This window comes from Sulfitobacter sediminivivens, assembly GCF_042611115.2.
GTDB lineage: Bacteria > Pseudomonadota > Alphaproteobacteria > Rhodobacterales > Rhodobacteraceae > Sulfitobacter > Sulfitobacter sediminivivens.
Map to the genome: position 1 here is coordinate 1 of NZ_JBHGAR020000007.1, position 57,327 is coordinate 57,327.

Genomic DNA, 57,327 nt, shown 5'->3' on the forward strand with positions numbered 1-57,327 from the left:
ACGAGCCAGAACCTCCAATGCTCAAGCCGCTCTGATGTCCCAATTTATATGACGACGGACACCTCAGCTTGATGGTTGTATACGCTTCCAGATCTATAGGTGCGGTCAAAGTACTTCTCAGGCGTAAATCTGAACGCGTCTGTTAGGCCTGTTGCCCGATCAAACCCATCGTTAAGGATGAAACCAGAGAGTGCGTCAGCACTTCGTTCGAAAAACATATCATAGTTTGTGGTGAAGAGATTGGCTTGACGCGAAAGCAGTGTGTTTTTCCGCTCGAACAAGATACGGTCGACATTCCTAAGGAAATCTACATACCCATCAAATGTGGCCTTGGTCTTCCCGTCAATAATTTCTGCGACGATGTCCTCATTGGCATCCTCTATTTCCTCAATGAATTGTAGGGCAGTAAGGTTCGCTGTCTCGAATGCTCCGGCAGTAATCTGATCATTGATCTCTGCTTCGATGTCGCCTGCGACGCTGATAGCAGGCATAGATGCGCCTGATCCAATAAGGAAGTTCAGGTTACCTGACTGAATATAGGACGCCAGAATTTTCTCGTGGTCTTCGGAGCTGTCATCGAGTTTGATTGTTCGTGCCATAGTTGCTCGTAATTTAAGATTTAAGGCTAATTCATGTTGTCGGTTATCGCTTAGTATCGCGAGATGGTCAGGGCGCAGCAATAGCTGCTTACCAAAATAACCTAGGTAATGTTCGATTGGGTTGCACTAACAAGTGTACATTGAATATCTATGCCAAACAAATTTATGGCGTATTGAGCTGCTGTCAGTTTCGTGGACGGTAACTTAAGCTTTCATCGCTCTCTCCTCGTACTGCGAAGGGCTTAGATAGGGCCAGTGGATGAAGTTCCGCTGTGGATCACAATCTTAAACATCAGAACACTGATGACATGATTTGAAAAGCAGTCGGTTTATGTTGGTGACCCAGATCGGACCACTTCTCGAACTCCAATGCTTCCAGCGCATAAGGCCAGTGGATGAAGCTCCTCAATGGAAACACAATCTTAGAAACCAGAACCCCGAGAAATAACAGCAACACAAAGGATGTTCCGTTGGTGCACTCACGATGGTAGTATTATGTCATGTCTAAAATACCAGCACTAGCTAGTCTCAAAGTCGCCGGGTTCCGCGGTTTTGGCGAAGAAAAAAAGCTCAACTTCGCTCAACCGGATGGCTCTCCGGGTAGCGGTCTCACAATACTTGTTGGTCCAAATAACTCAGGAAAGTCTACTGTTGCTGAAGCTGTTATGGCGGCGACCCAACGTCAGAACAAGCCGCCTACTTTCAGCGAAGGCAAACGAAATTCTGTCGCCGAAGGCCGAGTAAAGATTGAGTTGACAGATAATGAAGGTCGAGCAAGAGTTGTCGAAACACTCGCATCTGGTGGAAGTGAAAGCGTCTTTTCTGGTGACTCGACCACGCCGTCGCAGAGTCAGGTTTTTGTTTTGCCATCGCGGCGTAAATTCGAACCATACTTTGGGAAGTCTGACACAGAGCGCACTTCGTACGTGAACAATTCGCAGAATCTTCCCAATACGCGCGCAGGGCAGACTGATTTCTCTGGAAGAATTTTTCATATTAACAATGATCCGGCACGCCGAACTGCTTTTGAGGGCATCTTAGGCAAAGTGCTGGATCCACTGCCTGTGTGGACGATAGACCAAACAGATCAAGGGAATTACTACCTCAAGTACTCAAACAAAGATCATACCCACAGCAGTGATGGTTTGGGCGATGGTATTCTCAGTGTATTCTTTATCGTAGATGCCTTGTACGACTCTGAATCCGGATCGACCGTGTTCATTGATGAACCAGAGCTGTCCCTACATCCGCAGCTTCAAGCAAAAGTGTTATCCTTGTTGGTTGAGTTTTCTCAGGATAGACAGATCATAATTTCGACCCATGCCCCAAAATTCATCGACTGGAATGCAATTGTAGCGGGTGCAAAAATTGCTCGTGTTGTTAATCATGAAGGTCAAGTTGGAATATATGAACTCAGCGACGATACGAGAACTAGAATAAAACAACTACTCGCTGACATGAACAATCCACACGTTCTTGGCCTTGATGCCAATGAAGTCTTCTTCTTGTCAGACGGTGTCTTGCTCGTCGAAGGACAGGAGGACGTAATGTATTTCCCAAAAGTCCTGAACGATCTGGGATTGGAAATTGATGCCGAGTTTTATGGTTGGGGTGTAGGCGGTGCAACCAAGATGGGGACAATAGCTGCCATACTTAACGATCTAGGCTTTTCAAAGGTTGCTGGCATCTTGGACGGCAATCTGTCCGATCATATCCCGTCCCTCCAAGAGCAGTTTCGAGAATATCATTTTGTGAGTCATCCAGCCGACGACGTTCGGTACAAGAAAGATCGACCAGAACTCACAAGTTTATTGGATGAGAAGAACAAATCGGTTCGGGAAGAATTTAGGCAAGAAACCACAACAGCAATCACAGCAGTTCGGCAATACTTCAAAAAGTGATCCGGTCGGACAGTTCGATTCTCCGTTGGCCTTCTCTAAAATACGGCTGTATTGCGTGAGTATCTAATTGTTGGTCTCGAACCAAATCTACCGCTCTATCGAGCGGTAGATTCGAGTTATTGGTCATGCTGACCCCTTTGGTGACCCACCCCTTGCCAAGGATCGACCCTTTATTGCCTCTGTTGATGTGATGACTTCTAGTAAATTCCAAAAGCTGTGTTGTGACCCAACCCTTCCCAGTTATTGAGCAATTATAACTCCGGATCATATCGTAACTTCTAGAATTTTTCAGTCTTATGTGCTATGAACCTTTTCAGTCTAGACTTTGATATCATGATGAATGCAGGGGGTTCAGCTCAAACTGCGGCATTGGAAGCGCAACCTGAAGCTTCAAAATCTAAGTATTCACACGAGCCTTAGTTCTGCTTCTTTCAATGGGCAAATACAATCGAGAAAGTTGGCTATTCTGATGGTTCTTGAATAGAGAATTTATCGTTTTCGAAAGAGGGTTTTTGAACAGGTGCTCGGAGACCAAAAGAAATGGAATTTATCCAATTCTCTTGAAACATTGGGTAAAGGAATCCCCGTTGGATCAACGTAGTGTTTAGATCGAAAATTTCCACCCTGCTCCTCCCAAGGGCCACGTTCAAATTGGGAGTATGGCGTGCACCATTCAAGATATCCCCACTCTATGTTATGGATCCTGACCTAGTATCCTCAGTTCTTGTTAAGAACACACACATCTTTCATCATGGGAACTTGCACCGGCGAATAGTGTATCCGATTTGGGGTGATGGCTTGCTGACAACAACGGACAACCACTGGGAAAAGAAGCGGCGCTCAGTGAGAGAAATTCTACCACTTGGCATGCCGAATGCGCACGAGACTCTTCTAGAAGATCACGTCAGAAGCATGCTCAATCGCTGGGAAGAGATCGGAGTAAATAATATTGAAATATTTAGTGAATTTAAGTGGTTAGTATTTCGAATCCTTTGCAGCGTCCTCCTTAATGGCAAAACCAGTCACCAGAATAGATGTTTGAAAGCGGAAATGGATTCCCTCAACACAGAGGTTGCGCGACTCAGACTAAGTTACTTTTTGATGCCGGATTCTTACCACAAGGACCGTCAAAATTTAGATTCGCAGACACGGAAATTCCTGCTCCAAGCGATTCAAGAGGTCAAAGAGAAAAGGGAAAGTAATCAAGAACTTGAGCAAATATGCGGCGAGATACTTGGCTTGCTGTTGGTAGGTTACGAGACTACAGCATCCCTCTTAACCTGGGCATACTATTCATTTCTTTCAGCTGAAAGAGACCGGCTATTTGATCAATCTTTTGATAGCATCCATTCGCCCGAGTATCGGAGAGCAGTCCTGCAAGAGACTTTGCGACTCTATCCTCCTGCATACTTGATTCGTAGAGTTGTAACTGAAAATTTTTGTCTATCAGGCTTCAATCTAAAACAAGGAGACCCTGTTTACATACCGATTTTTTCAATTCACCGCCATAACAGCTATTGGAATGATCCTAATGTGTTTAACCCAGACAGGTTTGCTCCAGGAGAAAAATGCGAATCTAGCAAACACTACCTCCCATTTGGAAAGGGACCAAGGATGTGCGTCGCAACGGCGTTTGTGATGCAAATTTCTGATATTGTGATGAAGATAATTTTTGATAGCAAGTTTGCCAAAGTTAATCTTAGAAACTCAGTACATCCGAAATTTAATTTGGTGCTTGAACCACATCGTGAAATTGAAATCACTCGCCCCGTCTAAAAGGTGAGCTTATAGGAGCAAACTCTTGTACCCAATATGGTCTGGTTTCGGCACAACTCCAATGTTCCAAAGTTTAGCGCAAAGCGAATAACTCTAGAATTTTCCCTAGTTCGAAAATATAGGTCAATGCTTGATCTACGCCCATATTCCTCGATGACATTCGCAAGCTGTCTTGCTTGCGAATGAGAGAATTTCCCCTGGTACCAAAAGTTGCAGATTTCCCCATAATGATTAACTGATACAGAAGCCTCATGGCGTTTGCTCCAAACACTCCTGATCACCAAATGCCGCCTTCTTGCTTGAAAGAACATAGCAGAGAATATCAAGAAAATCATACAAAGACCGCTAAATAATACGCCGTAGTGGTTGGACCAGGGTGATTGTTGGTAGCACCTTATTGTGCTTCGTATCCCTAAGTAGTACGATTTTTGGGCATAGATACGCATGACTAACTATCCAACACCAGATAAACGAGAGACACTTGGTTTGAATTACCCAACAGACTCTGAAATCCTTTCATTATTGCGGCATCGGCTAAGAATCGACTTTGGTGATGGATTGGATGAGTTTTTTTCACTTTGCATGAATGAAAGAAATTTTCCTCTAGGAAGCAAGCATCCAGAATACTTAGATCGTCTTTTTGTAGTATCTATCACTAAAACCCAGTTTGATCACTTTTTGGTAGCATACATTTATCTTGCCGCTGCGACGTTTGCAATGGATAGAATTTGTGACGGCCAATCTGACAGTATTTCTGACTGTCTTGGAATTCCAGAACTTCTCATTAAAGGTAAAACCCACCTATCAGATGCATTTGGTACAGCGGAAAATTTGCCTCAAGATTTCAATGCGGACTTTGCAATTTCAGCGTTATTCTCAGAATTCCGAAATGCGATGAAAACCGAGGAAAGGCTAAGAGCGACGAAATTAATTCATTCAGAAAGCGCCGAATTTGAGAACCTTACGGATCGATCCGTTCTATTTGTTGAGGCCTATAAATGGCTCTCGTTGTTACGCGGAAACATGCCTGAAGAACAGGATGTTGATCTGTTGAGGGTTTTTGTTTTCTATATGCAGCGGGGTGATGATCTAGGTGACTGGAGGGAGGATTACTTGATCGGAAATGCAACATATTTTTTGCGGCGTTGTTTTGAGCACATAGGTAGCGAATGTAGTGAGGCTGAACTTGAGAGCTTTGTCTACTTCAGTGGAGCCTATGAGCAAGAAGCCAAATTGATAATTGGTGGCCTTTTAGAGATACAAGAACAACTAGTCAGAAGACCTCAATCAGCGCATTTATCTGCCTTTGTTGATCGACAAAGAATGCGCGCCGTTAAAGTTTTGAGCAATTTCGAAAGAGCCAAAGCAGGAGGATCGTCTAGAACTTCAGATATGGGCGGGGCATTGCATTAGCCTACTTCTCTATTGACTGGTTTGAATATGTCCACTTTGAAGTACTGGCTAGTCGTTCTAATAATAAGGATAATTGGGGTTAGTACCAAGATACAAGTGATTGTATAGAGCACGGGGTCGTTGACGACTCGGAAAACTAAGATAGGGATACCCAGCATGGTTGCAAGATCAACAAAGCCCCGAATGCAGTAGAATAAATATATTCTATAGATGTTAAGGTGAATCTTTTTTCTTATGTCAGAGATTTCACCGTCGGATCTTTGTGCTGCAAATATGAAGCCCATTATTGAAACACCAGCATAGTAGACTGGAAAGAGGGCAGCTGCCAGTAATATTGATATTGTCCACGCAATTGAGACTGGCTCTAACTTTTCGACCGCAGCAAGAATGAAAATCGCTATCGCGATAAAGAGCATATTCCAGAAAAGATAAGCTAAGGTGAATCTCCAAACTGGTAGTAAGTTTGTCAGTGACATGATCTTGATGTATCTATTGTTGGAGTGCCCCAAGCGAAGGCGATAAATATCTTCGCTTGCAAAGAATATGGCGAAGATTTTCACGCCAACTATTAGAAAAAATACAATTCCAGTAAGGGAGACGACCGTATTTAAGTCAATATCATCGAGAACAGAGATTATCAGATTGAGTGGCGGTTCTGAAAAATCTACGGTGCTAGCTTTCTGATTCGATGCAATAGTCGAGATAACGTAGATAATCGCCGTTGGTATCAATACAAAAACTGAGCTGGTCGCTAACGCGTAACCTCTTTTTAATAGGTGCTGAAAATATACTAATTTTTCCATTTAGTGTTTGTTTTTGGGTATGGTGTCGCCCATTGCCGAACTATCAAGTCCTTAAAATAGTCTTTCGCACTGTAGTTGGAGTAAGGTTCAATACCAGATTTGTCTATGGCACCAGAAATGTGCACCTTTTCGTTGAGTAACACGCCCGGAACGCCCGGCAGAACGTGATGTTCGAAATGGGAAAATGGAGTGCCGAAAGATAGAAAGTGAAGCACGGCAGGAACCCTGTAGGTCTTCGCTGTGTACAAATAGTCATCGCCACGGCCGAACTCTAAGCCGTAGTGGGCAGAGTTCTGTATCATACCCCAATACAATGAAAAAATGAAATATGATAACAAGATAGAAGATAACGTATTAGTACTGTAGAGGAATACTATCCAAACAAGCGTTAAAGCTATCCCCATCAACACTAGTCCGCGATTTGCGCCATTTACACCAAATGCTACCTCTGCAATTCTTTTGTTCAGAATCCAGATCGGAGCTGCGAGCATATACATGAAATAGTTGAAACCTACTAAATTCAAATAATAGAAGACCGACGGCATAAAACCTTGCGGGTGATCAACCATTGCATTGGGTAGGTCCATCCGGCCAATTTTGTGATGCTGGCCATGCGACCGTCTGACAAACTCAAAATTGTGGAAAAAAAGTGAACTGCAAACTGCCCCCAGAACATTGTTAGATGCCGTGTCTTGCTTCTGGAAGAATGTCGCATGTTGCAACTCATGACAGCCCTGGTACATGAGTATCAGCGGAATCCAAGCAAACGAGAAATGGCCAAAAAAAGCAAGTACCGGCACGGACGTCATCAAGATGACCAACCAAAGAAAGCTGAGCTTTACTTTTATTAGGTGCCAGTACACTAGAGTTAACCGTGTGCGAGTGGTGAAGCAATGAGAGGCACATCAGCTTTCCGCAACGCGTCCAATATAGCTATCTGAGGGCTGTTGTTCGCCGGTATGATAGGATTTAGCGGAACGAGTTTCATGTCTATTTGAGTCATAGTAGTTTTCCTTTTGATAGTTTGAAAAAGTTAACAGGTTTTGTTTATGAGTCAATAATTTGAGCAACTGGAATCCCGCTCTTACGTCCAGCTCCAGCTTTGCAACCTGATTCCTTGTTTCGAAGCTTTTCGACTAGATCAGCCCATGCCTGCATTAAGTCAGTGCGCTGATCCCAGTAGGTTGTCCGGTTGTATGTTCGCCGAATGGCGTTTTGATCCTGATGTGCCAAAGCCGCCTCAATCACATCTCCCTCAAACCCATGTGTGTTCAAGATTGTGCTGGCTGTCGCACGAAACCCATGCGCGGTTACTTCTTCCTTTGAATAACCCATCCGCCGCATGGCGGAGTTAAAGGCATTTTCAGACAGCCATTTCCGGTTGGAGTTGAGAGACGGAAAGATCAGCTCCACGCCCTTAACATCAATCCAGTTTTGCCGAACCAGCTCAAGCGCTTGTGTTGATAAAGGCACCACATGGTCACGCCGCATCTTCATGCGTTCAGCGGGAATAGTCCAAGTGGCTGCATTAAGGTCGAATTCTTGCTGTTTTGCACCACGCACTTCACCAGGTCGTGTCATCGTCAGGATTTGAAACAACAACGCATCTTTGATGACGCCAGTACCAGTGTATGCATCCAAATCGCGCAGGAACTGCCCGAACACCTTTTCATCGGTGATAGCCGAGCGGTGTGTGACCTTGACAGGCAGCAACGCTCCCTTCACCGCTTGCGTTGGATCATTTTCCGCCCGCAGAGTAACAATCGCCAAACGAAAAATCGCTGAAAGTGTACCGCGCAACTTCTTTGCCGTCTCGCGGCGTCCGCTACGTTCTACTTTCTTCAGCAGATGCAGTATTTCCGCAGAAGTAATTTCATTGATCGGCCTATAATGCAGCACTTCAGCCAACGTATGCACATGCCAAATCTTCTTGCGCATCGTCGCTTCGGCGAGTTCACGGTCACGAGCTTGTTGAATAAATTCTTCAGCTACGAGAATAAATGTGGTTCGCGCCTGCGTTTCAGCCTCAATCTGATCAAGACGCTTTTGGACCGATGGATCACCACCATCAGCCAACAATGCGCGAGCCTCGTCTCGTCGTTGTCGCGCCTGTGCCAGTGTGATGCCTGGATATGGACCGTGGGATAGGAGTCGTTCTTTTCCAAAGTGGCGGTACTTCTGTTGCCAGAGCTTTGCACCGTTTGGCTTAACTAATAGAAACAACCCGTTCGAATCGCTAAGCTTGTACGGCTTATCGCGACTCTTAGATTTTCTGATTTTCATGTCCGTTAAGGGCATTGGGGGTATCAACCTCGCGCTTGGGGCAGAGTACCCCCGATGATACCCCCAATCACTCAGTTTTCTGGGGGTATCGAGTGTTCAACTATGTTCATAGTGATACATGAAAGCGACGAAAAACTCAATGATTTTGAGCCTTTATGGTCATTTATGTTGAGGAAAAGTGGTGCCCAGGAGAGGACTCGAACCTCCACACCGTTGCCAGTACTAGCACCTGAAGCTAGCGCGTCTACCATTCCGCCACCTGGGCAGGTCACGTGAGCCGTGCATCTAGGCGCGGCGCGGGCGTGTGTCAATGGAAATTTGCCTCGAAATACGAAGGTTCTGACCTTTGCCACTTCGCCAACTGCAATTCCGGCTTGTCCGGGGCTGGCGCGGCAGGTACATCCTATTGGTGAGTTTTTTGCGCGCAGGAGCATCATCATGTCAAAGCTGGTAACCATCTATGGCGGATCGGGGTTTGTCGGGCGATATATTGTGCGGCGTATGGCCAAGGCGGGCTGGCGCGTTCGGGTTGCCGTGCGCAACCCAAACGAGGCGATGTTTGTGCGGCCTTACGGTGTGGTTGGTCAGGTTGAGCCGATCCTGTGCAATGTGCGGGATGATGCGTCTGTGCGTGCAGCGATGCAGAGTGCCGATGCCGTCGTGAACTGCGTTGGTATTCTGGTTGAAAATGGCAAGAATGTCTTTGATGCAGTGCAGGCCGAAGCGCCGGAGCGCATCGCCCGCATTGCTGCGCAGAGCGGTATTTCGCGGATGGTTCATATCTCAGCGATCGGGGCCCACCCGGAGTCTGACAGTGACTATTCCCGCAGCAAGGGCGAAGGTGAGGCAGGTGTGCTGGACCATATGCCAGATGCCGTAATCCTGCGCCCGTCCATTGTGTTCGGGCCCGAAGACGGGTTTTTCAACCGTTTTGCAGGAATGACCCGAATGAGCCCCATCTTGCCTGTTGCTGGTGCCGATACGCTGTTCCAGCCGGTCTATGTGGATGATGTTGCCGAGGCCGCTGAAATGGGTGTCAAAGGCGCGGCCAAGGGCGGTATTTATGAGCTGGGCGGGCCGGACGTCGATACATTCCGCGGGTTGATGCAGCGGATGTTGGACGTGATCCATCGTCGCCGGTTGATCCTGAATATGCCGAACCTGATTGCGCGGATGATGGCGTTTGGTTTTGACATGCTTCAGGCAGTCACATTTGGATTGTTCACCAATAATATGCTGACCCGTGACCAACTAAAGAACCTCAAAAACGATAACGTCGTGGCCGATGATGCGATGGGATTTGATACTTTGGGGATCGACCCTATCTCGATGACAGCAGTCTTGCCCGACTACCTTTGGCGGTTCCGTCCCTCCGGGCAATTTGATGCGATTAAAGATTCTGCCCGGAACTTGCGTCGCAGTTGATGGATCAGTCGACCACGCTTGTTGCTGCATTTCTGGGTTTGCTGGAAGGGCTAACGGAGTTCATTCCAGTCTCTTCGACCGGTCACATACTGTTGGCTGGCCACTTTCTTGGCTTTGATAGCGCGGGCAAGACCTTTGAGGTTGTGATTCAACTGGGTGCGGTCCTTGCTATCCTGACGATCTACGCCGCGCGTCTTTGGGCTGTGTTCAGTTCTGCCCCGCATGATCCGCAGTCGCGGCGGTTTATTCTGTCGGTGCTGATCGCGTTTCTGCCTGCGGTTTTCATTGGCGTTCTGGCGCATGATTTCATCAAGACAGTGTTGTTTGAAACACCGGTCCTGATCGCGGTGATGCTGATTCTTGGCGGGATTGTTCTGATCTTTGTGGACCGTGTCGCGCCTGAGCCGTCACACCATGAGGCGATGGAATTTCCCTTGCTGATGGCGCTTAAAATTGGTTTTATTCAATGCCTTGCGATGATCCCTGGCGTGTCGCGATCGGGTGCTACGATTGTGGGCGCATTGATGCTGGGGGCGAGCAAACGCGCAGCGGCGGAGTTTTCGTTTTTTCTGTCGATGCCGACTATGGCAGGGGCTTTCGCCTATGACCTTTATAAGAACCGCGATATCCTGGATGCTTCGGCAATGGGTGAGATTGCGGTCGGATTTTTGATGGCGTTCATCACCGCGGTTTTAGTGGTGAAGTGGCTGCTGGGCTATGTCAGCAAGCACGGATACGCTCTTTTTGGGTGGTGGCGAATCGTTGTGGGCCTGTTGGCGTTGGTGGCTTTGACCGGCGGATATTAGCAAATAGGTCCGTATCGGATTTAATTTAGGACAAAAATTTGCCACAACACAGCCAATGAAGAAATAAAGCGGCATATAGGTCAGCAATGCTGCCTTTATCTTTGTGCTCTTATGTAATACCCCGGACATCCAATGGTTTGACTGAGGGGCGGAATCATGGCTAAGCAGCCGATGCTGAAATTTACGAGCGTTGAGCGGGATATGCCCGAGAAACGTCCTCCAAACCTACGGCGCACAGATTTCAACGAGATTTATGCCGAGTACGCGGATGCCAAGGCAAAGGAACAATCCAGTCGGTGCAGCCAGTGTGGTGTGCCCTATTGTCAGTCGCACTGTCCCTTGCACAACAATATTCCTGATTGGCTGCGATTGACGGCAGAGGGGCGTTTGCAAGAGGCCTATGAGATCAGTCAGGCTACCAACACATTTCCCGAGATTTGCGGACGCATCTGCCCGCAAGATCGCCTGTGCGAAGGAAATTGCGTGATCGAGCAATCCGGCCACGGCACGGTCACGATCGGGTCAGTTGAAAAATACATCACTGATACGGCGTGGGAAAAAGGTTGGGTGCAGCCCATCAAGCCCAGTGTTGAACGCAATGAAAGCGTTGGCATCATTGGTGCGGGCCCCGGTGGTCTGGCCGCTGCGGATGTTCTGCGCAGGCAGGGTGTGCAAGTCACGATCTATGACCGCTATGACCGTGCGGGCGGCTTGCTGACCTATGGCATCCCCGGTTTCAAGCTGGAAAAAGACATCGTTATGCGCCGCAATGATCAACTGGCCGAGGGCGGCGTGACGTTTGAGCTGAACTGTGATGTCGGGCGTGACATTTCGTTTGCCGATCTGCGCGCCAAACATGACGCGGTGATCATTGCGACGGGTGTCTATAAAACACGGGAAATTCGTGCGCCGGGCATCGGAGGTTTTGGTGTCGAAAGCGCGATCGATTTTTTGACCGCCAGCAACCGCAAAAGCTTTGGCGATACGGTTGAGGAATTTGAAACCGGGCGTTTGAACGCAAATGGCAAGAAAGTGGTTGTCATTGGCGGTGGCGATACAGCGATGGATTGCGTGCGCACGTCGATCCGGCAGGGTGCGGAGAGTGTGAAATGTCTGTACCGCCGTGACCGCGCCAATATGCCCGGCAGCCAGCGTGAGGTCGCCAACGCCGAAGAAGAAGGCGTGGTGTTCGAATGGTTGAGCGCGCCCAAGGGATTTGTCGGCGACCCGGTCAAAGGTGTGATGGTGCAAAAGATGCGTCTGGGCCAGCCCGATGTGTCAGGCCGTCAAGCGCCCGAAGTGATCGAAGGTGCCGATTATGTGGAAGACGCTGATCTGGTGATTATGGCGCTGGGATTTGAGCCTGAGGACCTGCCAACGCTTTGGAACGAGCCGGACCTGCCGACAAACCGGTGGGGAACGATCAAAGCTGATTACGTGACCGGAGCAACAGCAATGGACGGCGTTTATGCCGTGGGTGATATTGTACGCGGTGCATCGTTGGTGGTCTGGGCCATCAAGGACGGTCGCGATTGTGCCGAAGCGATCCTGAAACGTTTGGATGAACCTGCGGCAATGGCGGCGGAATGAGCATGGTATCGGCGTCTGTGCAACGTCGGTATTGTGTCGGTATTGGCACCATCATCTGCCATCGGGCATGGCACAAAGGCTGACCCTTTTCAGCCAGAAGGTTAAGAATTCTTTAAGCGAAGCAATCATCAGGGAGAAGTGACATGAGCGGATCAAAAACAGGTGGATGTTTATGCGGTGCCACGCGATTTGAGCTTGCTGAGGCACCAACCGAATACGGCGCATGCCATTGCGGCATGTGTCGCAAAATCAGCGGTGGGATTGAGATGGGAATCTATGTACCGCCCGGCGGCATCACCTGGACCCAGGCCGACACCCTGCGCACCTATCCATCCTCGGAATGGGCCGAACGGGGCTTTTGCGGCACCTGCGGGTCAAATATGTTCTGGCGTTTGACAGTGTCAGGCCCGATGCATGGCTTGTTAAGCCTGTCGGTCGGCGCGCTGGACAGCATGGAAACCATGAAATTCGCCACCGAAGTCTATGTGGATCACAAACCCAAGAGCCATTCCTTTGCCGGACGTCGCAAGAAGATGACCGAAGCCGAGGTTCTGGAAAGTGTTGGCATTTCCGATGGCTGACCGAATTGAGGGCCGCTGTCTTTGTGGTGCAGTGAATATCCAGCTTGAGGCCCCCGCAGGTTGGGTCGGAGTCTGCCATTGTCGAATGTGCCAACGCTGGTCCGGGTCACTTTGGGCCGGTTTTCCGGCCGATCCCGAGACGGTCAGCGTTACGGGCCCAGTGCGGCGCTACAAATCCTCAAAGCTGGCGGAAAGAGCATTTTGCGAAACATGTGGTAGCCATCTTTGGATGCGAGACCACAAAGAAGGCGCGCCCTATGATTTGATGCCCGGATTGTTTGATGAAAGTCGGACCTGGCCTTTGCAAGGCGAGATATATGTAGATGTAGCGATGGCGTCGATGGCGATGGCCGGGCAACATCGCCGCGCGACCGCCGCAGAGTATCAGGCGAAAAACCCCGAGACAGCGGGGATTTCCGATGAGTGAAAAGATAAATGGTCAATGTTTGTGCGGTGCCATCAAAGTCACTGCAACCACAACAAACCCCATTGTCAGAGCCTGTCATTGCGACATGTGCCGCCAGCATACGTCGTCGATGTTCATGTCGTTGGCCACGGACTCCGGCAGCGAAACCATCGAAGGCCCGGCAAAGTCGTTTCGGTCTTCTGATTGGGCAGAACGCGGGTTTTGCGAGGTCTGCGGATCGACGCTTTGGTATGGCACGCTGCATGATAATGCAAAACACCTCGCGGCGGGCCTGTTTGAGAACGCTGCGGACGCGCCGCTGAAGATGGAATTTTTCGTAGATAAATGCCCGCAGGGGTATGCGTTGTCAGGCGATCACAAGCGTCTGACCGCCGAACAGACAATCGCGCTTTTTGCGCCCGAAGAAGAAAGTTAAGTCCGATGACACGCGATTTTGATGCATCCGAGACGCAATATGATGACGAATGGGTGGCCCGCGAAGAAGCCAAACGCGCGATGATGGCCGAAAAGGGGCTTTATTCACCCGAGGAAGAACATTCCTCATGTGGGGTCGGGTTGGTCGTGAACATCGACGGGTCCAAAAGCCGCGATGTGGTGTTGAACGGGATCAAAGCGCTTAAAGCGATCTGGCATCGGGGCGCAGTTGATGCTGACGGCAAGACGGGAGATGGCGCGGGTATTCACGTGCAAATCCCGGTGCCGTTTTTCTATGATCAAGTGCGCCGCACGGGACATAGCCCGCGTGAGGACGAACTGATTGCGGTTGGTCAGGTATTCTTGCCCCGCACAAACTTTGCAGCACAGGAAACCTGTCGAACCATCGTTGAAACCGAAGTGTTGCGGATGGGGTATTATATCTATGGCTGGCGGCATGTGCCGGTCGATATTTCGGTTCTGGGCGAAAAGGCCAATGCGACCCGGCCCGAGATTGAGCAAATCCTGATCTCCAACGCGAAGGGTGTCGACGAAGACACGTTTGAGCGTGAGCTTTATGTGATCCGTCGCCGGATCGAAAAGGCCGCGATCGCCGCACAGGTCCCGCAGATGTACATCGCGTCAATGTCGTGCCGCAGCATTATCTACAAAGGTATGATGCTGGCCGAACAGGTGGCGGAATTCTATCCGGACCTCAAAGATGACCGGTTCATCAGCGCCTTTGCGATTTATCATCAGCGGTATTCGACCAACACCTTTCCACAGTGGTGGCTGGCGCAACCGTTCCGCATGCTGGCGCATAATGGTGAGATCAACACGCTTAAGGGCAACCTGAACTGGATGAAGAGCCACGAAATTCGCATGGCTTCGGCCACGTTCGGCGACATGGCGGGTGATATCAAACCGATTGTCGCGGCCGGGTCATCCGATTCTGCTGCGCTGGATGCGGTGTTCGAGGTGCTGGTGCGTGCCGGGCGCAACGCGCCGATGGCCAAGACGATGCTGGTGCCGGAAAGCTGGTCAAAACAGGCGGTCGAGCTGCCGCAGGCGTGGCGCGATATGTATTCCTATTGTAACTCGGTGATGGAGCCATGGGATGGTCCGGCGGCCTTGGCGATGACCGATGGGCGGTGGGTTTGTGCGGGTCTTGATCGTAGTGGCCTTCGCCCGATGCGATATGTGGTGACGTCCGATGGCATGCTGATTGCCGGATCAGAGGCGGGCATGGTGCCGCTGGACGAGGCGAGCGTCGTTCAGAAAGGGGCCTTGGGACCGGGGCAGTTGATCGCAGTTGATATGTGCGAAGGAAAGCTGTTTCACGACACCGAAATCAAAGACAAGATGGCCGCGCACCAGCCGTTTGGCGACTGGGTCGGCAAGATTGTCGAACTTGATGATGCGCTGGGCGCAGTGACGGAAAAGCCATTGTTTGAAGGCAATGAATTGCGGCGCAGACAGGTCGCGGCGGGCTATACCATTGAAGATCTGGAACAGATCCTTGCCCCAATGGCCGAAGATGCCAAAGAAACGCTGGCCAGCATGGGTGATGATACGCCGTCTGCCGTCCTGTCAGAGCAGTACCGCCCGCTTAGCCATTTCTTTCGGCAGAACTTTTCTCAGGTCACAAACCCGCCGATTGATTCACTGCGTGAGTACCGCGTGATGAGCCTGAAGACGCGGTTCGGGAACCTCAAGAACGTACTGGACGAAGACAGCAGCCAGACCGAAATTCTAGTGCTGGACAGCCCTTTCGTGGGCAATGCCCAGTTTGACGAAATCACGCAGCATTTTAACGCTGATCTGGTAACAATTGACTGTTCGTTTGAACCCGGTGTCGGGCATCTGAGCGATGGATTGGCCCGTATTAGAGCCGAAGCAGAGGATGCGGTGCGGTCGGGTGCCGGGCATCTGGTCCTGACCGATCAAATGAGCGACGAGGGCCGTGTGGCCATGCCGATGATTCTGGCCACAAGTGCGGTGCATTCGCATCTGGTGCGCAATGGCCTGCGGACGTTTTGTTCTTTGAATGTGCGGTCTGCGGAATGTGTTGATCCGCATTACTTTGCCGTCCTCGTCGGCTGCGGCGCGACCATTGTGAATGCCTATCTTGCCGAAGATTCATTGGCGGACCGGATCGGTCGCGGATTGCTTGATGTGTCTCTAACACAGGCTGTTCATCGGTATCGCACGGCAATTGATCAGGGTCTGCTAAAGATTATGGCCAAGATGGGGATCAGTGTGATTTCGTCCTATCGCGGCGGGCTTAACTTTGAAGCGGTCGGATTGAGCCGGGCGATGGTTGCGGAATATTTCCCCGGCATGACCAGCCGTATTTCAGGCATCGGCGTCACCGGCATTCAACGCAAAGCAGAGGCTGTTCATGCAAAGGGCTGGCAAGGCGATGGCGTTGTCCTGCCGATCGGGGGCTTTTACAAAGCGCGCACCTCAGGCGAGACGCATGCCTGGGAAGCGTCGTCCATGCATATGCTGCAAATGGCCTGTAACAGAGCCTCATATGAGATGTGGAAGCAGTATTCGGCAAAGATGAAGTCGAACCCGCCGATCCATCTGCGCGATCTGCTGGACATCAAGCCTTTGGGTGCGCCCATTGGCCTCGAAGAGGTCGAGAGCATCACATCAATCCGCAAGCGGTTTGTGACGCCGGGTATGTCGCTGGGGGCGCTCAGCCCTGAAGCGCATAAGACGCTCAATGTTGCGATGAACCGCATTGGTGCAAAGTCAGACAGTGGTGAGGGCGGCGAAGATCCGGCACATTTCACCCCGGAACCGAATGGCGATAACCCATCTGCCAAGATTAAACAGGTCGCATCGGGGCGATTTGGTGTTACCGCCGAATACCTGAACCAATGCGAGGAGTTGGAGATCAAGGTCGCGCAAGGGGCGAAGCCCGGTGAGGGGGGGCAATTGCCGGGGATGAAGGTTACCGAACTGATTGCACGTCTGCGCCATTCAACCAAGGGCGTGACGCTGATTTCACCGCCGCCGCACCACGATATCTATTCGATCGAGGATTTGGCGCAGTTGATCTATGACCTCAAGCAGATCAACCCGCGCTGCAAGGTGACGGTGAAATTGGTCGCATCCAGCGGCGTAGGGACGATTGCCGCAGGTGTGGCCAAGGCCAAGGCGGACATTATCCTGATATCTGGTCACAACGGCGGCACAGGTGCATCCCCCGCGACAAGCATCAAATATGCGGGTCTGCCGTGGGAAATGGGTCTAACAGAGGCGCATCAGGTGCTGAGCATGAACAACCTGCGCGACCGGATCACGCTGCGCACGGACGGAGGACTGCGGACTGGGCGCGATATCGTTATGGCGGCGATGATGGGGGCCGAAGAATACGGCATCGGGACGGCAGCCTTGATTGCGATGGGCTGTATTATGGTGCGTCAGTGCCAGTCGAACACCTGCCCCGTTGGTGTGTGTACGCAAGACGAGGCGTTGCGCGAAAAGTTTACCGGCAATGCCGACAAGGTGGTCAATTTGATTACCTTTTATGCCACCGAAGTGCGCGAGATATTGGCGAGCATCGGTGCCAGGTCACTTGGCGACGTGATTGGCCGTGCCGATCTTTTGACGCAGGTGAGTCGAGGGTCAGCGCATCTGGATGATCTGGACCTCAATCCGCTGTTGATCACTGTCGATGGCGCGCATGAAAACGTCTATGACCGCGACAAGCCGCGCAATGCAGTGCTCGATACATTGGATGCCAAGATTGTCCGTGATGCGGCGCGATTCCTTGAAGACGGGGAAAAGATGCAACTGAGCTATGCCGTTCAGAATACGCATCGCACCGTGGGCACCCGAACATCGAGCCATATCGTGCGCAAGTTCGGCATGAACAATTCGTTGCAACCTGATCACCTGACCATCAAGTTGACGGGGTCAGCGGGTCAATCGCTGGGGGCTTTTGCCACCAAGGGTCTAAAGCTGGAAGTTTCGGGTGACGCGAACGATTACGTCGGCAAAGGGTTGTCTGGCGGCACCATCGTCGTACGACCGACAATGGCGAGCCCGATTGTGGCGTCCGATAACACCATTATCGGTAACACCGTTCTTTATGGGGCGACCGCGGGCTACCTCTTTGCTGCGGGCCGTGCAGGAGAACGATTTGCGGTCCGAAATTCGGGTGCAAAAGTTGTGATCGAAGGCTGTGGCAGCAACGGGTGCGAATATATGACCGGCGGGGTTGCCGTGATCCTGGGTGAAATTGGCGCGAACTTTGGCGCAGGCATGACCGGCGGGATGGCCTATCTTTATGATCCAAAGGGTCGTGCGGTGGCGTTGATGAACCGTGAAACGATTGTGACCTGTCCGGTCACTGTTGATCTTTGGTTGAACCAAGTCGAAGAAATGCTGAAAATGCACCTAAAAGAGACCGGAAGCCGACGCGCCGCCGATATCTTGCAGCACTGGGACACGGAAAAGCATCACTTTTTGCAGGTCTGCCCGAAAGAGATGTTGGCGCACCTTCCTGCGCCACTCAGCAATGACCAATCGGCGATTCCTGCGGAATAGTTTTTGGTATAACGTGTTGTCCGACCAGACCGCCAATCGGTCTGGTCGGTGACGAGGGAAGTCAGATGCGTCGGTTTTTCGCCTCAATTGACTAAGATTTTGCCCAAATAAGAACCAATTTGACCAGCATACCCAAGATTGTTTCCAATGAGGGTGCTCAGATGCCAACGGCCTACGAAGACCAGTTTTATACAATCGACCCCGGCTCTCCGCCTGCGGTCGGGACTGCCGTCACCTTTCAGCGCGTCGAGTTCATTGACAACGACGACAACGGTCTCATTCAGCCGAATGTCGGCGATACTTATAATGGTGTTCAGATCACCAGTGTTTGGCAGGGCGATACATTGACGATCAACGTGCCCGGCATCGGGGACGTGACGTACACCGGGGTCACATTTTATCTGGCAAGTGGTCCGGCGGTGTTTACCCCAACGGACGGGCAGGTCTTGCAGGACGGTACATTTGTCAGTTCGACATTTGTGAGCACCAGCACACAAACACCTGTTGGTGCCTTTGGGCCGACCTGTTTTACGCCCGGAACGCTGATTGAAACGCCAGACGGTCCGGACTTGATCGAGGACTTGCGTGTTGGCGACCTTGTCACGACGTTGGACAACGGCGCACAACCGATCCGAATGATCATCCGCGACCGGTATTGCGCAAGCGGGGAATTTGCCCCGATCCTCTTTGCTGCGGGGGCTGTCGGGAACGACGTGCCTTTGCTTGTATCGCCGCAGCACCGGCTGTTGATTACGGGGTGGCAGGCCGAACTATATTTTGGTCAGAACGAAGTTCTGGTTGCCGCAAAACATCTGGTGAACGGTCATTCCATCAAACAGGTGTTGGGCGGCATGGTTGAATACATCCATCTTCTTTTTGATACGCATCAGATCATTTTTGGCGGCGGTGTCCCGTCTGAAAGCTACTTTCCTTCACATGCAATGGTCAGACAAGATGCGGATGCAATGGGCGAAATCCTGATGTTGTTTCCAGATTTCAAAGTAAATGCAGAAACTGGTTGGGCATTGGTCCGTCCGGTAGTGCGCCGGTACGAGGCACAGTTATTGGCCGCGTGAGCCGCCGCTTTACCACCCGGATATCTGCTGATGAATCGCAATCCTGCCACATTTCTGCAGTGGACAAAGTACATCCTTTGGCCAAAGGAGTTGCAGTGATTGGGACTTTTTTGGCGCACCATGCCGGATCACGGGCATCTCGCATCGATTCAAGCTTGTTATGATTGAGTCTAATTGTGGTTTCACTTTATAGCTAGGCATGGCCCGGCGCTCCAAAACTTCCAAGACCAAAGCAAAAGCGCCTGCAAAGCGTTCGATAAAACGACGTGTATGGCGCGTGGTTTTGAGGGCGGTTTCGGCGGCATTTCTTGTGGTTTTCTTTCTTGTCGTGCTAACGGTGTTCGTGAACCCGCCAACCAATGCCTACATCTTTTCGGAAAAGCGCCGCTTGGGGACGGTCAAGCATTCCTGGGTCGCGATGGAGGATATTGCCCCGGTGATGGCGCGGTCGGTGGTGGCCGCTGAAGACGCCAATTTCTGCGAACACTGGGGGTTTGATTTGGTTGCGATCAAACTGGCCATTGCCCAGGGATCGTCCCGCGGCGCATCCACGCTTAGCCAACAGACTGTCAAGAACGTGTTTTTGTGGCACGGGCGGTCGTGGGCACGCAAAGCGATGGAAGCGCTGATAACCCCTTTGGTGGAGGCGATCTGGACCAAACGCCGCATTGTTGAAGTGTATTTGAACGTGGCTGAATTTGACGAGGGTGTGTTTGGTGTAGATGCGGCGGCACGGCATTATTTTGGTGTTGAGCCCGCGCAGCTGACGCCGACACAGGCCGCGCGTCTGGCGGCGATCCTGCCTTCTCCCAAAACGCGATCTGCGTCCAGCCCATCGACGGCGGTTCGTAAAAGGACACGGCAAATTATCAGCGGGGCGGCGACGATTCGCGCGGACGGACGCGCTGATTGTTTCGAGAGTTGAATTGCTTATCGATACCGGGCATTGAAGGGCACCGCCCTTTTTGCACCGGAACCTCATTATGGCCCGCTTGTTTCATGTCCCGCTTTCCCCGTTTTGCCGCAAGGTCCGTCTGAGCCTTGCTGAAAAGAAGGTCGAAGTAGAGCTGGTCGAGGAACGATACTGGGAACAGGACCCTGATTTCATGCGCCGCAACCCGGCAGGCAAGGTGCCGGTGCTGCGTCTTGATGGCATCATGATGTCAGAAAGCGCTGCAATCTGCGAATATATCGAAGAAACACGCCCCGAACCTTCACTGTTGCCAAGCGATCCGGTGCAGCGCCTGGAAGTGCGGCGTCTGGTCAGTTGGTTTGACGACAAGTTTCATTCTGAGGTGACGTCGAAACTTTTGTATGAACGGGTCAACAAGAAAATGATGAAGCAAGGGTACCCTGACAGCGCCAATGTCAAAGCGGGGGCCAAGGCGATCAAATATCATCTCGACTATATGGCATGGCTTTTGGATCACCGTCGCTGGTTGGCAGGTGACAAGATGACCCTGGCAGATTTCGCGGCGGCGGCGCATTTGTCATCGCTCGACTATATTTCGGATGTGGATTGGAACCGCAGTGAAGGGGTGAAGGACTGGTATGCCAAGATCAAATCCCGCCCTGCCTTTCGGGCGCTGCTTGCGGATCAGGTGTCGGGATTTCCGCCGCCAAAGCACTATAATGACCTTGATTTCTAGAGGCTGATTTCCGGGGGTTCCCCCCGGAGCCCCGAGTATTTTTGGCGAAAAGAATATGGAACGCACCCTGAAGGACAGATTGGTCGAACAGGCGCTGGCCGAAGGGTTTGCCGGGTGCCGGGTGTGCAAACCCTGGGATGTGCCGGAGGTGCCGGATCGGTTGGCCGCGTTTGTAGAGGCCGGATACCATGGCCAGATGGGGTGGCTGGAGGAGCGGATGCCGTGGCGTGGCAATCCGGCGGCTCTTTGGCCCGAGGCGCGATCGGTGATCATGTTGGCGGAATCCTATGCGCCGGCGCATGATCCACTTCATATTTTGAAGCATTCCGAAAAGGGGGCGATTTCGGTTTATGCGCAGGGGCGTGACTATCATGACATCGTCAAAAAGCGGTTGAAGCGGTTGGCGCGCTGGCTGATTGCGCAGGAGACCTGCGAGGTAAAGGTGTTTGTGGACACCGCCCCGGTGCCGGAAAAGGCCCTGGCGCAGGCGTCCGGCCTTGGGTGGCAGGGCAAGCATACGAATGTTTTGAGCCGTGATTGGGGCAACTGGGCCTTTTTAGGATCTGTTTTTACGACGTTGGATCTTGAGGCAGACGAGCCTGAAGTGGATCATTGCGGGTCTTGTAAGGCCTGTCAGGATATCTGTCCGACAGATGCGTTTCCGATGCCTTACAGGCTGGATGCGCGGCGTTGTATTTCATACCTGACGATTGAACATGCAGGGCCAGTGGACCCTGATCTGCGCGCCAGGATGGGCAACCGCATATACGGGTGTGACGATTGTCTGGCAGTCTGTCCGTGGAACAAATATGCAGTCGCCGCGAGCGATATGCGATATCATGGGCCAGCCGTGAAACCCGCTGATCTGGTTGAGCTTGTGGCGTTGGACGATGCCGCGTTTCGGGCGCGGTTTTCGGGATCACCGATCAAACGCATTGGTCGGAACCGATTTGTCCGCAACGTGCTATACGCAATCGGCAATTCGGGAATAAGAGAGTTGCAAGATGCGGCACGGCCATTGACGGATGATGCAGATGCGGCGGTGTCAGATGCTGCGCGCTGGGCGGTTGACCGTCTGTCCAAAGCTTGACCCAAACGGGGTGGACCTGTCGCGGATAATCTCTAAACCATCCATAACATGAGCAAGGAGAAGCCAGTGGCGTTGCTGTTGGGTGTTGATACAGGCGGAACATATACAGATGCGGTCCTGATCCGTGACGATGAGACGGTGATTGCCTCTGCCAAATCACTGACCACCCGGCATGATCTGGCGATCGGTGTTGGCGGGGCTGTGCGTGCTGTTCTGGCAGAAGCGGCGATCAATCCTGAAGAGGTGTCGATGGCATCGCTGTCGACCACGCTGGCCACAAACGCGCTGGTTGAAGGGCAAGGTGGGCGTGTCGCACTAATCTACATCGGATTCAAGGAAAGCGATCTGGTGGCGCACGGTTTGGCCGAGGCGCTAAAGGGTGATCCCCATGTGGTTCTGACGGGCGGGCACAATCACGCGGGCGGCGAGGCCAGGAAGCTGGATGAAGATAAATTAATCGCCTTTTTAGAGACACATAAGGACGATGTCAGCGGCTTTGCAGTCGCCAGTCAATTTGCCACGCGTAACCCGGCGCATGAATTGCGCGCGGCCACGTTGGTTGCCGAGATTACAGGACGGCCGGTGTCATCGTCCCATCAGCTTTCCGCGAAACTGAATGGGCCAAAGCGCGCAATGACCGCGGTGTTGAATGCGCGGCTGATTGGGATGATTGATCGTTTGATCGGGCGCGCCGAGGATACATTGACAGACCTTGGGATTACTGCGCCGCTTATGGTGGTTCGCGGTGATGGTGCGCTTATTTCAAGTGCACAGGCGCGCGAACGCCCGATTGAAACTATTCTCAGTGGCCCAGCCGCGTCGATTGTGGGTGCACGTTGGATGACCGGTGCGGATTATGCATTGGTCAGTGATATTGGCGGGACAACCACGGATATTGCTCTGTTGAAAGGCGGGCGGCCTGCAATTGATCCGGCGGGGGCGCGGGTCGGTGCGTATCGCACAATGGTCGAAGCCGTTGCCATGCGCACGACCGGATTGGGGGGCGACAGTGAGGTTCATTTCATCTCTGAAGGCCTGTCGGGAGGGGTGACTTTGGGGCCAAAACGGCTGGTGCCGGTGTCCTTGATTGCGATTGATGCCGCTGATGTTGTCCACGCCGCCCTTGATGCGCAACTGCGCAGTGTCACACCCGGTGAACATGACGGGCGGTTTATTCGTGCCGTGCCAGGGCAGACCCATGAGGGGATTGGCCCGCGGGAAGCAGCACTACTCGAGCGTATCGGTGATGGGGTACATCCGTTGGGTGATATCCTGCGCGCGCGGATTGAGCAGGGTGCGCTAAAGCGATTGGTAGAACGCGGACTGGTGCAGATTTCAGGGGTGACGCCGTCGGATGCGAGCCATGCGCTGGGACGGGTGTTGCATTGGGATGCAGGGGCGGCGCGAAAGGCATTGCTGCTGTTCGGTCGCAGGCGCACAGGGGCTGGCAATATGCTGTCGACCAGTGCTGAGGCTGTGGCAGAGATGATCGTTGATCGGCTGACGCATCAGACGGCATTGGCCTTGTTAGAGACTGCTTTTGCCGAGGAAAACCCCGGTTTTGATTTGGCACCAGAGGTATTGGCAAGCCATGTTTTGATGCAACGGGGCATGTCGGGGCACGTCGGGCTGGTCAAGTTAGAGACTGGTTTGAACGTGCCGGTGATCGGTTTGGGGGCTTCTGCCTCAAGCTATTATCCTGCAGTTGGTCAATTGGTTGGATCAAAGATGATCTTGCCGGAACACGCTGGAGTGGCCAATGCGATTGGTGCGGTTGTTGGGCGCGTTACAATGCGACAAAGCGGGACGGTGACGTCACCAAGCGAGGGAAGATACCGGGTTCATCTGATGGATGGGCCAAAGGACTTTGGCGACGAGGACAGTGCAATGGGCATGTTAGAGATTGTTTTGCGCGATAAAGCGGAGGCAGATGCCCGTGCGGCAGGTGCCGCTGATATTCAAGTGAGTGTCAAACGGGACATTCGCAAAGCGGGTGTTGAATCGCGGGATGTTTTTATCGAAGCGACCATCACCGTTGAGGCCGCAGGCAGGCCGCGGGTGGCCGAGGGGTAGTCAATGCCCCCCGGCCCGCACCGTTATTCAGCTGCGGCGCGTTTGGGCAGAACCCAATCGGCACGGGGGAAGTGGCAGGTATAGCCGTTTGGCACCCGTTCGAGGTAATCCTGATGCTCTGGTTCGGCTTCCCAAAAATCGCTGACCGGTTCGACCTCAGTAACGACTTTGCCGGGCCAAATGCCTGATGCTTCGACATCCGCGATTGTATCAAGTGCAACCGCCTTTTGATCTTCGTTGACATAATAGATTGCTGAACGATAGCTCATACCGCGGTCGTTTCCCTGACGGTTTTCAGTCGTTGGATCATGGATCTGAAAAAAGAACTCCAATTGTTCGCGGTACGATGTTTTGGTGGGGTCAAAGATCACTTCGATCCCTTCGGCATGGGTGCCGTGGTTTCGATAAGTCGCGTTTGGCACATCGCCGCCGGTATATCCCACGCGGGTTGAAATCACGCCCGGGCGCTTGCGGATCAGATCTTGCATTCCCCAGAAACATCCGCCGGCCAATACTGCGCGCTCGGTTGTCATGTTACGTCCTCCACTTGGTTCAGGTAATCGCCGTATCCTTCGGCTTCCATGTCGTCACGGTGCACAAACCGCAATGATGCTGAATTGATGCAATAGCGCAGGCCGCCACGGTCGGCTGGTCCATCAGGAAACACATGGCCAAGGTGGCTGTCGCCGTGGGTGCTGCGGACTTCGGTGCGGATCATTCCAAGCGACGCGTCACGCAGTTCACTGACATGGGCGGGTTCAATCGGTTTGGTGAAACTGGGCCATCCGCAGCCGGAGTCGTATTTGTCTGCCGATGCAAACAACGGCTCACCAGATACGATATCGACGTAAATTCCGGGTTCCTTATTGCTGAGCAATTTGCCGGTTCCTGGGCGTTCTGTGCCGCTTTCTTGAGTCACATAGAATTCTTCGGGCGATAGGGCGGCGACAGCATCGGGGTTTTTCTCATAGCGGGGCATGGCGTTCCTTTCGCAAACTGTTGCTTGGCATTAGATGGGGCGTTGCATGGAAATTCAAAGGGTTTGTCATATCTGTGCAACTCTATGTGATGTGAATTCGTATGTTTACCACAAAGCACATAAATAAGAGGAATGGCGATGCGTTGGATTATAGTCGTGATGATGTCTTTGTTGGGGGCGACCGCAGGTATTGCCGGGCCACGCGATGTGACATTTTTTAACATCGATGGTGGGACATTGAACCTTGCCGATTGGGCAGGCCGTCCGGTGCTGGTGGTGAATACCGCGTCCCAATGCGGCTTTACCTTTCAATACGCTGGGCTGCAGGCCCTTTATGACCAACATCAGGCACGTGGTCTGGTGGTGCTGGCTGTGCCATCGGATGATTTCAATCAGGAACTGGCCAGTGCAGAAAAGGTCAAGGAATTCTGTGAGATCAGTTTCGGCCTCAACTTGCCGATGACCGACATCACCCATGTCCGTGGTGCGCAAGCGCATCCCTTTTACAAGGCACTCGCCGCTGAGGTGGGGTTCGTGCCGAAATGGAACTTTAACAAAGTGCTAATTGGGCCAGATGGAGGTGTGGTGGGAACCTGGGGTTCATCGATCAAGCCGCAATCGCCTGCGATTGTGAATGCGATCAAGCCGTTGCTGAATTGAACGGCCCTGCTTAGGCTTCCGATTGGAAAAGGGAGCCTTTGATGCCTGATATAAAACCGGATCTTGACGCCGCCTATGCAATAGAGACACCCGAGGATAACCGTCGCCTCTATGCGGATTGGGCAAAGACCTACGACGACAGCTTTGCAGCGGATATGGATTATCAACTGCCGCGCATGGTTGGATTGATTTTTTGCGAGGCATTCAGAGGGTCCGGGCCTGTGCTGGATGTTGGCGCGGGTACCGGGTTGTTGGCACAAAGCATCCCGATCAGAGCGATGTTGGAAATTGATGCACTGGATATGTCGCCAGAAATGCTGGGCATAGCTCGGCAAAAGGGCCTGTATCGCAAGACCATCGAAGCAGATTTGACCCAACCGTTGGATATTGCAGATAACATCTATGGCGCGATCGTAAGTTCAGGCACTTTTACACACGGGCATGTGGGACCGGACGCATTGGATGAGCTTTTGCGCATCGCCCGATGCGGTGCTGTCTTTGTATTGGCGGTAAACGCGGAACATTTCGTGGCACGTGGATTTGCCGAAAAATTCGCCTTGATAGAGCCGCATATCGAAGGTTTGCAGCACCATGATGTCAACATCTATGGTGCCGACGCGGACGCGACGCATAAAGATGATCTTGCGTCGATTACTGTTTTTAGAAAAAGGTGAAAACGCTCAAAAATCCCTTATTTGAGACTACTTTTTACTGACGTCTGACCAAAGAACCTTGCCGTCCGATGCTTCCATACCGGGCGGGATACCATAAGAGGCGCGATAGCTCTTGGAGAAATGCGAGAGCGACTTGAAGCCGCACGCCACACATACATCCGTTACGGAAAGATCCGTTTGGCGCAGCAAATTGCGCGCTTTTTCAAGCCTTAGATGTAGGTAATAACGCTTGGGTGAGGTTTGGATGTATTTTGCAAAAAGCCGCTCAAGCTGCCTTGTGGAGAGGGAGACGATGCTGGCAATTTCATCTGGGATCAGGGGATCTTCCAGATTGTTTTCCATGATCTGCATGGCCAGCAACAGCTTTGCGTTTCGCACTTCGGGGCGGGATTGCAGGGACATGCGCTGGCCGTGGCTGTGCGCGCGTGGCACGGTATAGACCATTTGATCGGCCACCCAGGTTGCGATTTTGACGCCATAGTCCGCATGGACGCGGTGCAACATCATATCCATCGAAGCGGCCCCGCCCGCAGAGGTGAATACGCGGCCATCAACAGAATATATCGTGTCTTCCATGATCACATCCGGCAACATTTCGGCCAGTGCTGTTTTGTATTCCCAATGTGTCGTCACCCGTTTGCCCCCGATCAACCCGGCAAGCGCAAGGGTATAGGTGCCAGAGGAGAGCGCGCCGTAATCCATGCCCTTGCGGGTCTCGCGGCGCAGCCAGTTCAGCAGCGCCTTGGTGCTGCCATGGCCGGCGTTTTCACCTGCGCATACGATCAGGGTCTCTTCACGGGCAAGTTCAGTCAGCGCTGAATCGACATTGACCGTGACGCCATTATAGGCGGCAACAGGCGCACCGGATTCCGAGATCAGCCGCCATTTGTAATATTTCCGCCCGGATGGGTGATGATTGGCCAAAGACAGCGCATCCAGCGCACAGGAGAAACCCAACGTGGAAAAACCCGGCAAGAGTAAAAACGCATAGGCTTTGGGGGGTGGATGTTCTGATTGCTGAGAGGAATGGTTCATGGCAGCATTTTACATCAGAAATTGGGAACTGGGGAATTGCATTGCGCGGCAGGTGATGTCGTGTTTGGCCTTTAGGTCTTGTTTTGGCGGGAAATCTGGACGGCCAGAATGCCAAGGCTGATGATCGCAACGCCCAATATATCTGATGTCCCCAGCGCTTCATTCAGCATCAGCGCGGCGATGGCGACGCCAAAGAATGGATTGAGAAAATGGAATGTCGCGGCGCGTGTGGCTCCAATGCGATTGACCAGCCAAAACCACGCTACAGTAGCCGCAAGGCCCGGCACAAGACAGGTGTAGGTGAAGGCCGCTGCCAGACGCAGGGTCGGATCAATTCGAGGTGTTTCGAACAGGAATGCGGCCAGACTTAGAGCCACGCAACCGACCAGCATTTGCAGGCCGACAATCATCATGAAATTCCCACCCGAAGTTGCGCCACGCACCAGCAAAGTTGCGATCGTCAGTGCGATAACCCCGATTGCGCACAACATCACCCCGATCAGGTCTACATCGCCATCAAGCCGAGCCCCCATGATAATCGCTACGCCCACAACGCCAGCGGTTAAGCCAGCGACCCCCAGCGGCCGCAGCCGTTCCCCCAGAAACACCCATGCGGCCAGTCCAACCAGCAGTGGCATCGTCGATGCGATGATCGCAGCCAGCGACGCCTGAACTGTCTGCATCGCAACAAAATTCAAGCCCAGATAGACTGCGTTCTGCAAAATGCCAAAAATAATTGTGGCGCGCCATTGGGCTTTGCTCAGCTTCCAGTTTTGACCCAGCATGAGGGCGATCCCAACGCCCAGCAGACCAGAGATCAGATAGCGCAGGGACAGCGCGAGAAGGGGTGATGCGTCTGCAACGATAATCCGCGCAGACGTGAACGCGGACGACCACATGAGGGCAAATGCAAGCCCGACCAATATTGCGCGCACGTCCATAAAACTGCCTCAGATCAGATGTCTGGGGCACCTTTTCTGAATTCCACGGTGAGAACAAGCATGGTGGTCAATTGTGAGCAGGGATTGCGAATTCGACGATCAGCTGGCTGCCGTCTTGGGTGATGTCGGTTTTGGTGGTTCCGCCCAGGCCCGAGGCCGCAGCGGTCATCAATTTCATGCCGATGCCCTGGGTTCGGGTTGGTGTTTCATCGGCAAGTGACGATGATCCGATCCCGTCGTCCTGGCATTCCAAGCGGAAATTAGCATCGCCCAGATCGCGAAGCGCGATGGTGATTTTGCCTGCTCTTTCGTTTGGAAAGCCGTGTTTGATCGAATTGGCAACAAATTCGCTGACGATCATTGCCAGATTGGTGGCGTGCTCTGAGGATACGATAACCGGGTCTATGTCGGACGTAATCGCGACGTTTTCGGGGGCACCATCCTGCAAAAGCTCAATAACGCGTTGCATGTAGAGGCGCGTATCGACCAAATTGGGCTTTTCTGCGGTTTGCAGTTCTGAATGCAGCGCCGCCACGGCATCTATGCGGCGCTGCACGGCTGAAAGCGTATCTTTTGCGTTCTCGTCCTCAACCGTTCGGCTGTAGATACGCACGACAGATGCGATGGATTGCAGTGAGTTTTTGACGCGGTGGTCCATCTCGGCTTGCAGGATCATCTGATTTTGTAAAGCAAGCCGCAGTTCGAGCATTTTCATCACTTGTTTTGACAGAACACGCAGCGCGTTGCGTTGCAGTTCGGTCAGGTGCCGCGGTTTGGTGTCGATGACGCACAGGGTGCCGATCGGCATTCCGTTTGGGGCGACGAGTTTTGCACCCCCATAGAACCGAATAGCAGTGTCATCATTGGCCAGTGGATTGTCTGCTGTCCGCTGATCCGCCAACAGATCGGGGATCTCTACGAAATCATCTTCCAGGATCACATGAGAGCAGATTGAGCTTTCCAAAGATGTCTCAGTCTCGCTCACGCCAACCTTGGCCTTGAACCATTGGCGCGTGTCGTCAACGAGGCTGATGAGGGATATTGGGGTTTCGCAGATTTGCGACGCCAGTTCGACGATCTCGTCAAAGTCAGCTTCTTGAGGGGTATCAAGGATCCCGTATTGGCCTAGCGTTTCAAGCCGCTGTTCTTGTTGGGGGTGGATGGGGGCAAACATAAAAACCCTAAAATGGATACCTTCAGCGGCGGATGCCGTTAACTTATATATATGTCATCTGACATATTGCAATTGCGATTATATGAACGAAAAAGGGCCGCCAGAGGCGACCCGTTCCCACGTCTGAAATTGTTGTTCAGACTTAGCCGTTCACGCTGTCTTTCAGCGCTTTTGCGATGGTCATTTTCACGACCTTGTCCGCGTCTTTCTTGAACTGTTCACCAGTCGCAGGGTTGCGAACCATGCGTTCTGGGCGTTCGCGGCAATAGATTTTGCCAACGCCGGGCAGGGTGACTGCGCCGCCACCTGACACTTCACGAGTGATCAGGTTACATACCGCTTCGAGTGCCGCGCCTGCTGATTTCTTGTCTGCGCCCATGTCGTCTGCCAGTGCGGCGACGAGCTGAGTCTTTGTCATTGGTTTGGTTGCCATCTTTTATTCTCCTTAGACCGCCCGAATATAGGGCCTCATGAGCAGAATGTAACGGTATGTTGTAGGATAACACAACGAATAGTGGCCCGAAAAATACTGAAAAATGCGTTTTTCTGCGGTTTTTTGCCTTTAGAGAAAGGCCGTTTCGTCAAATGAGCGTAATTTCCGGCTATGAATGCGTTCAAGCGGGGTGTCGCGGACAAGTTCCATTGCGCGGATACCGATCATCAAATGGCGCGAAACCTGCGTTTTATAGAAGTCAGACGCCATTCCCGGCAGCTTTAATTCACCGTGAAGAGGCTTGTCCGAGACGCAAAGGAGCGTTCCGTAGGGGACCCTGAAACGATAACCGTTGGCGGCAATCGTGGCACTTTCCATGTCCAACGCGATGGAGCGCGACTGGCTTAGACGTTGGACCGGACCGGATTGATCCCGCAATTCCCAGTTGCGGTTGTCGATGGTGGCCACCGTGCCGGTGCGCATGATGCGCTTCAACTCGTAACCTTCGAGCTGGGTCACCTGAGCAACGGCCTTTTCCAAGGCGATTTGAATTTCCGCGAGCGCCGGGATTGGTACCCAAACCGGCAGATCATCGTCCAATACGTGATCTTCCCGCAGATAGGCGTGGGCCAGTACAAAATCGCCCAGAGCCTGGGTGTTGCGCAGACCGGCACAGTGCCCCACCATCAGCCAGGCGTGGGGGCGCAGGACGGCGATGTGATCTGTTGCTGTTTTGGCGTTGCTGGGACCGACGCCGATGTTCACCAGAGTGATGCCAGACCCATCGGCGCGTTTCAGGTGGTAAGTTGGCATTTGCGGTGTTTTGGGCGTGTCCGGGATCAGCGTATCCCCGTCAGTGATCTCAACATTACCGGTCGAGACAAACGAGGTGTAGCCGCTTTCGGGGTCATTCAACTGAGTGCGGGCAAAGTCCTCAAATTCTGTCACGTAGAACTGGTAGTTGGTGAACAGCACGTGACACTGAAAATGTTCAGGATCGGTTGCCGTGTAATGCGCCAAACGGGCCAGCGAATAATCGACCCGCTGGGCGGTAAAAGGGGCAAGGGGGCGTTCATCGTTAATGGGTGAAAATGTGCCGTTTACAATGTCATCATTTGTGGTGCTGAGGTCTGGCACATCAAAAATATCACGCAGGGTGAAATCGGCAGCCCCGTCTTGCGGAATATTGATCGCGCTTTCGCCCGTCACGGCAAAATGCACGGGAATGGGCGTATCCGACGCGCAGATGATCACGGGTTGGTCGTGATTTTCAATCAGCAGGCCAATCTGTTGGATAAGATAATTGCGAAACAGGTCGGGCCGCGTGATAGTTGCGGAAAAAGTCCCGGGCGATGACACATGGCCAAAGGACAAACGGCTGTCCACATGGGCATAGCTGGATGTGCGAAATCGAACCTCTGGGTAGTACGCGCGGATGCGGACACCTGCCGGGGTGCTCTCCATGGCGGCCGAAAACTGCTCGCGCAGGAATGTCGTTGCCTCGACGTATAGTTCGGTCAGGCGGTCGACAGCCGCCGTGGCGTCATGAAATTTTTCGGATGGGGTGGCATTGGGTGTCAGTATTTTTGTCATTATAGCGGCTCTAATAAGGGGATAAATTCGAATTTACGCACATCTACGAGGCCAAGATCGGAAATGCGCAATTCCGGGATCACGACCAACGCCAAGAGAGAGTGTTGCATGTAGGCGTTGTTTAACGTGCAGCCGCAGTCGCGCATCGCCTGCATCATCTGCTCGGCCTTGGCTGCGACTTCGGTGGCGGGGCTGTCAGACATGAGACCGGCAATTGGCAATGCAACAAGCGCCAATTCCTGACCGTCACGAAAGATGGTGATGCCACCCCCCACCTCGCGCAGGCGGTTCGCGGCCAATGCCATCTGGTCCGCATCGGTGCCAACGACGATCATGTGGTGGCTGTCATGGGCAACGGTCGATGCCATTGCCATCGACCCCTGATATCCGAAACCTGATACAAACGCGTTGACCACCGTGCCCGTCGCGCGATGCCGTTCAACCAGCGCAATCTGGCAGACTTCGCCGGTGCCCTGTACCCGCCCTTCGGTGACGGGCAATTCGAATTGCAGCGCCTTGGTCGGGGCCTGATTTTCGACGACGCCGATCACGTTTGCCGTTACCGCGTTTGCCCCGTGGGGTGCGGGGATATGAAAATCGGCAGCAGTCAGGTTCCTCCCCATGTTCACCGTCTGGCGCGCGGTATCGGGCCAGTTGTAGTGGGGACAATCAACAATGCATTCGCCATCCTGCGCAACGACCTGCCCGCGGGCGATAACAGTCTCTATCTTGAGCTTTTTCAGGTCCGGCGTCAGGATGATGTCCGCCCGCCTGCCCGGTGCAATCGACCCGATTTCGCGTTCAAGCCCAAAGTGAGTTGCTGTGTTGATCGTCGCCATTTGGAGGGCAATCAATGGATCACACCCACACTCAATTGCGTGCCGTACGACGCGGTTCATGTGGCCTTCGTTGACCAAGGTGCCGGAATGGCAATCGTCCGTGCACAGGATCATGTTGCGCGGATCGAGCCCTTTTTCCGTGATGGCGGTTATCTGAGTTTCGACATCATACCAGGCAGAGCCGAGACGGATCATGGATCGCATCCCCTGTCGCATACGGGCGATGGCGTCTGCTTCGCAGGTTCCTTCGTGGTCGTCCGCAGGGCCACCAGCCACATACGCGGCAAAAGCGGGGCCAAGGTCGGGTGACGCATAGTGCCCACCAACGGTTTTGCCTGCTTTCTGGGTTGCTGCTATTTCGGCCAGCATTTGCGGGGCTGCGTTGCTGACACCCGGAAAGTTCATCATTTCACCCAGACCGATGATACCGGGCCACTGCATCGCCTCAGCCACGTCTGCGGCGGATATTTCGAAGCCCGTCGTTTCCATTCCGGGGGCGGAGGGCGCACAGGAGGGCATTTGGGTAAAGATGTTGACCGGCTGCATCAGCGCCTCGTCATGCATCATCCTGACGCCTTTGAGGCCCAGCACATTGGCGATCTCATGTGGATCGGTGAACATTGATGTGGTGCCATGCGGGATCACCGCGCGGGCAAATTCTGCCGGGGTCAGCATGCCGGATTCGATGTGCATATGCCCGTCACACAGGCCGGGTATCATATAGCGGCCATTTGCCTTAATGATCGTGGTGTCGGCACCGCGACAATGGCCGGCATCCGGACCGACAAAAGCGATCCGCCCGGCAGCGATGGCAATGTCGTGATCAGGCAGGGCTTCGCGGGTGTGCACGTTTACCCAAATGCCACCGGAAATGATGGTGTCTGCTGGTGTACGTCCCGCAGCTACGTTCACAAGCTGGGCGGCGACATCGGGCCATGAGGGAAAATTATCTTGCGTCATGTCCAAAGGTGCCACAGGGTTTAGGCATGTTCAAGCGGATGCGACGCAAAGGAACCCCGATGAATTTTGAGACGGTCGCTGCCGAAGATTTTGGGGCCAGCCTGCGCGGCATTGGATTGAATTTGCTTGTCCGGGACGTTAAGCGCGAAGTCGCTTTTTTAGAGACTGTTTTTGGCATGAAAGGGCACCGCGTAAGTTCTGATTTCGCGATCATGGCTTATGGGGATCAAATTTTTCAACTGCACGGTGATGGGACCTATCATTCTAACCCTCTGCTTAGCCTGTTACCGGAAAGCCCGCCTCGGGGCACCGGGGTTGAAATAAGGCTCTATGAAAGCGATCCAGAGGAGGTTTGCGCAAAAGCGGAAGCCGCTGGAGGGATGATTTTACAAGGACCGACTGACAAGCCACATGGGCTGAAAGAAGCCTATGTGTTGTGCGAAAATGGCTATGCCTGGGTGGCAAGCAGGCCAATTTGATTTTGAAGGGGGCAGTGCGATGAGCGTAACACAGATCAGGTCCAACATGGACCATTGGCAGGAGCGCGTCGACCTTGCCGCGGCGTTTCGGTGGACCGCGCGGCTGAACATGCATGAAGGGGTCGCAAACCACTTTTCTCTGGCGGTCAACGATGCGGGCACGCAGTTCTTGATGAATCCCAATCAGGTGCATTTCAGCCGTATCAAAGCCAGCGATTTGCTGATGATTGATGCCGAGAATTCAGAGACACTCTTAGGCCCCAATGCGCCAGATCCGACCGCCTGGGGGTTGCACGGCGGAGTCCATCGGGCCTGCAAACATGCGCGCTGTGTCATGCATGTACATTCCATTCACGCGACGGTGTTGGCGTGTCTGCAAGACAGCCGCCTTCCGCCCATCGATCAGAATTGTTGTACCTTTTACAATCGTGTGGTGATTGATGAGGATTACGGCGGGCTGGCGTTTGAGGATGAAGGCGCGCGCTGTGCCAAACTTCTCAAGGACCCCAAACAGAAAGTGATGGTCATGGGCAGCCATGGCGTTTTGGTGATCGGCGATACGGTCGCAGATACCTTTAACAGGCTCTATTATTTCGAACGTGCCGCAGAAACGTATATTCGGGCGCTGCAGACGGGTCAGCCCCTGCGCCGTATTCCTGATGACATTGCCGAAAAAACAGCGCGTGAATTGGAAGAATATGCTGATCAGGACACACGGCATCTGGCGGAACTGAAGGCGATATTGGACAGCGAAGGGTCCGACTATGCAAGGTGACGCGCCAAAAAACGCGGTATGGAACTACCATCCGCCTTTGCCGCTGGAGGATCCATCGATCTTTGCCAAAGGTACGGGTATCGCGCATATTGCAGGCTGGTTTCGTCGAAATTGGCTGACGTTGAGCGAACGGATGCTTTTGCTGCTTTTGGCAATCGGTGGCTATTATTGGCTTTATCCATCGCTAGATGCGGCGCGCAGCTTTGAGGTTGGTTGGATATTTCAAACCTATGTCGTGAATTTGGCATTGGTCGGGGGTATCGCGGGCGCGCTGCACTGGTATTTCTACATGTATCGGGGGCAGGCCAAGACGCTGAAGTTTGATGGCCGCGATCAAGCCAAGAACAACCGTGCTTTCAAATTCGCAGATCAGGTCAAGGACAACATGTTCTGGACGCTGACCAGCGGCGTGGCGCAGTTGACCGGGTTTCAGGTTGTCACGATGTGGTTGATGGCCAATGGATATGCGCCGGTCATCACCCTGGCGGAAAATCCGGTTTGGTTTGTGGTGTGGATCGTTCTGCTGCCCGTGTGGTCAGCGTTCCATTTCTATTGGGTGCATCGTTTGCTGCATGTGCCATTTTTCTACACGCGCTATCATTCGCTGCATCACCGCAATATCAACATCGGGCCGTGGTCGGGGCTTTCCATGCACCCGGTTGAGCATTTTATCTATCTGACCTCGTTGTGCGTTCACTGGATTGTCGCGTCGCATCCGGTGCATTTGATTTTTCACGTGTTGTATCAGGGACCGGGGGCAGCGATGTCGCATACTGGATACGAGGACCTGTTGATCCGGGACAAGCGCAGCCTCGCGCTGGGCACGTTCTATCACACGCTGCATCACCGGTATTATGAATGTAATTATGGCAATCAGGAAATGCCCTGGGATCGCTGGTTTGGCACCTTTCATGACGGGACCGAAGCGGCAACGGCGGACACCCGTGCGCGCAAGAAACGGATGTATGCAAAATGACAGACGCGCGGCAGGAATGGAACCATGTGCCAGAGGTACCGATCGCGGTTTCGCCGTTGTGGCAATGGCCACCCAAACCCCTGGCGACGCTGAAATGGTATGCGGACGGCTGGTTTTTCCTCACCATCAATATGGCGATCCTTGGGTTGGCGTGGGTCAGTTATCTTTGGTTCAGTCCAGACCTGAACCAGACCCTAACATTGGGCATTTCGTGGATTGCGCTGATATTTCTCCGCAACTTCTTCTTGTTGCTGGTGGTCGCTGGCGGTCTGCATCTGTGGTTCCATACCTATGCAGTGCAAGGCACGGACAAAAAGTATGATCCACGGCCATTTCCGCGCATGGGACGCGTCTTCAGCTTTGATGCGCAGATCAAGGACAACATGTTCTGGTCGCTTGCCTCTGGTGTGACAATCTGGTCAGGATTTGAGGTGTTGCTTTGGTGGGCGCTGGCAAATGGCTATGCGCCGCTTACGACGTTCAGCGAGACGCCCATTTGGTTCATCGCGCTCTTCTTTCTCATTCCGGTCTGGGAAAGTTTTTACTTTTATTGGATTCACCGCCTGCTGCATTCCAATCTACTCTATCGGTTTCACGCTTTGCACCACCGCAATACCGATGTCGGGCCCTGGTCCGGGCTGTCGATGCATCCGGTAGAGCATGTCATGTATTTTGGTACCGTGATCATCCACTTTGTTCTGCCGACGCATCCCGTGCATCTGATTTTCCATCTGATGTTTTACGCGTTGCTGGCCGTCACCACGCACACTGGTTTTGAAGGTTTGTGGTTTCGCAATGCAAAGCGGGTGCATCTGGGTATGTTTCACCACCAGATACATCATAGATATTTTGAAGTGAATTATGGCAATCTGGATGTGCCCTGGGACAAGCTGTTTGGGTCATTCCACGATGGGACCCCAGAGGGCAAGGAGCGGATGCGCGCGCGGCTGCAAGCGCGAAAGCGCTGAATTGTTGAGCGGTTGCTAACCTTTAGCTGCTTTGATTTTTTGGCAATAACCCATATCCGAGCAGGTACCTTGAATGAATTTCCTTTTTGTGCACCAGAACATGCCGGGCCAATACCGTGAATTGGTGCAATGGCTCGCAGCGCGTGGGGCGCACAGAATATATTTTCTAACGCAGCGCAAAAACGCGCCCAGCCTAAATGGGATTGAGACCCGTTTGTACAAGACGCACCGCAGCGCGACCAAAGATTCCTACGGATTGTCGCGGGTGTGGGAAGAGGCAACAGGGAACGGATTTGGTGCGGCGCTGGCCGCCAAAGAGCTTGAGACCAAAGAGGTTTTCAAACCTGACATCGTAATCGGCCACGTGGGTTGGGGTGAATTAACGTTTATCAAACAGATATGGCCCGATGTGCCAGTAATCGGCTTGTTTGAATTCTATTATAACCTTGGTGGAGGGTTGGTCGGATTTGACCCCGATGATCCGATCTCGGAACAGACGCCATTCCTGATGCAAGCGCGCAATGCAGTGCCGTTGGCGAACATCGAGACTGTGGATATGGGGCAGTGTCCGACCCCCTGGCAACGTGACCAATTCCCAAACAGCTTTCATGATCGCATGTATGTCTGCCACGATGGCATTCGAACTGACAAGTTGCTGCCTAATCCGAAGGTAACATTGGGTCTGGGTCGACTGGGGCGCGAACTGACCCGTAATGATGAGGTGATCACATACGTCGCACGCAATCTGGAAAAAGCGCGCGGTTTCCATGTTTTTATGCGGGCGCTGCCGCGAATATTGAAAGAACGTCCAAATGCGCGCGTGCTGATTGTCGGGGGCAATGACACGTCTTACGGCGGCAAAAGCAAACACCGGGGCGGGCTTCGCGCAGAAATGGAAGCAGAAGTTGGTGCTGACATCGATTGGGACCGCGTGCATTTTCTGGGTCAGGTGCCGTATCTGGATTATCAAAAAATCATCCAGATCAGCAGGTGCCATATCTATCTGACGATGCCCTTTGTGCTGTCTTGGTCGCTGTTGGAATCGATGTCGATGGGGGCGGTTATCGTGGCCTCTGATGTGGCCCCAGTGCGCGAGGCGATTATAGATGGAGAGACCGGGCTTTTGGTTGATTTCTTTGATCACATTGCGATTGCGTCACGCGTTGTTGATGTTCTTGCCCGTCCCGAGGAGTTTTCACATCTGCGCCAGGCGGCAAGAGATCACGTCATTGAAAAATACGACTTTCTGACCAGATGCCTGCCGCAGCATATTGCACAGATCAACGCGCTGGTGCCTCGCGGGAAACAGATGGAAATCCCTTAGTCAGAGATGTTGTTGCCGACCGAAATCAGACCAAACGCCGACCCGACCAGACCCAGAATGGTGCGTGTGTTTGTGATCGGGCTTTCCGTTGCCAGCACCAAATCGCCAGACAGAAGGTGAAAATTCCCTGCCGAGAACAATCCGTCTGATGTGGTCAGATCAAGGGTGAACACAACCCGGGGTTTTTCAGGCCCCCGGATGCCATCGCTGACAGCAGTTGAACTGTATTCGCGCAGGATCAGGATGCCTTGGGGGTCGGCGCGGCTGTCGTTCACGCCGCCAATGATGGCCAGCGCGTCAAGGGCAGACACGTCATCGCGGTTAAACGAAAATTGGGCCTCGCGTCCGGCTGCACCGAGAGACAGGAAGTAGCGGCGGTCGCCCTCTACGATGACCTTGTCGCCACCACGCAGACGCGTGTCGAGGGACGGATTGTCATAAAGCCGGTCAACGGACGTGGCATAGATTTTTTGGCCGCGGACAAGTTTGACCTGCGGGTTCTCCAGGGTTCCGCTGACGCCGCCACCTGCGGAAATGGCCGACAGTACCGAAAAATTCTGATCTGGCATGATGATGTTGCCGGGATTATTGACGCCACCAACCAGATCGATTGAATTTGCACGCCCCTCGGCCATCGCAAGCTGCACCTGTGCGGATGGCACAATCGCTTCAACCTGACGCTGGATCAATGCGCGGGCGCTGTCAGGGGTGCGGCCCGATACCTTTACCTTGCCGACGTAAGGCACAAAGATGCTCCCGCTTTCGGACACACGGATAGAAGGCAGTGTCGCAACGCGCTGTTCGGCACCCGTCAGCAAAGAATTTTCACCGCTGTCCCAGACCAACAAATCCAGGCTGTCACCGGGACGGATTACCTGGGCGTTTGATCCGTGACTGTGGTTGATCCAGCTGTATCTGCGCGATCCACTGTGGGGCCATTTCCCAACGTTCGGCAGAAAATTGCGGGTCACAGGGTACACGGCAATGTCGGCTGCCGGTTGATTTGCGTTCTTTAATATCTCTCTTTCGACTGCTGCCCCACGGGGCAAAGAACCACACGCGGTCAAGGTGACCGTCAGCAGAATGCAGACGAGTATTCTGAAATTTGGGCCCATATCTGCGCAACCGCTCTTCATTGTTAATCAGGCGTTAATTGTTTGCAGTCTTATTGCTTAAAACACGCAAAAGGTAAGGCATTCAATCCAATTCTATCTAAAGGTGTGGATTGGTTGCGCAAATGATACGAAACGAGGCCCGGCACAAGTGATTGCGAACCTGTCTAGCGGATCTGGCAAAGTGGTGCTGTTGGGGGCATCTGGAAAACTGGGCCAAATGCTCCGTCAGATGTGGCCGGTTCCGGATGATCTGGTGTGTCACAGCCGATATGAACGGCCGGGGTTTGTTTCTTTCGATCTCTGTCGCGATTTTGATGCGGTGCGCAAGCACTTTGAAAGTGCGCGCGCCGTGGTTTGCTTGTCTGGCGTGACAGCACGCCACGCCAGACAAAGTGGCGATGCGTTTTCGTTGAACACAGATCTGGCTCTGGCCGCCGTGCAAGCAGCGCGCGATGCCGGGGTTGGGCGGGTGTTTTTGGTGTCCTCCGCTGCGGTCTATGGTCGGGCAGGTGGCGTTCTGGATGAGAGTGGCAGATGCGATCCCCTATCAGACTATGGGCGGGCCAAGCTTGACATGGAAAATGCCGGGCTGAAGAAAGCCGCGGATATTGGACAACAGACGACCGTGCTTCGGATTGGAAATGTTGCTGGTGCAGATAGCATTTTGGGCGGCTGGACCGATGATATGGCGATCGATCAACTGCCTGATGGGCGGACCCCACGGCGCAGCTATATTGGCCCAGATACATTGGCGAACGTGGTTTGTCGTCTGACTCAAGTGGTCGGTTTACCGGATATCATGAATGTTGCTGCACCGGGCACGGTAGAAATGGGCAGGCTTTTGGATGCTGCCGGCCTGCCATGGGTCCCCCGCAAAGCCGCTGTGAATGTGATCGAAAACGTTGAGCTTTCGACCGGGCGGCTTGGACGGCATGTGCGCGGCGGCACGCAGATCTCAACCACTGCCGGTTTGGTGGCGGAATGGCGTCGATTTACTCAGAACAACAGAGGACACCAAAATGACTTTGCGCAAGCGTATCTTTGACCTGTTCTTTGCCAGCATATTGGTGGTCGTTCTCGGGCCAGTCCTGCTTTGCTTGCTGGCCTATTTGCTGATCAAAGAGGGGCGACCGCTGTTTTATGTGGCCGAACGGATGCGGGGGCAGAGTGAACCGTTCAGCCTATGGAAATTAAGAACAATGACCGTGGTTGATTTCGACAGAGGCGTGTCAGGCGGTGACAAATTGGCACGGGTTACAAGGACAGGTGCGTGGCTGCGCAGCAAAAGGTTGGATGAATTCCCTCAACTTTGGAACATTCTGCGTGGCGATCTGAGCTTTGTCGGGCCGCGCCCGCCGTTGCGCGAATATGTAGAACGGTTTCCTGACATTTATGACGAGGTCCTGAAATCGCGTCCGGGTGTGACGGGGTTGGCAACGATCCGGTTCCACAAACACGAAGAACGGTTGTTAGAGCGATGTGAATCACCAGATGAAACGGATGATGTCTATTGCCGGATTTGCGTGCCGCGAAAGGCACGTCTTGATTTGATTTACCAGCGCAACCAATCGATCTGGTTTGATATCGATCTCGTATTTAAAACTATTGTTAACCTTTTTAACCGTAGAAGTAGAATTAAATCTACTTAAGGTTGCATCATCTTTTCACCTTTGCCAAATGGAGTTGTGGGCACGGTGGGCCAATGCCTGGTGCCGAGCTTTCGGGGGGTCATGAGAACTGTTGTTTGACAGTCAAAGCAAAGGTCGCGAAGCGTTGAAGAGTAAATGGCAATATCCGTGTTGGACCTGATCAAGGCCCTGACAAAGCATCAAAAATGCATGATTATGCTGTTTCTCGACGCAGTTCTGATCATGCTGTCGATGCTTTTTGCGCTGGCGGCGGTGGGCCTGCCTGCTGGGCTAGGTGCCAATCTCATCACCTATATTCCGGTACTGCCCTATGTTCTGCTCAGTGGTGCGGCTGCCTCTCACTGGCTCGGTGTGTGCTCAATTCGGCTGAAAGCATATGAAACCGCAGCAATTGGGGTGACCGCCGTCTATGCGCTGCTTCTCGCCATCGCATCAGCCATTCTGTCGGGCATCGAGCATCTTGATTTTCCACTGGCGCTGCATTTTGTGTTTGGTGTTGTGCTTTTTGCGTCGATTGTCATCAGCCGTGCAGTCTTGTTGCAGTTGGTTTTGGCGCTCTACCGACGGTCTCCACGACGTTGCAGGGTGCTTATTTATGGTGCCGGCACAACCGGGAATCAGCTGGTTTCGGCCTTGCGCGGCCACGAAAACATTGAACCTGTGGCATTTGTAGATGACAACGCAGCCTTACAGGGCCTGATGGTGGCGCATCTGCCCGTCTATACGCCACTGCGCATTGGCGAGATTGCAATTGCAAAGAAGATTGACCGTGTTTTGCTGGCGGTTCCTTCGTTGAGTCCACCAAAGCAGGCCCAGATTGCGCGACGCTTGAAGGAAATGGGACTGGAAGTTCAGACGCTCCCATCGTTTGCACAATTGATTGGCGAAGAGGCGTTGGTAGACAAGCTGGAGCCAATTTCGGCCCACAGTTTTCTCAATCGCGACGAGGTTGCCGATTCAATCGCTGATGGTGCGGTTTGCTATAGGGATAAAGTCGTTCTGGTGAGCGGTGCGGGAGGGTCAATCGGATCGGAATTGTGCCGTCAGGTGCTGGAATGCCGTCCTGCCAAGCTTGTCCTTTATGAACTGAGCGAGTTGGCATTGTATCAGGCCGATATGGAATTTCGGCCTCAGACCAAAGGTATGGACATCGAAATTGTTTAGGTTCTGGGATCGATCACGGATCCGCGGCTGGTCAGCAAGACTATGGCAGAGCATGCTGTTCAGGTGGTTCTGCATGCTGCCGCCTATAAACATGTTCCCTTGGTTGAGGCCAATCCGCTCACAGGATTGGTGAACAATGTGATTGGGACCCAAGTGCTCGCTGAACAAGCGATCAAAGCGCATGTCGAACGATTCATTTTAATATCGTCTGACAAGGCAGTGCGCCCAACCAACATGATGGGGGCGTCAAAGCGTCTTGCGGAACTGCTAATACAGGACCTGGCCCGGTCCGGTCGGAGCGGCGGACAGACGATCTTTTCAATGGTGCGCTTTGGAAATGTGCTAGGTTCCTCAGGATCAGTTGTTCCGCTGTTTCAGGATCAGCTTAGCCGTGGAGGGCCGCTCACCGTCACGGACCGGTCGGTTGCGCGCTATTTCATGACAGTTCAAGAGGCGGTCAATCTGGTCCTGCAAGCAGGTGCCATGGCACAGGGTGGCGAAGTTTTTGTGCTTGATATGGGCAAGCCGGTTTTGATTTATCACTTGGCGCGTCAGGTGATCGAAAGTGCCGGATACACGGTGCGTGACGCGGACAACCGTGAAGGCGATATTGAGATCGAGTTTACCGGGTTGCGCCCCGGAGAAAAAATGACCGAGGAACTGACCCTTTCAGGCAAAATGTTGAGCACTGACCACCCCAAGATTTTTTCAGCCCAAGACGAAGGTTTGTCAGAAATCGAAGTGGCCTCGGCGATGCGGCAACTACGCGAGGCGCAGATTGCCTATAATGAGGGCATGGCAGTTGAGGTCGTGCAGCGCTGGGTCGAAGGATTTGAGCATGCGGCCCAGAAGCGAATTGCATCGTAGTTGAAGCATTTCTTTTTGGTTATGCCATCACTGAACTCGATTAGCATCATACCGTCGCTGTGATTGGCGTGCGGAACGGGCGAGCAAAGAACCCCTCAATACAAAATGAGGGACGTTTCCGCATGCAGGGTCAGCTTTATTCTTGATGAACCCGCGGTCGCAGGCCATGTAAACGAACATGGATAGAACTTTGCTTTCATTTGGCCATGGTTTTAGTGCCCGCGCACTGGCCAAACGGTTGGTTCCGCAAGGATGGCGGATTATTGGAACGACCCGCAGTGCTGAAAAGATGCCAAGCATAGCAGCATCAGGTGTCGAACCATTCCTTTGGCCGGGCAGCGACATCTCTGCGCTGATCCCAATAGTACCGCATATTTTGATTTCGGCAGGGCCAGATAACGATGGCGATCCGGTTCTGAACGCTTTGAGATCCGAAATTGCCGTTGCTGCGTCCGGGTTTCGGTGGGTTGGCTATCTGTCGACCACGGGTGTCTACGGTGACCATCAAGGCGCGTGGGTCGACGAAGACACACCCCTGGCACCCTCAACCAAGCGCGGCCATGCCCGTGTTAAGGCAGAAGCGGAATGGCAATCCATCCCCGACCTGCCCCTGCATATCTTTCGGTTGGCGGGTATTTATGGACCCGGGCGGGGCCCCTTTGCCAAAGTGCGAAATGGTACTGCCCGCCGTATCATCAAAAAGGGACAGGTTTTTTCACGCATTCATGTGGGCGATATTGCGCAGGCACTGGAGCTGTCGATTGCGGCACCGCACGCCGGGGCAATCTATAACCTGTGTGATGATGATCCAGCACCTCCTCAGGACGTGATCGGACATGCCGCAGAATTGCTAGGACTGCCTCTGCCAGAAGCTGTGGATTTTGAAACCGCAGAAATGACCCCAATGGCCCGCAGTTTTTATGCCGAAAGCAAGAAGGTCCGCAACGATCGCGCCAAAGAACACCTTGGGTGGCGGCCCAAATATCCCGACTACAAAACGGGATTGGCCGCCATGTTAAAAGATGCCACCTGACCGGCGGCTGTTCTGATCCAGCATGGGCAAGACACGATAAGATTGACGGCAGGTCCTTGTTGGCCTTCGGCAAGATGGCCATATAGGGGCAATTGAACCAGCAGGCGAAATCAGTGAAAAACCGCGTAGAATCATTTCTTGAAACACCTAGTTTCGGCAATTTCATTATGGCCGTCATCATCTTTAATGCGATCCTGCTGGGGATGGAAACATCTGCGGCCATCATGTCCCGTGCGGGCGGAATTATCCTGTTTTTGGACAGGCTGTGCCTTGCAATTTTCGTGGTCGAGATTGCGGCAAAGTTGTTTGCATATCGTTTCAGATTTTTTCGCGATGGCTGGAACATCTTTGACTTTGTAATCGTGGGAATTTCGCTGGTCCCAGTGACGCAAGGGTTTTCAGCGCTACGGGCATTGCGCATCTTGCGGGTGCTTAGACTGGTGTCCACGGCCCCGCGTTTGCGCCGGGTGGTCGAAGGGTTCGTCAATGCGTTGCCGGGGATGGGATCGGTATTTTTGCTGATGGCGCTGATCTTTTATATCGGTGCAGTGATCGCGACAAAGCTATTCGGCATGAACTTTCCAGAATGGTTCGGCACACTGGGCCGCAGCGGTTATTCACTGTTTCAGATCATGACGTTGGAAAGCTGGTCAATGGGCATCGTGCGCCCAGTGATGGAGGTTTATCCATTGGCGTGGATGTTCTTTGTGCCGTTCATTATGGTCACGACTTTTGCCGTGGTAAACCTGCTGGTCGGTTTGATTGTCAATTCGATGCAAGATGCCCATCACGAAGAAACCAACGCAGAGACCGACGCCTATCGAGTTGAGGTCGCTGACAGGTTGTTGGCCATTGAAAAACGAATGGATGCTCTTTTAGAACAGCGAAACAAGTAAGCTCTGCGTGGGAAGCAGGATCAAGCGCGTTGTGAATTCAGGCTGGCAACACCCAGCACATCCAGCACCTTGGCTTCGATATGTTCCGCATTCATCCCGGCAACGGCGTACATGTCCTCCGGGTTTGCCTGATCAATAAAGATGTCAGGCAGAACCATGGACCGATATTTGAGCCCCTGATCAAAGACACCTTCTTCGGCAAGGAGTTGCGCCACATGGCTGCCAAAACCGCCAATGGCCCCTTCTTCGATGGTGATCAGCACTTCGTGGTCTGCGGCAAGCGACAGGATCAGGTCCCGGTCCAGCGGCTTGGCAAACCGTGCGTCCGCGATTGTGGGCGTGATGCCCTTGGCTTCCAAAGCTTCGGCCGCTTTTTCGACTTCGCCCAACCGTGTGCCGAACGACAAAAGCGCAACTTTTGACCCAACCTTGATGATCCGGCCTTTGCCAATCTCAAGCGGTATGCCGCGTTCAGGCATGTTCACGCCGTTCCCTTCGCCGCGGGGGAAACGGAACGCAATCGGGCCGTCATCATAGGCGGCGGCGGTGGCAACCATGTGCTTTAGCTCGGCCTCATCAGCGGCGGCCATGACGACAAATCCGGGCAGATTGGCAAGGAAGGCCACATCGAAGGCACCCGCATGGGTCGCCCCGTCGGCCCCGACCAGCCCCGCGCGGTCAATGGCAAAGCGCACAGGAAGACGCTGGATGGCGACGTCGTGCACCACCTGATCATAGCCGCGCTGCAGGAAGGTCGAATACATCGCGCAAAACGGTTTCATCCCACCAGCGGCAAGCGCCGCTGAAAAGGTCACGCCATGTTGTTCGGCAATGCCCACGTCAAAACACCGGCTGGGATAGCGTTCGGCAAACAGGTTGAGGCCTGTGCCATCCGGCATTGCAGCCGTGACAGCGCAAATCTTGTCATCCTCTGCCGCCTCAGCCATCAGGCTTTGCGCAAACACGGATGTGTAGCTTGGTGCATTAGACGGTGTTTTCTTTTGTTCACCCGTCACCACATTGAATTTGGACACACCGTGACCCTTGTCGCGCGCTTTTTCAGCGGGGCCATACCCTTTACCTTTTTTGGTCAGGACATGGATCAGGATCGGCCCGGTGGCACGTTGTTTTACAGTGCGCAAGACGGGCAGCAGCTGGTTCAAATCGTGGCCGTCGATTGGCCCGAGGTAGGAGAAGCCCAATTGCTCGAACAATGTCCCGCCCACGGCCATGCCCTTGAGCATATCCTTGGCGCGGCGCGCACCTTCGCGGAAGGGTTCAGGCAGCAGGCTGACGGCACCCTTGGCCGCAGCTTTCAGATCCTGAAATGGCTCTTCGGCATAAAGGCGGCTGAGGTACGATGACATCGCGCCAACAGGAGGAGCGATCGACATTTCGTTGTCGTTCAGAATAACGATCATGCGTTTCTTGAGGTGGCCTGCGTTATTCATCGCCTCATAGGCCATGCCCGCCGACATGGACCCGTCACCAATGACCGCAATTGCATCACCAAGTCCCTCTGGCACCACACCACCCAGATCGCGCGCAACAGCGAAACCAAGTGCGGCACTGATCGAGGTCGAACTGTGGGCGGCCCCAAAGGGGTCATAGGGGGATTCGCTGCGCTTGGTGAAGCCACTTAGCCCGTCTTTCATGCGCAGGGTGCGGATCCGGTCACGGCGTTCAGTCAGAATCTTGTGAGGGTAACATTGATGACCCACATCCCAGATGATCTTGTCACGCGGGGTGTCAAAAACGGCATGCAGCGCCACTGTCAATTCCACGACGCCCAGACCGGCGCCCAGATGCCCGCCAGTAACCGATACTGCGGAAATGGTTTCGCTGCGCAATTCTTTTGACAATTGGATCAAATGCGCGTCCGACAGTGCCTTTAGATCAGCAGGGCGTGAAATCTGATCCAGCAATGGTGTTTCGGGCGTGTCGGTCATGTTGGCCTTCCTTGGGTCGGCAGCTTAGCTTTGGCGGGCAATAACGAAGGCAGCCGCCTCTCGCAAGGTTTCTGCGTCCTCGCCATACACTGATAAGGCATCGCATGCGGATTGCACGAGGTCATGGGCGCGGCGTTTGGCCCCATCAAGGCCGAGGTGTGAAACAAATGTGGCCTTGCCGGCATGGGCATCTTTTCCGGTGGCCTTGCCAATGATGGCGGCATCACCTTCGACATCAAGGATGTCATCGGCAATTTGAAAGGCAAGGCCGAGATTTTCTGCATAGATGCGTAATTTGTGGCCGGGATCACCGACCATGCGGGGCCCAACCATCGCAGACCATTCTATCAAAGCCCCGGTTTTGCCTTTTTGTAGCACGGTAATTTCTTCAAGTGATAATGGTTCGGCCGCTGTTTCCGCCGCAATGTCCATGGCTTGCCCGCCCACCATGCCCTGCACCCCTGCTGCCGTCGCTAAACTCTGGACCAAAATCAGCGTATGTTCCGGGGCGCAGCGCGTCATGCTGACAAGCTGAAAAGCAATTGATTGGAGAGCATCACCCGCGAGCACAGCGGTTGCTTCGTCCCATTTGCGGTGGACCGTTGGCTGGCCCCGGCGAAGGTCGTCGTCGTCCATACAGGGAAGATCATCATGGATCAGCGAATATGAATGCAACGCCTCAATGGCACCAGCCGCGGGCAGCACTGCGCTGCCGCTGATGCCATGCAGTCGGGCAGTTTCAAGCACAAGAAACGCGCGCAACCCTTTTCCACCGGTCGTCGCGTAGCGCATCGCGTCCGACACAGGGCCTGTCCTACCGTTGATCAGGTGGTTGATTTGGTCATTTGCAGCTTCCTGCGCGTTCTTAAGGGCAACGGAAAAGGGATATCTCTTCAGGTCCACAATTTCGGAAACTTCAAAGCCCTTCAACAGATTTCGCCCCTGTTGGGTTCCCGTCGCCATCCAACGTGATTGCGGCAACCTTTTCTTCGGCCTCTTTCAACTTGGCCTCGCAGCGCGCCTTTAATTTCGCCCCGCGTTCATAAAGTGCGATACTTTCATCCAGTGCCACGTCACCCCGTTCAAGCTGACCCAGCACTTTCTCAAGCTCTGCCATCGCAGTTTCAAAGTTCATCTCTTCAACGGGGGTATCGCTCATCGCAGCCTCTCAATTCACTATTTGCGTGACTTTAATCCGGCCAGTCCGGCAATGCCAGCAGGTCGTCCAATATTGACGTGTTCAAATGGACCCCGGAAATCGCTTTAATCAGGGGCCAGCATATACCCTGCACCGCGCACGGTTTGAAGATATCGGGGCTGTTTCGGATTGTCTTCGATCTTGCGCCGCAACCGCGTTATCTGAACATCCACAGCGCGTTCCTGGGCCTGTCCACGATCCCGCCCCAATTCTTCAACCAGCTTTGCGCGGCTCAGGGGTGATCCGGGCTCGGCTGAGAATATTTTCATCAATTGGATTTCAGTGGCGGTCAGACGGACCAGCTCATCACCATGCCACATCTCACCGCGTTCAAGGTCATAGCGGATCGCACCCAGGGACATCACCTTGGGTGCTGCATCTTCTGCCTTCGTATCAGGCATACGGCGCAGAATGGCATTGATCCGCAAAAGCAGCTCTTTGGGCTCAAACGGTTTAGGCAGGTAATCATCGGCACCCGCTTCCAACCCTTCAATGCGGTTGCCGGTTTCGCCTTTGGCGGTCAGCAACAGGATCGGCGTTTGCATGGTTTCGCGCAACGAACGGGTCAGCGACAAACCGTCCTCTCCGGGCATCATCACGTCGAGTACGATCAGATCAAAATCGAGCCCAGTCAGGATCCGACGCGCGTGGCCCGCGTCGCGGGCGGCTGTCACCAAAAAACCGTTTCGCATCAGGAATTTCTGCAGGAGCGTGCGGATGCGTTCATCGTCGTCGACGATCAGCAGATGGGCGTCCATATCGGTCATGCACCATTCTCCTTCAATTGCGTGTAACTTTTTCGCATTTCCGGATCCATCATTGCTTCCAAAACCTTTCGAAATCCGGCCACAGAATCGGGCCCAGCATCGCGAAACGCCGCGCGCATCCGGGCGCGCTGTGCATCAGACAGTTTCTGTTCCAACGCGCGGCCTTTGTCCGTCAGAAACAGATGCCGTTCGCGTTTGTCGTTGCGCCCAACCTTGCTGATCACCAGACCATCGGCAATCAGAGTGCGCAACACACGGTTCAGTGATTGTTTGGTGACACCCAATATGTTCAAAAGGTTGTTCACCGTGGTGCCCGGTGCCCGGTTTACAAAGTGAACCGCACGGTGGTGTGCCCGACCATATGCCATATCGACCAAAATGCGATCCGGGTCAGCCGTAAAGCCGCGATAGGCGAAAAACATCGCCTCAATGCCCTGGCGCAGTTGCTCGTCCGTCAGAAACAAAAGGCTTTCGCCGCTGTTGGTGGAAGGTCCACGTCCGTCTGCCATCATGCGCCTCTTTTTTTCGTTGCAGCGAGTTTAAGTCAGTGTTGTTGACATTCCAAGCCTCAAAGGCTATCCAATTTCAGGTTTTGCGCAACTTTATGTCCGTTTCGGACATATTCTACGCAATAAATGCAAAAGTAGGCAATTTACTTGAAGGGGAATACCATGGCGGGCGCGTATGATGATCGGGATGGTCACATCTGGATGGACGGTCAGATGGTCCCTTGGCGCGATGCCAATATCCACATTCTGACCCATGCGATGCATTATGCGTCTTCAGTATTTGAGGGCGAACGCGCTTATAACGGCAAGATTTTCAAAAGCCGGGAACATTCCGAGCGCCTGAAGCGGTCGGCGAATATGATCGACTTTGACGTGCCCTATACAATTGATGAGATTGAGGCCGCGAAGGTCGAGGTTCTGGCGTCTTCGGGGTTGCAGGATGCCTATGTCAGGGCCATCGCATGGCGCGGCGTTGGTGAGGACATGGGCGTGGCATCCGCGCGCAACCCCGTGCGGCTGGCCATCGCCGCCTGGGAATGGGGTGCCTATTACGGTGATGCCAAGATGAAGGGTGCCAAGCTCGACATCTCGAAATGGAAGCGCCCCTCGCCAGAGACCATTCCCAGCCACGCCAAGGCGGCGGGTCTTTATATGATTTGCACGATGTCCAAGCACGCGGCAGAGGCCAAGGGATGTTCAGACGCCATGATGTTCGACTATCGCGGTTATGTGGCCGAGGCGACAGGCGCGAACATCTTTTTCGTCAAAGACGGTGAAGTCCATACACCCGACCCTGATTGTTTTCTGAATGGCATCACGCGCCAGACAGTCGTGGGGATGCTGAAAGACAAAGGCATCAAGGTGCACGAGCGTCATATCATGCCAGAAGAGCTGGAAGGATTTGAGCAGTGCTGGCTGACTGGCACGGCTGCCGAAGTCACACCCGTTGGTCAGATTGGCGACTACAATTTCGAGGTCGGCGCACTGACGCGCGATATCGCGGAGAGCTATGAGAAGCTGGTGCGGCGCTGAGCGCTGCAATTGCTGAGAAGGGACCAACACAGAGGCTGGGTCGCAGCCGTTCTCGACTTTGCTCAGATGTGAAAACCAAACCTGACCCAATTCTAAGGACCAAATTCCACGTTCCATTAAGCGCGGGTTTCACCGTTGGTCGGTTTGGCTTCTCTGGTGAAGGGCATGTCAGATCATGTGACGTCTATCCCCGTAGCGCCGGCAGTCCCACGCCAGTGCTTTCAAACCCGCCATCAGATGCAATGACCTGCCCGGTGACATAGCTGGACTTATCCGAACACAAGAACACTATTACTTCCGCGATCTCCTGTTCAGAACCATAGCGGTTCAGTGGGATCGCATCGTGGTAGGCATCGATGATGTCTTGTGTGTGCACGGCCATTGCCAGCTTGGTGCGCACAGGACCAGGGCAAACACAGTTGGCGCGGATGCCATGTTCGCCCAATTCTACGGCCTGTTGTTTTGTCAGCTGAATCACCGCCGCCTAGGAGGTGCCGTAGGCCACCCGCAACGTGGATGCACGCAGGCCCGAAATAGAGGCGATGTTGACAATTGCGCCCTGTGTTTGTTTGAGCGCTGGGGTTGCGACCTGAGACATGAGAAAAACACCGTCCAGATTTGTCTCCATCACCCGCCGCCAGCGGGCAAAGCCGGTTTCTTCAATAGGTCCAAAATCCGCGACGCCGGCATTGTTGACCAATGCATCGATGCGGCCAAATCTGGCCATGATATTTTGGATTGCAGCATCGACTGCACTTGGATCTGAAACGTCATAGTCAAAACCACTGGCACCTTGGCCCAAATCCTGCACTGCAGACTTTAGCGCGTCGGTGTCCCGGTCGAGGACGGCAACCAGCCAACCTGCGTCCAGAAAAAGCCGCGCGGTTGCCAAACCGATACCCCGCGCAGCACCTGTAACAAGTGCAACTTTTTCCAGCATTTTAGTAATCCACACCCTTCTGCGCTTTGATCCCCGCCTTGAAGGGGTGTTTGACCTCGGCCATTTCCGTCACCAAATCAGCATAGTCGCAAAGTTCGGGCTTTGCGTCGCGGCCAGTCAGGATCACGCCTGTGCGTTTGTCACGGGCATCCAGTCCCGCCAGCACATCCGCGACGGATACATACTCATACCGCATCGCGATGTTAATTTCGTCCAGCACGACCAGATCATAGTCACCGCTCTCCATCATCTCGCGGGCTTTGGCAAAGGCCGCCTGAGCGGCAGCGATATCGCGTTCCTTGTCTTGGGTATCCCAGGTGAAACCTTCACCCATGGTGTGCCATGTGACCTCGCCCAAACGATCAAAGAAAATCCGTTCGCCGGTTTTCCATTTGCCTTTGATGAACTGCACGACACCCACCTTCTGCTTCCAGCCCAATGCGCGCACCACGACGCCAAAGGCGCTGGATGATTTGCCTTTGCCAGCGCCGGTATGAACCAGCACCAGACCTTTTTCTGGGTCCTGCAGTTCGGAAACCTTGGCGCGCTGGGCGGCCTGGCGTTCTTTCATCTTTTCTTTGTGCTGGTTTTGATCCGCATCAGACATGGCATGCTCCCTTTGGGTGATTGACCGGCACCATAGGCAGTTGCATCGCAAGGTAAAGCCTTAGGCTTTGGGATCAGTCACGGATCGCGCACGCCCGCGTTCCAGCCCCAATTGGCGTTCGCGCCAGATGATCAAAACGCCACCTGCAATGACCAAAGATGCCCCGATCAGAATCGCGCGAGTCGGCACTTCGCTGAACACGACCCAGCCGATGATGCTGGCGAATATCATGGAGGCATAATCGAATGGTGCAAGCATAGATGCGGTGCCAAAACGATAGGATGAGGTGATCATGATTTGTGCAACACCGCCGATCAGACCTGCACAGATGATCAGTGTCAGAACCTCAATGCCCGGTGATGTCCAGGCCAGTGACGGGATGGGGAAAACCCAACCCAACGGCAACGAAAGCAGGGAAATGCAGGTCGCCGTAAGCGAAAAATAGAACACGATGGCCGAAGTGCTGTCGGTCTGTACCAATCGTCTGACGTGAATTTGCACCAACGCGCGCAGGATGGATGCGGTCAGAACCATCAGCGCACCCAGCGTTGCCGTTGCGCCCAGGTCGGCTCCGATGCTGAGGCGCGGTGCCAGTACGATCATCACGCCGACCAGCCCAAGGGCAACGGCCGAAAGACGAAACAGACGAACCGTTTCGCCCAGGAAAACCGCAGCAAACAGGACGGTAAACATCGGCGTGGCATATCCTATCGCCGTCACTTCGGGCAATGGCAGCAGCGCAAGCCCTGCAAATGTCAGCCCCATCGCCGTTGTGCCAAACAAGCCGCGCCAGACATGACCAAGCAGGTTGTTGACGTACAGCCCGTCGTGCAAATGCCCCTGTTGCCAAAGCCACAGACCGATCACCGGAATGGCAAAGAGAGAGCGAAAAAAGACTGCCTGACCGGGGGGCACGTCACCAGATGCCGCTTTGATCAGTGCGGCCATAACCATGAACAGAAAAACCGCGCCAAGCTTGAGAGCAATGGCGCGGCCGGGAATATTCTGTGTCAGGGCGCTGGGCATGGCCGCTTAATGCGCCCGCAATCGTTAAAGATCAAGCGAAGTTGCAGCGGTTCAGTTTAGCTGCGCTATGCCCAAGGGCACCGCAAATTCCAGGCACCAGATATAAAGCTCATTGTAGTCATCAATGTTCAAAGATGCAGGCACGACATAGCTTTGTGCGCCGTTGAGGTTTTTCAACGCGCCCAGGTCGGCGACTGAGACAAAGCTGCCTTCTTTGCCAAAACCCACGCGCGGGTCAGGTGCGCCATCCAGCGAAAAATCTTGATCGAAAGTGACGGTAGCCGTGCCGTCGGCATTCTTGGTAACTGTCACGCCACCTGTGGTTACGTGGTCGCTGGCACCTGTGAATGTTCCAGAGGTATCTGCATAGGCAGCGGTCACCGGGCCGAGGGCGATCATCGCGTTCAATGTGAGTGCAAATAGGGATTTCATTGGTTTGTCCTTTGATCTGGGTTGTATTGCTGTAGGGACCAAATACAGTTAGGAACCGAATAGTACAAAACACAAGAGCGTGAATTGTGTAACGGTTGGTTCCTAACTAGCTATTGAAGACATTGAGGAGCACGAGATGGCACGCCCGAGAGAGTTTGAACCAGATGATGCGATTGAAAAGGCGATGCAGGTCTTTTGGGCGCGCGGATATGATGGTGCATCGTTGCCGGAGCTTCTGGACGGCATGGGATTGACCCGAGGCAGTCTCTATAAAGCTTTCAAAGACAAGAGGAACCTCTTTCTGCTGGTCTTGGACCGGTACGAAGAGGCAGTCGTTGACACGGCAGTAGAGCTTTTGGAAAACCCTGAAGTTAAGCATGGAAAACAGCGGATTTTAATGCTGTTCGAAAGTGTGGCTCGCGCTGTCGCTGATGCGGATTACCGTGGGTGTTTGATGTGTACCGCTGCTACTGGCGACGCCGTGGATGATCCGAAGATTGCAAAATCAGTGAAAAAAGGGATGACGAAAATGCAGGCTGGATTCAGAAAAGCGCTGGAAGATGAGCGCAGTTTTGATCGGCTGGAACCAGAGACAAAGCACCGTTTGGCAAATCTGCTTTTGACGCAATACATTGGCCTGCGTGTTCTGGCGCGATCCCGATTGCCACTGGGAGTGCTGGAACAAAGTGTTCAGGGCCTCGATGAGGTTTTGAGTGCGGCTGCCAAATAGGGCAAAGAATTAACAGATATGACCGCGGTTTTCACCGATCTGACCGCGGTGCAACAATAGATGGTCCAGTATCACACAGGCCATCATCGCTTCGCCCACCGGGACCGCGCGAATACCGACACAAGGGTCATGGCGGCCCTTTGTGATGATTTCAGTATCTTCGCCCGACTTGGTGATGGTTTTTCGGGTGGTCAGAATGCTGGAGGTCGGCTTGACTGCAAACCGCACGACAATATCCTGCCCGGTGCTGATCCCGCCAAGGATACCGCCTGCGTGGTTCGACGAATAGACCGGCCCGTCCGGTCCCATACTGATTTCATCAGCGTTCAATTCGCCGGTCAGCATTGCGGCCGACATGCCTTCGCCAATTTCCACACCTTTGACCGCATTGATGCTCATCATTGCGGCGGCAAGATCGGTGTCGAGCTTGCCATAGACTGGCGCGCCAAGGCCCGCTGGCACGCCGCGTGCGACGACTTCAATGATTGCGCCGACGGATGATCCTGATTTGCGCAATCCATCAAGGTAATCTGCCCATGCTTCAGCGGCGTTGGCGTCCGGGACCCAAAATGGATTCTGGTTGATCTGGTCCCAGTCAAACGCAGCGCGGTCAATCTGATGCGGTCCCATCTGTACCATGTATCCGGTGATCCGGACGGCTGGTGCCATTGCCTTGATCGCTTCGCGTGCCAACCCACCGGCGGCCACACGAGACGCCGTTTCGCGGGCTGATGACCGCCCCCCCCCGCGGTAATCACGAATGCCGTATTTTTGGTAATAGGTGATATCGGCATGGCCGGGGCGAAACTTGTCTTTGATGTCGCCATAGTCCTTGGACCGCTGATCTGTGTTTTCGATCATCAACTGAATAGGCGTCCCCGTTGTGACCCCTTCAAAGACACCGGACAGGATGCGCACCTCATCCGCTTCGCGGCGTTGCGTGGTGTATTTGTTCTGACCCGGTTTACGTTTGTCGAGCCAGTGCTGGATCATCTCGGCATCGACATTCACGCCGGGGGGGCAGCCGTCGACAGTGGCACCAATCGCTGGTCCATGGCTTTCGCCCCAGGTGGTCACGCGGAAAAGATGGCCAAAGCTGTTGATCGACATGGGACGTACTCCTGTTGGCATGATCCTTAGCGTCCGGGACGAATTGCCTCAAGGGGATTTGGCTTGCATCCCTGACACACACCTCCTACCTCTGGTCCTACCTCGGGGGGCACTGATTGTGCTGAGATTGCGAAAGCTGACCCGTAGAACCTGAACCGGTTAACACCGGCGGAGGGAAGGTCTGGACATCCATCCACCTTTTTCCTTTCGCCGCAAAAGGAGGATGCGATGAAGTATCTTGCACTTGCGACGGCCATTATGGGGGCCCCAATTTTTACCCATGCGGCATATGCCGAAACACCCATACTCACCGTCTATGCGGGTGATTATTTTACGTCTGAATGGGGCCCAGGCCCGGTGATTGAGGCGGAATTTGAAAAGATCTGCGATTGCGATCTGGAGTTTTCAACTGGCGACCTGCTGCCACGGCTTTTGTTGGAAGGCACTCGAACCAAGGCTGATGTTGTCATTGGTTTGACGTCGGATGTGACCGCAAAGGCGCGTGCGACGGGCCTGTTCGCGCCGCATGGTCAGGACAACGGCGCGCTGACATTGCCGATTGAGTGGGCCGACGACACCTTCTTGCCATTCAACTATGGTCACACCGCGTTCATCTATGACGACACGCGCATGGCGACCCCGCCTGCCAGCTTTGACGAACTGCTGGCCATGCCTGATGATATAAAGATCGTCATCCAGGACCCGCGCACCTCGATCTCTGGTCTGGCGCTCGTTCTTTGGGTTCAGTCGGTTTATGGTGATGAGGCTGAGGCGGCATGGGCCAAACTTGCCCCAAAAATTCTTACCGTGACCAAGGATTGGTCAGCCAGCTATGGCATGTTCACCGATGGTGAGGCCGACATGGTGCTGAGCTATACGACATCGCCAGCGTACCACATGTTCGCCGAGGAAGATTTTACCAAACATGCCGCTCTGTTCTCGGAAGGACATTATTTCATGGTTGAAACGGTGGCTAAGATCGCCAAAACGGATCAGCCCGAATTGGCAGATCAATTTATGGCCTATGTGATGTCGTCCGAATTCCAGACGATCATCCCGACGGCCAACTGGTCGCTGCCGTCCGCATTGCCGCGAGAAAGCTGGCCCGAAGGATGGTCCGATTTGCCGTTGCCGGAAAACGTGCTGTTTTATGACGAACTTGAAGCAGCCGCCTTGCAATACAAAGCGATCGAAGCATGGCGCAGCGCGCTGACTCAGTAGCCACACGGGTTGGCATTGCCGCTGCTGCTTTGGTGGTAGCGGCGGTTTTGCTGGCTTTTGTTGGCATCGCGACGCGCGCGGAGCCGGGGGCTGGCCTTGGACCCGGTGATTGGGCTGCGATCCGGTTTACGGTAGTTCAATCGGTTTTGTCAGCAGCGTTGTCGGTCCTGTTGGCCATTCCGCTTGCCCGCGCATTGGCGCGGCGTCAATTCATTGGGCGCGGCGTTCTGGTCACGCTTCTGGGTGCGCCATTTATCTTGCCTGTGATTGTTGCCGTGCTTGGCCTCGTGACTGTCTTTGGCAGAAGCGGTTGGTTGAATACCGGGCTAGCCATGGTTGGTCTGCCGGGCGTTTCCATTTACGGTCTGCATGGTGTGGTTTTGGCCCATGTATTCTTTAATCTGCCACTGGCCACCCGGTTGTTGTTGCAGGGCTGGCAAACCATCCCGGCAGAACGGTTCAGACTGGCCGCGCAATTGCGCCTGACGCCTGTATCGCTTTTTCGCACCTTGGAATGGCCGTTGCTCAAACAGATTGTACCGGGGGTGGCGGCGTTGGTTTTTGTCATCTGCCTGACCAGCTTTGCAGTGGCACTTACGCTTGGTGGTGGCCCGCGTGCCACGACTGTTGAATTGGCAATTTATCAGGCGTTCAAGTTTGATTTTGATCTCGGCCGCGCGGCATCGCTTGCGGTGGTGCAATTGGTCCTTGCCGGAGGGGCGGCACTGATTGCTTTGTCGATGATTCCCGCCATCAGCATCGGCGGGGGCATAGACCGGCCTGTACAACGCTGGGACGCCGAG

Annotated in this window: 52 protein-coding genes, 1 tRNA gene, 2 pseudogenes and 1 riboswitch (1 of these 56 only partly in view); of the genes and pseudogenes, 31 read left to right on the plus strand and 24 right to left on the minus strand. The window is 53.6% G+C overall.

Going from position 1 to position 57,327, the window contains the following annotated elements:
• Positions 1-44: 44 nt before the first annotated feature.
• Positions 45-599, minus strand: coding sequence for a hypothetical protein (locus ACEWL3_RS09215; RefSeq protein ID WP_386182505.1), 555 nt, complete (start codon positions 597-599; stop codon positions 45-47).
• 500 nt (positions 600-1,099) lie between these two features.
• On the opposite strand from ACEWL3_RS09215, the gene ACEWL3_RS09220 reads away from it, so the two are divergent.
• From ACEWL3_RS09220 to ACEWL3_RS09230, 3 genes are all read left to right on the plus strand, one after another.
• A complete protein-coding gene (locus ACEWL3_RS09220) occupies positions 1,100-2,500 on the plus strand; it encodes an ATP-dependent nuclease (protein ID WP_386182503.1) in 1,401 nt (466 codons plus the stop codon).
• 774 nt (positions 2,501-3,274) lie between these two features.
• The gene (locus ACEWL3_RS09225) at positions 3,275-4,276 is read left to right on the plus strand and encodes a cytochrome P450 (RefSeq protein ID WP_435000779.1); all 1,002 of its coding nucleotides are present in this window, start codon (positions 3,275-3,277) and stop codon (positions 4,274-4,276) included.
• A 444-nt stretch (positions 4,277-4,720) separates the two neighbouring features.
• Positions 4,721-5,689 carry a hypothetical protein gene (locus tag ACEWL3_RS09230; protein WP_386182499.1) on the plus strand — a complete coding sequence of 323 codons (969 nt, stop codon included), beginning with the start codon at positions 4,721-4,723 and terminating at the stop codon, positions 5,687-5,689.
• On the opposite strand, the gene ACEWL3_RS09235 is transcribed toward ACEWL3_RS09230, so the two are convergent.
• The 4 genes from ACEWL3_RS09235 to ACEWL3_RS09250 all read right to left on the minus strand — a co-directional run bounded on the left by ACEWL3_RS09235 (position 5,686) and on the right by ACEWL3_RS09250 (position 9,040).
• Complete coding sequence (locus ACEWL3_RS09235; protein WP_386182497.1) at positions 5,686-6,492, minus strand: hypothetical protein; 807 nt, start codon at positions 6,490-6,492, stop codon at positions 5,686-5,688. The two genes, ACEWL3_RS09230 and ACEWL3_RS09235, sit on opposite strands and share 4 nt — an antisense overlap.
• On the minus strand, positions 6,480-7,301 hold the full coding sequence (locus ACEWL3_RS09240; protein ID WP_386182495.1) for a fatty acid desaturase: 822 nt from the start codon (positions 7,299-7,301) through the stop codon (positions 6,480-6,482). Before ACEWL3_RS09240 ends, ACEWL3_RS09235 begins: the two co-directional genes overlap by 13 nt.
• 238 nt (positions 7,302-7,539) lie before the next feature.
• A complete protein-coding gene (locus ACEWL3_RS09245; protein WP_386182493.1) occupies positions 7,540-8,775 on the minus strand; it encodes a tyrosine-type recombinase/integrase in 1,236 nt (411 codons plus the stop codon).
• Between the two features lie 179 nt (positions 8,776-8,954).
• A tRNA-Leu gene (locus ACEWL3_RS09250) sits at positions 8,955-9,040 on the minus strand.
• A gap of 173 nt (positions 9,041-9,213) precedes the next feature.
• Here ACEWL3_RS09250 and ACEWL3_RS09255 point away from each other — a divergent pair.
• From ACEWL3_RS09255 to ACEWL3_RS09310, 12 genes are all read left to right on the plus strand, one after another.
• On the plus strand, positions 9,214-10,200 hold the full coding sequence (locus tag ACEWL3_RS09255) for a complex I NDUFA9 subunit family protein (protein WP_386182491.1): 987 nt from the start codon (positions 9,214-9,216) through the stop codon (positions 10,198-10,200).
• Entirely contained in the window at positions 10,200-11,006 is an 807-nt protein-coding gene (locus ACEWL3_RS09260) for an undecaprenyl-diphosphate phosphatase (protein WP_386182489.1), read from the plus strand. Before ACEWL3_RS09255 ends, ACEWL3_RS09260 begins: the two co-directional genes overlap by 1 nt.
• Positions 11,007-11,162: 156 nt before the next feature.
• Positions 11,163-12,596, plus strand: a complete 1,434-nt coding sequence (locus ACEWL3_RS09265) for an NAD(P)-dependent oxidoreductase (RefSeq protein ID WP_386182487.1) — start codon at positions 11,163-11,165, stop codon at positions 12,594-12,596.
• 143 nt (positions 12,597-12,739) lie between these two features.
• Positions 12,740-13,177, plus strand: a complete 438-nt coding sequence (locus tag ACEWL3_RS09270; RefSeq protein ID WP_386182485.1) for a GFA family protein — start codon at positions 12,740-12,742, stop codon at positions 13,175-13,177.
• Positions 13,170-13,604: a GFA family protein gene (locus ACEWL3_RS09275; protein WP_386182483.1), complete on the plus strand. Its 435-nt coding sequence runs from the start codon at positions 13,170-13,172 to the stop codon at positions 13,602-13,604. The genes ACEWL3_RS09270 and ACEWL3_RS09275 overlap by 8 nt, the downstream gene beginning before the upstream one ends.
• A complete protein-coding gene (locus tag ACEWL3_RS09280; protein ID WP_386182481.1) occupies positions 13,597-14,019 on the plus strand; it encodes a GFA family protein in 423 nt (140 codons plus the stop codon). Before ACEWL3_RS09275 ends, ACEWL3_RS09280 begins: the two co-directional genes overlap by 8 nt.
• Before the next feature lie 5 nt (positions 14,020-14,024).
• A complete protein-coding gene (gltB, locus tag ACEWL3_RS09285) occupies positions 14,025-18,581 on the plus strand; it encodes a glutamate synthase large subunit (RefSeq protein ID WP_386182479.1) in 4,557 nt (1,518 codons plus the stop codon).
• Between the two features lie 119 nt (positions 18,582-18,700).
• The gene (locus ACEWL3_RS09290) at positions 18,701-19,657 is read left to right on the plus strand and encodes a Hint domain-containing protein (protein WP_435000781.1); all 957 of its coding nucleotides are present in this window, start codon (positions 18,701-18,703) and stop codon (positions 19,655-19,657) included.
• A 199-nt stretch (positions 19,658-19,856) separates the two neighbouring features.
• Entirely contained in the window at positions 19,857-20,582 is a 726-nt protein-coding gene (mtgA, locus tag ACEWL3_RS09295; protein WP_386182475.1) for a monofunctional biosynthetic peptidoglycan transglycosylase, read from the plus strand.
• Between the two features lie 58 nt (positions 20,583-20,640).
• Positions 20,641-21,306 (plus strand): FtsZ-binding protein FzlA, encoded by a 666-nt coding sequence (fzlA, locus tag ACEWL3_RS09300; RefSeq protein ID WP_114876774.1) that lies wholly within the window; start codon positions 20,641-20,643, stop codon positions 21,304-21,306.
• 55 nt (positions 21,307-21,361) lie between these two features.
• Positions 21,362-22,396 carry a tRNA epoxyqueuosine(34) reductase QueG gene (gene queG, locus ACEWL3_RS09305; RefSeq protein WP_386182473.1) on the plus strand — a complete coding sequence of 345 codons (1,035 nt, stop codon included), beginning with the start codon at positions 21,362-21,364 and terminating at the stop codon, positions 22,394-22,396.
• Between the two features lie 66 nt (positions 22,397-22,462).
• Positions 22,463-24,469, plus strand: a complete 2,007-nt coding sequence (locus ACEWL3_RS09310) for a hydantoinase/oxoprolinase N-terminal domain-containing protein (protein WP_386182471.1) — start codon at positions 22,463-22,465, stop codon at positions 24,467-24,469.
• A 23-nt stretch (positions 24,470-24,492) separates the two neighbouring features.
• Here the strand turns inward: ACEWL3_RS09310 and msrA are convergent, their stop codons facing one another.
• Positions 24,493-25,002, minus strand: coding sequence for a peptide-methionine (S)-S-oxide reductase MsrA (msrA, locus tag ACEWL3_RS09315; protein ID WP_386182469.1), 510 nt, complete (start codon positions 25,000-25,002; stop codon positions 24,493-24,495).
• Positions 24,999-25,448 carry a peptide-methionine (R)-S-oxide reductase MsrB gene (msrB, locus tag ACEWL3_RS09320; RefSeq protein ID WP_386182467.1) on the minus strand — a complete coding sequence of 150 codons (450 nt, stop codon included), beginning with the start codon at positions 25,446-25,448 and terminating at the stop codon, positions 24,999-25,001. The genes msrA and msrB overlap by 4 nt, the downstream gene beginning before the upstream one ends.
• A 132-nt stretch (positions 25,449-25,580) precedes the next feature.
• Here msrB and ACEWL3_RS09325 point away from each other — a divergent pair, with 132 nt between their 5' ends.
• Positions 25,581-26,108, plus strand: coding sequence for a glutathione peroxidase (locus ACEWL3_RS09325; protein ID WP_386182465.1), 528 nt, complete (start codon positions 25,581-25,583; stop codon positions 26,106-26,108).
• A gap of 41 nt (positions 26,109-26,149) precedes the next feature.
• Positions 26,150-26,782, plus strand: coding sequence for a class I SAM-dependent DNA methyltransferase (locus ACEWL3_RS09330; protein ID WP_386182463.1), 633 nt, complete (start codon positions 26,150-26,152; stop codon positions 26,780-26,782).
• 27 nt (positions 26,783-26,809) lie between these two features.
• Here the strand turns inward: ACEWL3_RS09330 and ACEWL3_RS09335 are convergent, their stop codons facing one another.
• From ACEWL3_RS09335 to ade, 6 genes are all read right to left on the minus strand, one after another.
• The gene (locus ACEWL3_RS09335) at positions 26,810-27,817 is read right to left on the minus strand and encodes a GlxA family transcriptional regulator (RefSeq protein ID WP_386182461.1); all 1,008 of its coding nucleotides are present in this window, start codon (positions 27,815-27,817) and stop codon (positions 26,810-26,812) included.
• A 71-nt stretch (positions 27,818-27,888) separates the two neighbouring features.
• Positions 27,889-28,758, minus strand: coding sequence for a DMT family transporter (locus ACEWL3_RS09340; protein WP_386182459.1), 870 nt, complete (start codon positions 28,756-28,758; stop codon positions 27,889-27,891).
• Between the two features lie 67 nt (positions 28,759-28,825).
• Positions 28,826-29,932 carry a histidine kinase dimerization/phosphoacceptor domain -containing protein gene (locus ACEWL3_RS09345; protein WP_386182457.1) on the minus strand — a complete coding sequence of 369 codons (1,107 nt, stop codon included), beginning with the start codon at positions 29,930-29,932 and terminating at the stop codon, positions 28,826-28,828.
• Positions 29,933-30,074: 142 nt separating this feature from the next.
• On the minus strand, positions 30,075-30,365 hold the full coding sequence (locus ACEWL3_RS09350; protein WP_114876782.1) for an HU family DNA-binding protein: 291 nt from the start codon (positions 30,363-30,365) through the stop codon (positions 30,075-30,077).
• Between the two features lie 129 nt (positions 30,366-30,494).
• Positions 30,495-31,958, minus strand: coding sequence for an AMP nucleosidase (locus ACEWL3_RS09355; protein WP_386182455.1), 1,464 nt, complete (start codon positions 31,956-31,958; stop codon positions 30,495-30,497).
• Positions 31,958-33,757, minus strand: a complete 1,800-nt coding sequence (gene ade / locus ACEWL3_RS09360) for an adenine deaminase (protein ID WP_386182453.1) — start codon at positions 33,755-33,757, stop codon at positions 31,958-31,960. Before ade ends, ACEWL3_RS09355 begins: the two co-directional genes overlap by 1 nt.
• A gap of 59 nt (positions 33,758-33,816) precedes the next feature.
• Here ade and ACEWL3_RS09365 point away from each other — a divergent pair, with 59 nt between their 5' ends.
• The 5 genes from ACEWL3_RS09365 (at position 33,817) to ACEWL3_RS09385 (ending at position 38,279) form a co-directional block, all read left to right on the plus strand.
• Positions 33,817-34,236, plus strand: a complete 420-nt coding sequence (locus ACEWL3_RS09365; protein ID WP_386182451.1) for a VOC family protein — start codon at positions 33,817-33,819, stop codon at positions 34,234-34,236.
• 19 nt (positions 34,237-34,255) lie between these two features.
• Positions 34,256-35,011 carry a class II aldolase and adducin N-terminal domain-containing protein gene (locus ACEWL3_RS09370; protein WP_386182449.1) on the plus strand — a complete coding sequence of 252 codons (756 nt, stop codon included), beginning with the start codon at positions 34,256-34,258 and terminating at the stop codon, positions 35,009-35,011.
• Positions 35,001-35,987 carry a sterol desaturase family protein gene (locus ACEWL3_RS09375; RefSeq protein WP_386182447.1) on the plus strand — a complete coding sequence of 329 codons (987 nt, stop codon included), beginning with the start codon at positions 35,001-35,003 and terminating at the stop codon, positions 35,985-35,987. Before ACEWL3_RS09370 ends, ACEWL3_RS09375 begins: the two co-directional genes overlap by 11 nt.
• Positions 35,984-36,955, plus strand: a complete 972-nt coding sequence (locus tag ACEWL3_RS09380; protein ID WP_386182445.1) for a sterol desaturase family protein — start codon at positions 35,984-35,986, stop codon at positions 36,953-36,955. Before ACEWL3_RS09375 ends, ACEWL3_RS09380 begins: the two co-directional genes overlap by 4 nt.
• Positions 36,956-37,028: 73 nt before the next feature.
• Positions 37,029-38,279 (plus strand): glycosyltransferase family 4 protein, encoded by a 1,251-nt coding sequence (locus ACEWL3_RS09385; protein ID WP_386182443.1) that lies wholly within the window; start codon positions 37,029-37,031, stop codon positions 38,277-38,279.
• On the opposite strand, the gene ACEWL3_RS09390 is transcribed toward ACEWL3_RS09385, so the two are convergent.
• Positions 38,276-39,250 carry a polysaccharide biosynthesis/export family protein gene (locus tag ACEWL3_RS09390; protein WP_386182441.1) on the minus strand — a complete coding sequence of 325 codons (975 nt, stop codon included), beginning with the start codon at positions 39,248-39,250 and terminating at the stop codon, positions 38,276-38,278. The two genes, ACEWL3_RS09385 and ACEWL3_RS09390, sit on opposite strands and share 4 nt — an antisense overlap.
• A 328-nt stretch (positions 39,251-39,578) precedes the next feature.
• On the opposite strand from ACEWL3_RS09390, the gene ACEWL3_RS09395 reads away from it, so the two are divergent.
• The 5 genes and pseudogenes from ACEWL3_RS09395 to ACEWL3_RS09415 all read left to right on the plus strand — a co-directional run bounded on the left by ACEWL3_RS09395 (position 39,579) and on the right by ACEWL3_RS09415 (position 45,003).
• Positions 39,579-40,439 carry an NAD-dependent epimerase/dehydratase family protein gene (locus tag ACEWL3_RS09395; protein WP_435000804.1) on the plus strand — a complete coding sequence of 287 codons (861 nt, stop codon included), beginning with the start codon at positions 39,579-39,581 and terminating at the stop codon, positions 40,437-40,439.
• Entirely contained in the window at positions 40,414-41,043 is a 630-nt protein-coding gene (locus tag ACEWL3_RS09400) for a sugar transferase (RefSeq protein ID WP_386182438.1), read from the plus strand. The genes ACEWL3_RS09395 and ACEWL3_RS09400 overlap by 26 nt, the downstream gene beginning before the upstream one ends.
• Positions 41,044-41,742: 699 nt before the next feature.
• Positions 41,743-43,074 (plus strand): annotated as a pseudogene (locus tag ACEWL3_RS09405) (polysaccharide biosynthesis protein).
• Between the two features lie 178 nt (positions 43,075-43,252).
• Positions 43,253-44,107 (plus strand): SDR family oxidoreductase, encoded by an 855-nt coding sequence (locus ACEWL3_RS09410; protein ID WP_386182436.1) that lies wholly within the window; start codon positions 43,253-43,255, stop codon positions 44,105-44,107.
• A 113-nt stretch (positions 44,108-44,220) separates the two neighbouring features.
• Entirely contained in the window at positions 44,221-45,003 is a 783-nt protein-coding gene (locus ACEWL3_RS09415; RefSeq protein ID WP_386182434.1) for an ion transporter, read from the plus strand.
• A 20-nt stretch (positions 45,004-45,023) separates the two neighbouring features.
• Here ACEWL3_RS09415 and dxs read toward each other — a convergent pair whose 3' ends face one another.
• The 5 genes from dxs to ACEWL3_RS09440 form a co-directional block, all read right to left on the minus strand.
• Positions 45,024-46,952, minus strand: a complete 1,929-nt coding sequence (gene dxs / locus ACEWL3_RS09420) for a 1-deoxy-D-xylulose-5-phosphate synthase (RefSeq protein ID WP_386182432.1) — start codon at positions 46,950-46,952, stop codon at positions 45,024-45,026.
• A gap of 24 nt (positions 46,953-46,976) precedes the next feature.
• Positions 46,977-47,915 (minus strand): polyprenyl synthetase family protein, encoded by a 939-nt coding sequence (locus ACEWL3_RS09425; RefSeq protein ID WP_435000785.1) that lies wholly within the window; start codon positions 47,913-47,915, stop codon positions 46,977-46,979.
• Positions 47,869-48,111, minus strand: coding sequence for an exodeoxyribonuclease VII small subunit (locus ACEWL3_RS09430; protein WP_114876796.1), 243 nt, complete (start codon positions 48,109-48,111; stop codon positions 47,869-47,871). The genes ACEWL3_RS09425 and ACEWL3_RS09430 overlap by 47 nt, the downstream gene beginning before the upstream one ends.
• Before the next feature lie 104 nt (positions 48,112-48,215).
• Positions 48,216-48,917, minus strand: a complete 702-nt coding sequence (locus ACEWL3_RS09435; RefSeq protein WP_114876797.1) for a response regulator — start codon at positions 48,915-48,917, stop codon at positions 48,216-48,218.
• Complete coding sequence (locus tag ACEWL3_RS09440; protein ID WP_386182427.1) at positions 48,914-49,426, minus strand: MarR family winged helix-turn-helix transcriptional regulator; 513 nt, start codon at positions 49,424-49,426, stop codon at positions 48,914-48,916. The genes ACEWL3_RS09435 and ACEWL3_RS09440 overlap by 4 nt, the downstream gene beginning before the upstream one ends.
• Before the next feature lie 162 nt (positions 49,427-49,588).
• On the opposite strand from ACEWL3_RS09440, the gene ACEWL3_RS09445 reads away from it, so the two are divergent.
• Positions 49,589-50,458: a branched-chain amino acid aminotransferase gene (locus ACEWL3_RS09445; RefSeq protein ID WP_386182425.1), complete on the plus strand. Its 870-nt coding sequence runs from the start codon at positions 49,589-49,591 to the stop codon at positions 50,456-50,458.
• Positions 50,459-50,642: 184 nt separating this feature from the next.
• Here the strand turns inward: ACEWL3_RS09445 and ACEWL3_RS09450 are convergent.
• From ACEWL3_RS09450 to ACEWL3_RS09465, 4 genes and pseudogenes are all read right to left on the minus strand, one after another.
• A pseudogene (locus ACEWL3_RS09450) lies at positions 50,643-51,398 on the minus strand (SDR family NAD(P)-dependent oxidoreductase).
• 1 nt (position 51,399) lies between these two features.
• Positions 51,400-52,005 (minus strand): cob(I)yrinic acid a,c-diamide adenosyltransferase, encoded by a 606-nt coding sequence (gene cobO / locus ACEWL3_RS09455; RefSeq protein WP_386182423.1) that lies wholly within the window; start codon positions 52,003-52,005, stop codon positions 51,400-51,402.
• 60 nt (positions 52,006-52,065) lie between these two features.
• The gene (locus ACEWL3_RS09460) at positions 52,066-53,031 is read right to left on the minus strand and encodes a DMT family transporter (protein ID WP_386182421.1); all 966 of its coding nucleotides are present in this window, start codon (positions 53,029-53,031) and stop codon (positions 52,066-52,068) included.
• A 51-nt stretch (positions 53,032-53,082) separates the two neighbouring features.
• A complete protein-coding gene (locus ACEWL3_RS09465; RefSeq protein WP_386182419.1) occupies positions 53,083-53,463 on the minus strand; it encodes a DM13 domain-containing protein in 381 nt (126 codons plus the stop codon).
• A 136-nt stretch (positions 53,464-53,599) separates the two neighbouring features.
• Here ACEWL3_RS09465 and ACEWL3_RS09470 point away from each other — a divergent pair, with 136 nt between their 5' ends.
• Positions 53,600-54,193: a TetR/AcrR family transcriptional regulator gene (locus ACEWL3_RS09470; RefSeq protein WP_386182417.1), complete on the plus strand. Its 594-nt coding sequence runs from the start codon at positions 53,600-53,602 to the stop codon at positions 54,191-54,193.
• A gap of 9 nt (positions 54,194-54,202) precedes the next feature.
• Here ACEWL3_RS09470 and aroC read toward each other — a convergent pair whose 3' ends face one another.
• Positions 54,203-55,303: a chorismate synthase gene (gene aroC / locus ACEWL3_RS09475; protein ID WP_386182520.1), complete on the minus strand. Its 1,101-nt coding sequence runs from the start codon at positions 55,301-55,303 to the stop codon at positions 54,203-54,205.
• A 93-nt stretch (positions 55,304-55,396) separates the two neighbouring features.
• Positions 55,397-55,497: riboswitch (TPP riboswitch) on the plus strand.
• 34 nt (positions 55,498-55,531) lie between these two features.
• Between aroC and ACEWL3_RS09480 the strand changes: the two genes are divergently transcribed.
• Together ACEWL3_RS09480 and ACEWL3_RS09485 are read left to right on the plus strand one after the other, a co-directional pair.
• The gene (locus tag ACEWL3_RS09480; protein WP_386182415.1) at positions 55,532-56,524 is read left to right on the plus strand and encodes a thiamine ABC transporter substrate-binding protein; all 993 of its coding nucleotides are present in this window, start codon (positions 55,532-55,534) and stop codon (positions 56,522-56,524) included.
• Positions 56,500-57,327, plus strand: the 5' portion of a protein-coding gene (locus ACEWL3_RS09485) for a thiamine/thiamine pyrophosphate ABC transporter permease ThiP (protein ID WP_386182413.1). The gene runs 729 nt beyond the window's last position; 828 of the gene's 1,557 nt are visible here — the first part of the coding sequence; the start codon lies at positions 56,500-56,502; the stop codon falls past the right edge of the window. Before ACEWL3_RS09480 ends, ACEWL3_RS09485 begins: the two co-directional genes overlap by 25 nt.

Excerpts from the sequence above, each read along its gene's own strand:
- ACEWL3_RS09215 (WP_386182505.1), bottom strand. The coding sequence starts at position 599 with ATGGCACGAACAATCAAACTCGATGACAGCTCCGAAGACCACGAGAAA.
- ACEWL3_RS09220 (WP_386182503.1), top strand. The coding sequence starts at position 1,100 with ATGTCTAAAATACCAGCACTAGCTAGTCTCAAAGTCGCCGGGTTCCGC.
- ACEWL3_RS09230 (WP_386182499.1), top strand. The coding sequence starts at position 4,721 with ATGACTAACTATCCAACACCAGATAAACGAGAGACACTTGGTTTGAAT.
- ACEWL3_RS09235 (WP_386182497.1), bottom strand. The coding sequence starts at position 6,492 with ATGGAAAAATTAGTATATTTTCAGCACCTATTAAAAAGAGGTTACGCG.
- ACEWL3_RS09240 (WP_386182495.1), bottom strand. The coding sequence starts at position 7,301 with ATGACGTCCGTGCCGGTACTTGCTTTTTTTGGCCATTTCTCGTTTGCT.
- ACEWL3_RS09245 (WP_386182493.1), bottom strand. The coding sequence starts at position 8,775 with ATGAAAATCAGAAAATCTAAGAGTCGCGATAAGCCGTACAAGCTTAGC.
- ACEWL3_RS09255 (WP_386182491.1), top strand. The coding sequence starts at position 9,214 with ATGTCAAAGCTGGTAACCATCTATGGCGGATCGGGGTTTGTCGGGCGA.
- ACEWL3_RS09260 (WP_386182489.1), top strand. The coding sequence starts at position 10,200 with ATGGATCAGTCGACCACGCTTGTTGCTGCATTTCTGGGTTTGCTGGAA.
- ACEWL3_RS09265 (WP_386182487.1), top strand. The coding sequence starts at position 11,163 with ATGGCTAAGCAGCCGATGCTGAAATTTACGAGCGTTGAGCGGGATATG.
- ACEWL3_RS09270 (WP_386182485.1), top strand. The coding sequence starts at position 12,740 with ATGAGCGGATCAAAAACAGGTGGATGTTTATGCGGTGCCACGCGATTT.
- ACEWL3_RS09275 (WP_386182483.1), top strand. The coding sequence starts at position 13,170 with ATGGCTGACCGAATTGAGGGCCGCTGTCTTTGTGGTGCAGTGAATATC.
- ACEWL3_RS09280 (WP_386182481.1), top strand. The coding sequence starts at position 13,597 with ATGAGTGAAAAGATAAATGGTCAATGTTTGTGCGGTGCCATCAAAGTC.
- gltB (WP_386182479.1), top strand. The coding sequence starts at position 14,025 with ATGACACGCGATTTTGATGCATCCGAGACGCAATATGATGACGAATGG.
- mtgA (WP_386182475.1), top strand. The coding sequence starts at position 19,857 with ATGGCCCGGCGCTCCAAAACTTCCAAGACCAAAGCAAAAGCGCCTGCA.
- fzlA (WP_114876774.1), top strand. The coding sequence starts at position 20,641 with ATGGCCCGCTTGTTTCATGTCCCGCTTTCCCCGTTTTGCCGCAAGGTC.
- queG (WP_386182473.1), top strand. The coding sequence starts at position 21,362 with ATGGAACGCACCCTGAAGGACAGATTGGTCGAACAGGCGCTGGCCGAA.
- msrA (WP_386182469.1), bottom strand. The coding sequence starts at position 25,002 with ATGACAACCGAGCGCGCAGTATTGGCCGGCGGATGTTTCTGGGGAATG.
- msrB (WP_386182467.1), bottom strand. The coding sequence starts at position 25,448 with ATGCCCCGCTATGAGAAAAACCCCGATGCTGTCGCCGCCCTATCGCCC.
- ACEWL3_RS09325 (WP_386182465.1), top strand. The coding sequence starts at position 25,581 with ATGGCGATGCGTTGGATTATAGTCGTGATGATGTCTTTGTTGGGGGCG.
- ACEWL3_RS09330 (WP_386182463.1), top strand. The coding sequence starts at position 26,150 with ATGCCTGATATAAAACCGGATCTTGACGCCGCCTATGCAATAGAGACA.
- ACEWL3_RS09335 (WP_386182461.1), bottom strand. The coding sequence starts at position 27,817 with ATGAACCATTCCTCTCAGCAATCAGAACATCCACCCCCCAAAGCCTAT.
- ACEWL3_RS09340 (WP_386182459.1), bottom strand. The coding sequence starts at position 28,758 with ATGGACGTGCGCGCAATATTGGTCGGGCTTGCATTTGCCCTCATGTGG.
- ACEWL3_RS09345 (WP_386182457.1), bottom strand. The coding sequence starts at position 29,932 with ATGTTTGCCCCCATCCACCCCCAACAAGAACAGCGGCTTGAAACGCTA.
- ACEWL3_RS09350 (WP_114876782.1), bottom strand. The coding sequence starts at position 30,365 with ATGGCAACCAAACCAATGACAAAGACTCAGCTCGTCGCCGCACTGGCA.
- ACEWL3_RS09355 (WP_386182455.1), bottom strand. The coding sequence starts at position 31,958 with ATGACAAAAATACTGACACCCAATGCCACCCCATCCGAAAAATTTCAT.
- ade (WP_386182453.1), bottom strand. The coding sequence starts at position 33,757 with ATGACGCAAGATAATTTTCCCTCATGGCCCGATGTCGCCGCCCAGCTT.
- ACEWL3_RS09365 (WP_386182451.1), top strand. The coding sequence starts at position 33,817 with ATGAATTTTGAGACGGTCGCTGCCGAAGATTTTGGGGCCAGCCTGCGC.
- ACEWL3_RS09370 (WP_386182449.1), top strand. The coding sequence starts at position 34,256 with ATGAGCGTAACACAGATCAGGTCCAACATGGACCATTGGCAGGAGCGC.
- ACEWL3_RS09375 (WP_386182447.1), top strand. The coding sequence starts at position 35,001 with ATGCAAGGTGACGCGCCAAAAAACGCGGTATGGAACTACCATCCGCCT.
- ACEWL3_RS09380 (WP_386182445.1), top strand. The coding sequence starts at position 35,984 with ATGACAGACGCGCGGCAGGAATGGAACCATGTGCCAGAGGTACCGATC.
- ACEWL3_RS09385 (WP_386182443.1), top strand. The coding sequence starts at position 37,029 with ATGAATTTCCTTTTTGTGCACCAGAACATGCCGGGCCAATACCGTGAA.
- ACEWL3_RS09400 (WP_386182438.1), top strand. The coding sequence starts at position 40,414 with ATGACTTTGCGCAAGCGTATCTTTGACCTGTTCTTTGCCAGCATATTG.
- ACEWL3_RS09410 (WP_386182436.1), top strand. The coding sequence starts at position 43,253 with ATGGATAGAACTTTGCTTTCATTTGGCCATGGTTTTAGTGCCCGCGCA.
- dxs (WP_386182432.1), bottom strand. The coding sequence starts at position 46,952 with ATGACCGACACGCCCGAAACACCATTGCTGGATCAGATTTCACGCCCT.
- ACEWL3_RS09425 (WP_435000785.1), bottom strand. The coding sequence starts at position 47,915 with ATGGCGACGGGAACCCAACAGGGGCGAAATCTGTTGAAGGGCTTTGAA.
- ACEWL3_RS09430 (WP_114876796.1), bottom strand. The coding sequence starts at position 48,111 with ATGAGCGATACCCCCGTTGAAGAGATGAACTTTGAAACTGCGATGGCA.
- ACEWL3_RS09435 (WP_114876797.1), bottom strand. The coding sequence starts at position 48,917 with ATGACCGATATGGACGCCCATCTGCTGATCGTCGACGACGATGAACGC.
- ACEWL3_RS09440 (WP_386182427.1), bottom strand. The coding sequence starts at position 49,426 with ATGGCAGACGGACGTGGACCTTCCACCAACAGCGGCGAAAGCCTTTTG.
- ACEWL3_RS09445 (WP_386182425.1), top strand. The coding sequence starts at position 49,589 with ATGGCGGGCGCGTATGATGATCGGGATGGTCACATCTGGATGGACGGT.
- cobO (WP_386182423.1), bottom strand. The coding sequence starts at position 52,005 with ATGTCTGATGCGGATCAAAACCAGCACAAAGAAAAGATGAAAGAACGC.
- ACEWL3_RS09460 (WP_386182421.1), bottom strand. The coding sequence starts at position 53,031 with ATGCCCAGCGCCCTGACACAGAATATTCCCGGCCGCGCCATTGCTCTC.
- ACEWL3_RS09465 (WP_386182419.1), bottom strand. The coding sequence starts at position 53,463 with ATGAAATCCCTATTTGCACTCACATTGAACGCGATGATCGCCCTCGGC.
- ACEWL3_RS09470 (WP_386182417.1), top strand. The coding sequence starts at position 53,600 with ATGGCACGCCCGAGAGAGTTTGAACCAGATGATGCGATTGAAAAGGCG.
- aroC (WP_386182520.1), bottom strand. The coding sequence starts at position 55,303 with ATGTCGATCAACAGCTTTGGCCATCTTTTCCGCGTGACCACCTGGGGC.
- ACEWL3_RS09480 (WP_386182415.1), top strand. The coding sequence starts at position 55,532 with ATGAAGTATCTTGCACTTGCGACGGCCATTATGGGGGCCCCAATTTTT.